At 70.4% G+C, this 56,736-nt stretch carries 42 protein-coding genes and 13 pseudogenes; 17 read left to right on the forward strand and 38 right to left on the reverse strand.

What is annotated here, in order from left to right:
• Positions 1 to 442: 442 nt before the first annotated feature.
• Positions 443 to 835: a hypothetical protein gene (locus ACHMXE_RS00040; protein ID WP_395346181.1), complete on the forward strand. Its 393-nt coding sequence runs from the start codon at positions 443 to 445 to the stop codon at positions 833 to 835.
• 15 nt (positions 836 to 850) lie between these two features.
• Here the strand turns inward: ACHMXE_RS00040 and ACHMXE_RS00045 are convergent, their stop codons facing one another.
• From ACHMXE_RS00045 to ACHMXE_RS00060, 4 genes are all read right to left on the reverse strand, one after another.
• Positions 851 to 1,660, reverse strand: coding sequence for a molecular chaperone (locus tag ACHMXE_RS00045; protein ID WP_395346182.1), 810 nt, complete (start codon positions 1,658 to 1,660; stop codon positions 851 to 853).
• 184 nt (positions 1,661 to 1,844) lie between these two features.
• Positions 1,845 to 2,354 carry a fimbrial protein gene (locus ACHMXE_RS00050; protein ID WP_093349722.1) on the reverse strand — a complete coding sequence of 170 codons (510 nt, stop codon included), beginning with the start codon at positions 2,352 to 2,354 and terminating at the stop codon, positions 1,845 to 1,847.
• 315 nt (positions 2,355 to 2,669) lie between these two features.
• A complete protein-coding gene (locus ACHMXE_RS00055; RefSeq protein WP_395346183.1) occupies positions 2,670 to 3,551 on the reverse strand; it encodes a PhzF family phenazine biosynthesis protein in 882 nt (293 codons plus the stop codon).
• A 44-nt stretch (positions 3,552 to 3,595) separates the two neighbouring features.
• Positions 3,596 to 4,771, reverse strand: a complete 1,176-nt coding sequence (locus ACHMXE_RS00060) for a pyridoxal phosphate-dependent aminotransferase (protein WP_395346185.1) — start codon at positions 4,769 to 4,771, stop codon at positions 3,596 to 3,598.
• Positions 4,772 to 4,974: 203 nt separating this feature from the next.
• Between ACHMXE_RS00060 and ACHMXE_RS00065 the strand changes: the two genes are divergently transcribed.
• The 8 genes from ACHMXE_RS00065 (at position 4,975) to ACHMXE_RS00100 (ending at position 13,126) form a co-directional block, all read left to right on the forward strand.
• Entirely contained in the window at positions 4,975 to 6,114 is a 1,140-nt protein-coding gene (locus ACHMXE_RS00065) for a PLP-dependent aminotransferase family protein (RefSeq protein WP_395346186.1), read from the forward strand.
• 10 nt (positions 6,115 to 6,124) lie between these two features.
• Entirely contained in the window at positions 6,125 to 6,448 is a 324-nt protein-coding gene (locus ACHMXE_RS00070; protein WP_395346188.1) for a hypothetical protein, read from the forward strand.
• A gap of 279 nt (positions 6,449 to 6,727) precedes the next feature.
• A complete protein-coding gene (gene kdpF, locus ACHMXE_RS00075) occupies positions 6,728 to 6,826 on the forward strand; it encodes a K(+)-transporting ATPase subunit F (protein WP_203207297.1) in 99 nt (32 codons plus the stop codon).
• Positions 6,827 to 6,828: 2 nt separating this feature from the next.
• Positions 6,829 to 8,634 carry a potassium-transporting ATPase subunit KdpA gene (gene kdpA, locus ACHMXE_RS00080; RefSeq protein ID WP_395346189.1) on the forward strand — a complete coding sequence of 602 codons (1,806 nt, stop codon included), beginning with the start codon at positions 6,829 to 6,831 and terminating at the stop codon, positions 8,632 to 8,634.
• A 10-nt stretch (positions 8,635 to 8,644) separates the two neighbouring features.
• On the forward strand, positions 8,645 to 10,744 hold the full coding sequence (gene kdpB / locus ACHMXE_RS00085) for a potassium-transporting ATPase subunit KdpB (protein WP_395346190.1): 2,100 nt from the start codon (positions 8,645 to 8,647) through the stop codon (positions 10,742 to 10,744).
• Between the two features lie 13 nt (positions 10,745 to 10,757).
• Complete coding sequence (gene kdpC / locus ACHMXE_RS00090) at positions 10,758 to 11,372, forward strand: potassium-transporting ATPase subunit KdpC (protein ID WP_395346192.1); 615 nt, start codon at positions 10,758 to 10,760, stop codon at positions 11,370 to 11,372.
• Between the two features lie 117 nt (positions 11,373 to 11,489).
• The gene (locus ACHMXE_RS00095) at positions 11,490 to 12,377 is read left to right on the forward strand and encodes a TorF family putative porin (RefSeq protein ID WP_395346193.1); all 888 of its coding nucleotides are present in this window, start codon (positions 11,490 to 11,492) and stop codon (positions 12,375 to 12,377) included.
• A gap of 404 nt (positions 12,378 to 12,781) precedes the next feature.
• Positions 12,782 to 13,126, forward strand: a complete 345-nt coding sequence (locus ACHMXE_RS00100; protein ID WP_203207292.1) for a hypothetical protein — start codon at positions 12,782 to 12,784, stop codon at positions 13,124 to 13,126.
• A 24-nt stretch (positions 13,127 to 13,150) separates the two neighbouring features.
• On the opposite strand, the gene ACHMXE_RS00105 is transcribed toward ACHMXE_RS00100, so the two are convergent.
• Both ACHMXE_RS00105 and ACHMXE_RS00110 read right to left on the reverse strand, forming a co-directional pair.
• Positions 13,151 to 14,551, reverse strand: a complete 1,401-nt coding sequence (locus ACHMXE_RS00105) for an ATP-binding protein (RefSeq protein ID WP_395346194.1) — start codon at positions 14,549 to 14,551, stop codon at positions 13,151 to 13,153.
• Entirely contained in the window at positions 14,544 to 15,230 is a 687-nt protein-coding gene (locus tag ACHMXE_RS00110; protein ID WP_395346195.1) for a response regulator transcription factor, read from the reverse strand. The genes ACHMXE_RS00105 and ACHMXE_RS00110 overlap by 8 nt, the downstream gene beginning before the upstream one ends.
• Before the next feature lie 120 nt (positions 15,231 to 15,350).
• Here ACHMXE_RS00110 and ACHMXE_RS00115 point away from each other — a divergent pair, with 120 nt between their 5' ends.
• From ACHMXE_RS00115 to ACHMXE_RS00130, 4 genes and pseudogenes are all read left to right on the forward strand, one after another.
• Positions 15,351 to 16,499, forward strand: coding sequence for an efflux RND transporter periplasmic adaptor subunit (locus tag ACHMXE_RS00115; RefSeq protein WP_395346196.1), 1,149 nt, complete (start codon positions 15,351 to 15,353; stop codon positions 16,497 to 16,499).
• Positions 16,492 to 19,616, forward strand: a pseudogene (locus ACHMXE_RS00120) (efflux RND transporter permease subunit). Before ACHMXE_RS00115 ends, ACHMXE_RS00120 begins: the two are co-directional and overlap by 8 nt.
• Positions 19,613 to 21,070, forward strand: coding sequence for an efflux transporter outer membrane subunit (locus ACHMXE_RS00125; protein ID WP_395346198.1), 1,458 nt, complete (start codon positions 19,613 to 19,615; stop codon positions 21,068 to 21,070). Before ACHMXE_RS00120 ends, ACHMXE_RS00125 begins: the two are co-directional and overlap by 4 nt.
• Positions 21,067 to 21,444, forward strand: coding sequence for a hypothetical protein (locus tag ACHMXE_RS00130; protein WP_395346199.1), 378 nt, complete (start codon positions 21,067 to 21,069; stop codon positions 21,442 to 21,444). The genes ACHMXE_RS00125 and ACHMXE_RS00130 overlap by 4 nt, the downstream gene beginning before the upstream one ends.
• 19 nt (positions 21,445 to 21,463) lie before the next feature.
• On the opposite strand, the gene ACHMXE_RS00135 is transcribed toward ACHMXE_RS00130, so the two are convergent.
• Both ACHMXE_RS00135 and ACHMXE_RS00140 read right to left on the reverse strand, forming a co-directional pair.
• Positions 21,464 to 21,688: a LysR substrate-binding domain-containing protein gene (locus tag ACHMXE_RS00135; RefSeq protein WP_395346201.1), complete on the reverse strand. Its 225-nt coding sequence runs from the start codon at positions 21,686 to 21,688 to the stop codon at positions 21,464 to 21,466.
• Positions 21,689 to 21,788: 100 nt separating this feature from the next.
• A pseudogene (locus ACHMXE_RS00140) lies at positions 21,789 to 22,388 on the reverse strand (LysR family transcriptional regulator); the annotation flags it as partial.
• A gap of 123 nt (positions 22,389 to 22,511) precedes the next feature.
• On the opposite strand from ACHMXE_RS00140, the gene ACHMXE_RS00145 reads away from it, so the two are divergent.
• On the forward strand, positions 22,512 to 26,105 hold the full coding sequence (locus tag ACHMXE_RS00145) for an ATP-binding cassette domain-containing protein (RefSeq protein WP_395346202.1): 3,594 nt from the start codon (positions 22,512 to 22,514) through the stop codon (positions 26,103 to 26,105).
• Between the two features lie 6 nt (positions 26,106 to 26,111).
• Here ACHMXE_RS00145 and ACHMXE_RS00150 read toward each other — a convergent pair whose 3' ends face one another.
• From ACHMXE_RS00150 to ACHMXE_RS00230, 17 genes and pseudogenes are all read right to left on the reverse strand, one after another.
• Positions 26,112 to 26,426 (reverse strand): hypothetical protein, encoded by a 315-nt coding sequence (locus ACHMXE_RS00150; RefSeq protein ID WP_395347367.1) that lies wholly within the window; start codon positions 26,424 to 26,426, stop codon positions 26,112 to 26,114.
• 73 nt (positions 26,427 to 26,499) lie between these two features.
• A pseudogene (locus ACHMXE_RS00155) lies at positions 26,500 to 27,609 on the reverse strand (ABC transporter permease); the annotation flags it as partial.
• 68 nt (positions 27,610 to 27,677) lie between these two features.
• Positions 27,678 to 28,508 carry a substrate-binding domain-containing protein gene (locus tag ACHMXE_RS00160; protein WP_395346203.1) on the reverse strand — a complete coding sequence of 277 codons (831 nt, stop codon included), beginning with the start codon at positions 28,506 to 28,508 and terminating at the stop codon, positions 27,678 to 27,680.
• A gap of 17 nt (positions 28,509 to 28,525) precedes the next feature.
• Positions 28,526 to 30,219 (reverse strand): annotated as a pseudogene (locus tag ACHMXE_RS00165) (molybdopterin biosynthesis protein).
• Entirely contained in the window at positions 30,144 to 30,443 is a 300-nt protein-coding gene (locus ACHMXE_RS00170) for a hypothetical protein (RefSeq protein WP_395346204.1), read from the reverse strand. Before ACHMXE_RS00170 ends, ACHMXE_RS00165 begins: the two are co-directional and overlap by 76 nt.
• A 22-nt stretch (positions 30,444 to 30,465) precedes the next feature.
• Positions 30,466 to 31,023, reverse strand: a complete 558-nt coding sequence (locus ACHMXE_RS00175) for a molybdopterin-binding protein (protein ID WP_395347368.1) — start codon at positions 31,021 to 31,023, stop codon at positions 30,466 to 30,468.
• Between the two features lie 175 nt (positions 31,024 to 31,198).
• Positions 31,199 to 31,744: pseudogene (locus tag ACHMXE_RS00180) on the reverse strand (molybdopterin molybdenumtransferase MoeA); the annotation flags it as partial.
• Between the two features lie 43 nt (positions 31,745 to 31,787).
• Entirely contained in the window at positions 31,788 to 32,189 is a 402-nt protein-coding gene (locus tag ACHMXE_RS00185; protein ID WP_395346205.1) for a hypothetical protein, read from the reverse strand.
• Entirely contained in the window at positions 32,186 to 33,433 is a 1,248-nt protein-coding gene (locus ACHMXE_RS00190) for a formate dehydrogenase subunit gamma (RefSeq protein ID WP_395346206.1), read from the reverse strand. The genes ACHMXE_RS00185 and ACHMXE_RS00190 overlap by 4 nt, the downstream gene beginning before the upstream one ends.
• Positions 33,434 to 33,445: 12 nt before the next feature.
• Positions 33,446 to 33,697 carry a hypothetical protein gene (locus tag ACHMXE_RS00195; RefSeq protein WP_209539478.1) on the reverse strand — a complete coding sequence of 84 codons (252 nt, stop codon included), beginning with the start codon at positions 33,695 to 33,697 and terminating at the stop codon, positions 33,446 to 33,448.
• Positions 33,694 to 34,314, reverse strand: coding sequence for a formate dehydrogenase FDH3 subunit beta (gene fdh3B / locus ACHMXE_RS00200; protein ID WP_208507583.1), 621 nt, complete (start codon positions 34,312 to 34,314; stop codon positions 33,694 to 33,696). The genes ACHMXE_RS00195 and fdh3B overlap by 4 nt, the downstream gene beginning before the upstream one ends.
• Positions 34,315 to 34,323: 9 nt before the next feature.
• Positions 34,324 to 37,327: pseudogene (locus ACHMXE_RS00205) on the reverse strand (formate dehydrogenase subunit alpha).
• Positions 37,324 to 37,554, reverse strand: a complete 231-nt coding sequence (locus ACHMXE_RS00210; RefSeq protein WP_203207275.1) for a formate dehydrogenase — start codon at positions 37,552 to 37,554, stop codon at positions 37,324 to 37,326. The pseudogene ACHMXE_RS00205 and the gene ACHMXE_RS00210 overlap by 4 nt, the downstream one beginning before the upstream one ends.
• A gap of 99 nt (positions 37,555 to 37,653) precedes the next feature.
• Positions 37,654 to 38,271, reverse strand: coding sequence for a molecular chaperone (locus tag ACHMXE_RS00215; protein WP_395346207.1), 618 nt, complete (start codon positions 38,269 to 38,271; stop codon positions 37,654 to 37,656).
• Positions 38,268 to 40,341, reverse strand: a pseudogene (locus ACHMXE_RS00220) (4Fe-4S dicluster domain-containing protein). The gene ACHMXE_RS00215 and the pseudogene ACHMXE_RS00220 overlap by 4 nt, the downstream one beginning before the upstream one ends.
• Positions 40,301 to 40,936 carry a DUF3306 domain-containing protein gene (locus tag ACHMXE_RS00225; protein WP_395346208.1) on the reverse strand — a complete coding sequence of 212 codons (636 nt, stop codon included), beginning with the start codon at positions 40,934 to 40,936 and terminating at the stop codon, positions 40,301 to 40,303. Before ACHMXE_RS00225 ends, ACHMXE_RS00220 begins: the two are co-directional and overlap by 41 nt.
• Positions 40,929 to 41,519: a DUF3305 domain-containing protein gene (locus ACHMXE_RS00230; protein ID WP_203207272.1), complete on the reverse strand. Its 591-nt coding sequence runs from the start codon at positions 41,517 to 41,519 to the stop codon at positions 40,929 to 40,931. Before ACHMXE_RS00230 ends, ACHMXE_RS00225 begins: the two co-directional genes overlap by 8 nt.
• 348 nt (positions 41,520 to 41,867) lie before the next feature.
• On the opposite strand from ACHMXE_RS00230, the gene ACHMXE_RS00235 reads away from it, so the two are divergent.
• The 3 genes and pseudogenes from ACHMXE_RS00235 to ACHMXE_RS00245 form a co-directional block, all read left to right on the forward strand.
• The gene (locus tag ACHMXE_RS00235; protein ID WP_395346211.1) at positions 41,868 to 43,655 is read left to right on the forward strand and encodes an NADH-ubiquinone oxidoreductase-F iron-sulfur binding region domain-containing protein; all 1,788 of its coding nucleotides are present in this window, start codon (positions 41,868 to 41,870) and stop codon (positions 43,653 to 43,655) included.
• A pseudogene (fdhF, locus tag ACHMXE_RS00240) lies at positions 43,656 to 46,479 on the forward strand (formate dehydrogenase subunit alpha); the annotation flags it as partial. It lies immediately after the preceding gene.
• A gap of 273 nt (positions 46,480 to 46,752) precedes the next feature.
• Positions 46,753 to 47,448: pseudogene (locus tag ACHMXE_RS00245) on the forward strand (formate dehydrogenase accessory sulfurtransferase FdhD); the annotation flags it as partial.
• 193 nt (positions 47,449 to 47,641) lie between these two features.
• Here the strand turns inward: ACHMXE_RS00245 and ACHMXE_RS00250 are convergent.
• The 13 genes and pseudogenes from ACHMXE_RS00250 to ACHMXE_RS00310 form a co-directional block, all read right to left on the reverse strand.
• Positions 47,642 to 48,349 (reverse strand): aspartate/glutamate racemase family protein, encoded by a 708-nt coding sequence (locus tag ACHMXE_RS00250; RefSeq protein ID WP_395347370.1) that lies wholly within the window; start codon positions 48,347 to 48,349, stop codon positions 47,642 to 47,644.
• Positions 48,350 to 48,387: 38 nt separating this feature from the next.
• Positions 48,388 to 48,864, reverse strand: a complete 477-nt coding sequence (locus ACHMXE_RS00255; protein ID WP_395347371.1) for an aspartate/glutamate racemase family protein — start codon at positions 48,862 to 48,864, stop codon at positions 48,388 to 48,390.
• Positions 48,842 to 49,078 (reverse strand): annotated as a pseudogene (locus ACHMXE_RS00260) (aspartate/glutamate racemase family protein); the annotation flags it as partial. The gene ACHMXE_RS00255 and the pseudogene ACHMXE_RS00260, both read right to left, overlap by 23 nt.
• On the reverse strand, positions 49,075 to 50,586 hold the full coding sequence (hydA, locus tag ACHMXE_RS00265) for a dihydropyrimidinase (RefSeq protein ID WP_395346212.1): 1,512 nt from the start codon (positions 50,584 to 50,586) through the stop codon (positions 49,075 to 49,077). The gene hydA and the pseudogene ACHMXE_RS00260, both read right to left, overlap by 4 nt.
• A gap of 20 nt (positions 50,587 to 50,606) precedes the next feature.
• Positions 50,607 to 51,546: pseudogene (locus tag ACHMXE_RS00270) on the reverse strand (N-carbamoyl-D-amino-acid hydrolase).
• A 42-nt stretch (positions 51,547 to 51,588) separates the two neighbouring features.
• Complete coding sequence (locus ACHMXE_RS00275) at positions 51,589 to 52,275, reverse strand: amino acid ABC transporter permease (RefSeq protein WP_395346213.1); 687 nt, start codon at positions 52,273 to 52,275, stop codon at positions 51,589 to 51,591.
• Positions 52,276 to 52,296: 21 nt separating this feature from the next.
• Positions 52,297 to 52,977 carry an amino acid ABC transporter permease gene (locus tag ACHMXE_RS00280; RefSeq protein ID WP_203207263.1) on the reverse strand — a complete coding sequence of 227 codons (681 nt, stop codon included), beginning with the start codon at positions 52,975 to 52,977 and terminating at the stop codon, positions 52,297 to 52,299.
• 21 nt (positions 52,978 to 52,998) lie between these two features.
• Entirely contained in the window at positions 52,999 to 53,748 is a 750-nt protein-coding gene (locus ACHMXE_RS00285) for an amino acid ABC transporter ATP-binding protein (RefSeq protein WP_093349649.1), read from the reverse strand.
• A 52-nt stretch (positions 53,749 to 53,800) separates the two neighbouring features.
• Complete coding sequence (locus tag ACHMXE_RS00290; protein WP_395346215.1) at positions 53,801 to 54,652, reverse strand: transporter substrate-binding domain-containing protein; 852 nt, start codon at positions 54,650 to 54,652, stop codon at positions 53,801 to 53,803.
• Between the two features lie 266 nt (positions 54,653 to 54,918).
• On the reverse strand, positions 54,919 to 55,260 hold the full coding sequence (locus ACHMXE_RS00295; protein WP_395346217.1) for a LysR substrate-binding domain-containing protein: 342 nt from the start codon (positions 55,258 to 55,260) through the stop codon (positions 54,919 to 54,921).
• 106 nt (positions 55,261 to 55,366) lie between these two features.
• Positions 55,367 to 55,525 (reverse strand): annotated as a pseudogene (locus ACHMXE_RS00300) (LysR substrate-binding domain-containing protein); the annotation flags it as partial.
• A gap of 184 nt (positions 55,526 to 55,709) precedes the next feature.
• Positions 55,710 to 55,835, reverse strand: a pseudogene (locus tag ACHMXE_RS00305) (LysR family transcriptional regulator); the annotation flags it as partial.
• A gap of 55 nt (positions 55,836 to 55,890) precedes the next feature.
• Entirely contained in the window at positions 55,891 to 56,412 is a 522-nt protein-coding gene (locus tag ACHMXE_RS00310; RefSeq protein ID WP_395347373.1) for a GntR family transcriptional regulator, read from the reverse strand.
• Between the last annotated feature and the right edge of the window lie 324 nt (positions 56,413 to 56,736).

Genomic DNA, 56,736 nt, shown 5'->3' on the forward strand with positions numbered 1-56,736 from the left:
GGGCGTGCTGCCATCGCCGATCAGCAGTTGCGCCTGCAGCGGCACCAGGTCGCGCTGGGCATAGGTGTTGACGGCCTGCCATCGGCCCGCGCCGTCGATGCCGCGGTTGTAGGTCGAGAAATGACGAAAGCGCCAGTCGCCGAGGTTGAAGCCGCCGCGCAGGCCGACGAACAGGGTGTCGCGCCGCGGCTGCCCGTCGGGTCCCGGGAAGGAGGCGCCGTCGAACGCGCTGCGCGGCGCGGCGAAGGGATCGGAGCTGCGACGGTAGGCGTCGCCGCCGTAGCGGGCGACGTTGACCTGGTAGTCGAGCATCCCGGCCGTGATGCCCCTGTCCCACATGCCGGGGTCCACGGCCCCGCGCGCCGAGCGCTTCATCGCCGCCTGCGGGATGTCGATGCGCAGGTGCATCTTGTCGACGTCGTAGCCGAACGAGGCCTCGGGAATGGCCGCGCCCAGATCGACGCAGGCATCGTCGGCCAACGCCATCAAGGCCGGGAACACCGCCACGTTGACGCCCCATGCGTCGAGCATGGCGCGCGTGAGGCAGGGCTCGGCGTCGTTCCTGTCCTCCCTGGCGTCGAACCGGATCGTGGCCTGCCCGGCGCGTCGCTCGTTGAGCGAGACGTCGACGGTGTACGAGCCCGGCAGCACGCGATTGCCGAAGGCGAAGAGCGAGAGGTCGGCGTTCTGCTGGTCGCCACCGACGCCGAGGAAGCTCGGATTGAAGGACGACGCGGCGAACTGCTGCGCGATGACGGGAGCGCCCCACGCGCCGAGCGCGGCGGCGCACAGGCCGAGGCGAAAGGGCACGCATGCGCGCACCCGCAAGGGATGAGTGCGTGTCATGGTCTCAGCGCTGTGCACCGCCGCTGGACGAAGCCTCGGTCGCGAGAGCCGGCCGGGCCTTCAAGGGCACGGGCTCGGCGCCCGCGGGCACCTCGACGAACTCCTCGGGCGATTCGCTGCCGTAGTCGTTGATCGTGGTGAAGTTGATCTGCACGGCCTGCGGCGCCTTCAGCGTCTTGATCGGAAAGCTCAGCTCACCGAACGGCGGCACCATGCCCGCGTCGAGTTCCTCCTGGTCCTTGCGCTCGGGGCCCTGGCCCTGGTTGACCGTCAGCTTCAGCAGGGTGATGTGGAAGGCGCTCGCGTTGCCGACCTTGAGCACCGCGCCCTGGCCCTGCGCCGGTGCGCTCACCGCCCACTTGAGCAGCGCGCGCGCCTCCGTGGGCGAGCCCGGCAGTCCCGCGGGCCGGTAGAACAGCTTGAGCCGGCTGCGTATCGCCACCTGCAGCACGTTCTCCTGATTCGGCGTCTGGGGAATCTCCTTGACGTTGAGCCAGAACGCCGACTCGCGATCGGCCGGAATCTCGCCGCCCACACGCATGATGCGCAGCAGGTTCTCCTTGCCGGGATCGAGCCGCGACAGCGGCGGCGTGACGACCAGCGGGGTCTTGCCAGCGCCCTCGCCGGCATCGACCCAGGCCTGGACCACATAGGGCGAGGTCCCGATGTTCTTCATCGGCAGGGAGGTTTCGCGCTGCTTCTCGTGGAGGATCACGCGCGTGCCGGACAGCATCACGCTGGCGCTCGCTGCTCCCTGCAGGCAAAGCAGCGCCAGGATGCCGAGCGCCCGCCGAAATCGTTCATTGCTGCACATATCTGTTCCTTGGCGCGATCCACGTCGACGACGCGCGCGCAAGCACTCCGACGCGCCGGCAGCGGCGCCTCGAAGAAAAAGGTTCAACGGAAGACGAAGGCGCGAAAACAGCGCGGCATTGCACCGCGGGACAGCGCGCCGATGACGGCATGAGGCCGCGAGGGCCTCATGCCGCGGTGCCTAATTAGTTATAGGCCACCGTGAATTGCGCGGTGCCATTGGCCGGGCCCGACTTGAGCACGGGATCGGCCGGGGAACCGCCCGTCAGCGGCAAGGTCGAGACATAGCGCGCCTGGAATTGCAGCTTGTTCGTGCCTTGGGCCAGCGCGTATTCGCGCGAAGCCGAGCCCAGCGCAATCTTCTGGCCTTCCCAGTCGCCGATCTGGATGCCCACGCCCTGCGCGGCCGGTGTTCCGGTGCCGGAGCCATCGATCGCCACCAGATCCACGTTGCGGCTGTCGGCCGTGCCCGAGAAGGTCACCTTGGCCTTGTTGCTGCCCGCGGGGCAATCCGCCAGGTTCAGGGTGAACTTGGCCGGGGTCGAACCCGTTCCCACGGTCGGAAAGGCGGTGCGGCTCACCTTGCCCAGCGGCACCGTCAGGTTCTGGCTGTCGGGCGTCAGCGAGCAGATGCTGTCCGTGATCTCGCCGGTGAAGTTGATCTGGCCGTCGGCGGCCAGGGCTGCCTGCGACACGGCGGCGATGGTTGCGATCGCGGCAAAGCGAGAGATGATTTTTTTCGACATTGTTTACCTTAAGAATGAAAACAGGAAATTGCCTGCAAATCCAATTGCAGGCAGCCGGGATCCTATTCATTCATTCTCATTTATTGGCTGCATCGGAAAACAAAGCCGGGCAATACGATTAATTATCCAAGTCAATCCTTAGAATCATTAGCTGGAGCTAATTCAATTAAAAATAAGATTCACAGTTCGGGAATTGCCAGGCGCGTGTCGCAGTGCTCATCGACGCAGGACGCGCCAATCCGCTGGGCGGCGCACCAGGCAGAGCTACAGCGCGAGCGTGCCCTCCACGCAGCTGACGCAGGCACCGCCGACGCGCACCTTGCCGTGGCCATCCACGCGCACCTTCACGCGCCCGTCGCGCCCCACGCAGCGCCCCTGCGCCGCCACGTAGGCGATGCCTTCCGGCGGCAGCAGGCCGCGTTTCCACTGGAAGGCCGCGGCGCTGGCGTTGCCGCTGCCGCAGACCGGGTCTTCCTCGACCCCGCTCGAAGGCGCGAAGGCCCGGACCTCCATCGCCACGTCGCCTTGCGGATAGCGGCCGTACACGATGAGGCCGGTGACGCCCAGGCGGCGCTCGAAGGCCGCGAGCCGCGCGAAGTCGGGCCGCAGGTCGATCACCGTGGCCGCATCGGCCAGTGGCAGCACGATCCAGCGCGGACCCACGTCCACGATGGCAGGCGCGGCCTCGGGGTCGGGCTGGCGGCCCAGGATGTGCTCGAGCTCCGCGAGGTCCTCGGCCGGCAGCGGCGCCAGCTGCGCGGAGGGCAGGGCGAAGGCCAGCTCGCGGCCCTCGGAGCCGGCCTCCACCGTCACGTCGACGAGGCCGACGCCGCATTGCTGCACCAGCCGCCCGCCATCGCGCAGCGCGCCGCGTCCGGCCTCGAGGAAGGCATGCGCGCTGCCCAGGGTCGGATGGCCCGCGAAGGGCAGCTCGTTGCGCGGCGTGAAGATGCGCAGGCGATAGTCCGCCTCGGGCACGGTGGGCGTCAGCACGAAGGTGGTCTCCGAGAGGTTGGTCCAGCGCGCGATGGCCTGCATGGCCTCGGTGTCGAGGCCGTCGGCGTCGAACACCACGGCCACCGGGTTGCCGGCCAGTGGCCTGGAGGTGAAGACGTCGACCACGGTGTAGCGATGGGGTTGTTTCATGCGGGGCTCCAGGGGATGTCGGTGCGCGGGTCGGTGTCGTGGATTCATTTCGCGGCGGCGTCCAGCACCGTCGACAGGGCCGACAGCGCGGGCGCCAGGCGGTCGGGCGGCAGGTAACCGAAGCCCAGGCGGAAGACGCGCTCGCTCTCGCCGAACCATGCGCCCGAGGCCAGTTGCAGTTCGTGCCCCGGCAGCAGTTGCCAGAAGCGCGCGACCGCGCTGTCGTCGAAGCGATCGGCGCGCAGGCGCAGGCAGCACAGCGCGCCGCCGTCCGGACGGATCCATTCGATGCGCTCGCGCTCGGCGTCGCACCAGGCCGTCAATGCGGCGAGGCCTTCGGCCAGCAGCCGGCGACGCGGCGCGAGCACCTGTTCGCGATGGCGCAGCAGCGCGGTGGCCAGCGCCTCGTCGAGCACCGAGCCCGAGATCACGGTGTTCAGCTTGGCGACGACGAGGCGCGCGCGCAGGTCCGCGTCGGGCACGGTGAGCCAGCCGGTGCGCAGGCCCGGTGCGCCCAGCGCCTTCGACACCGAGGCACCCGTGACGATGCGCGGATGCAGCGCGGCCAGGCTTTCGGGCACGGCCTCGTCGCCGTAGCCGGCCTCGCGGTAGGTCTCGTCGATGAAGAGGAGGGCCTGCGGCGCCTGGCTCTGCAGCAGCGCGAGCAGTTGCTCGATGACGGCGCGCGGCGTGCGCACCCCGCTGGGGTTCTGCGGCGAGGCGAGGCTCACGAGCCTGGTCCGCGGCGACAGGCTGGCCGCGATCGCGTCCAGGTCGAGCCGGTAGCCGTTCTCGAAGCGCAGCCGTACTTCGCGCACGCCGACGCCCGCGCCGAGCAGGCAGTCGCGGCTCGGCGGAAAGCAGGGCGTCACGAGCACCGCTTCGTCGCCGGGGCGGCAGACTTCGAAGGCCAGCAGGAACAGCCCGAGCGCCGTGCCCTGGGTCGTGACGATCCAATCGGCGGGCACGCCGCAAGCCCTGGCGATCTCCTCGCGCAATTCGAGCGAGCCGGCGGAGCGCCCGTAGCCCAGCTTCAGGCCGCGCAGCGTCTCGAGCCCGGCCATGTGCAGCACCTCGCCGACCGTCAGGTCCTGCGAGGTGCTCTCGGCCAGGTTGAACGGGCGGTTCACGTCGAGCAGCGAGATGATCTCGTTGTACGGAAAGCGGCCGCGCCACGCCGGCCGTGCCGCCGCGGGGGCTTCGTGTTCAAGCACTGTCATTCGTTTCCAGATGGCCCGGGTGAGAGCGTCGTCCAGGAGCCCGGGGCGCGTCGGGCAGCGTGGAAGAGGGGAACATCGGGTGATCCTAATGATCGCCCGTGGATCGGAACAGCCACAATTTCCATCGAATCGGACCAGTACAGTTTGCGCGCCTTCGAGGGTCCCTTCGCCCACAATCGAGCCTCGTCATGCACGGGCTCCCCATGAACACAGGCACCCTCCAGCGCCGCAAGCAGCCGGCCGGCAGCGCGCCCACACCGCATCGCTACGAGCAGCTCGCCGAGCTGATCGTCGACACGATCGACAACGGCACGCTCGCGCCCGGCGAGCGGCTGCCGTCGGTGCGCGCGGTCAGCGAGCGGCACGGCATCAGCATCTCCACGGTGCTGCAGGCCTATCGGTTGCTCGAGGACCGCGGCGTGCTGGTCGCGCGGCCGCAGTCGGGCTTCTATGTCGCCGCCACGCAGGGCGCGACGCTGGCGCTGCCCTCGGCCTCGCGCCTGCGCTCGAAAGCCTCGACCGTGTCGATCAGCGGCGCCGTCGCGGCCCTGCTCGAGCACGCATCGAATCCGGCGCTGGTGCCGCTGGGCTGCGCGGTGCCCGACGCGGCATCGCTGCAATCGCACCGGCTCGACCTCGCGCTGGCCCGCGCCGCGCGCCAGCACGGCGACCGCCACAACGTCTACGGCACGCCGCGCGGCGACCCGCGGCTGCGCCGCGAGATCTCGCGGCGCGCGATGCGCATCGGGCATGCGCTGTCGCCCGACGACGTGGTCATCACCAACGGCTGCACCGAAGCCTTCACGCTGGCGCTGAGCGCCGTCGCCAGGCCCGGCGACACCATCGCGGTCGAGTCGCCCACCTACTTCGGCTTTCTCCACACGCTCGAGGTGCTCGGCCTCAAGGCCCTGGAGCTGCCCACCGATCCCGTCGACGGCATCCACATCGAGGCCTTCGCGCGGCTGCTCGATGCCGCTCCGGTGGCGGCCTGCCTGCTGTCGTCGAGCTTCGGCAATCCGCTGGGCGTGTCGATGCCCGACGCGCGCAAGCGCGAGCTGCTGGCCCTGCTCGCGCGGCACGAGGTGCCGCTGATCGAGGACGACATCTACGGCGAGATCCACTTCGCGCGCGAGCGGCCCACGCCCTTCATCGCGCTCGACGGCGGCGCGAACACCATCTATTGCAGCTCGTTCTCGAAGAGCCTCGCGCCCGGCTACCGCGTGGGCTGGATCGCGCCCGGCAGATACGCGCAGCAGGTGGTCGACCGCAAGCTCGCCTTCAGCCTCTGCAGCCCGGTGCTGCCGCAGGTCGCGCTCGCGGACTTCCTGGCCAGCGGCGCCTGACGACGCCCACATGCGCCGGCTGCGCCGCGTGCTCGAACAGAACCTGCGGCACCTGACCCGCGCCATCGAGGCGGGCTTTCCGGTCGGGACGCGCGTGAGCCGGCCCACCGGCGGCTTTGCGCTGTGGCTCGAGCTGCCCCGCGGCTTCGACTCGCGCATGCTGTTCGACGAGGCGATCGAGCACGGCATCTGCTTCGCGCCGGGCGATGTCTTCTCGGCGAGCCGGCGCTTCCGGAACTGCCTGCGCCTGAGCGCGGGCTGGACCTGGAGCGAACGGATCGAGGAGGGGGTTCGGCGCCTCGGCGCGCTGGCCCGGCGCCAGGGCCCGGCCTGAGACACGGTCGGCGCGGTCGGCGCGGTCGGCGCGGTCGGCGCGCGGGGACCGACCCACGTTCTCGCGTCCTCCCGCCCTCGTTTTTATGGTTTTTTTACCCCCCCTTTAGAACATTTGTCCCTGTTTTTACGCACGCCTGCCGAGACTTCCTGACTTGTTTCGTTTGCAGGAGAGATGCATGGACTTCTTGTGGATTGCCGCCATCGCGGCGATGTGGGTCGTGATGGCCGAGCTGGTGGTCGGGCTGTACAAGCTCGATGCGCCCAAGGGAGAGCGGCAATGATCGGCCTCGACATCCTCTACGGATTCGCGGGGCTGGTGGCCGTGATCCTGTTCGCCTACCTCGTGTTCGCGCTGATCTGCGCCGAGGAGTTCTGACCATGGCCAGCTCCGCCTGGGGCCTGCTGGCCCTGTATCTCGTCATCCTGCTGGTGCTGGCCTGGCCCATCGGCAAGTTCCTCGCCGCGCTGTGCAACGAGCGGGTGCCGCGCTGGATGCAGCGCGTCGAGGCGCCGCTCTACAAGCTCGCGGGCACGAGGCCCGAGCGCTCGATGCACTGGCGCACCTACGCCTTCGCGCTGCTCGCCTTCAATGCGATCGGCGCGCTGGTGGTCTACGGCCTGCAACGCCTGCAGGGCTGGCTGCCGCTGAATCCCGCGGGCATGGGCGCGGTGTCGCCCGACTCGGCCTTCAACACCGCCATCAGCTTCGTCTCCAACACCAACTGGCAGGGCTACGCCGGCGAGTCGACCATGAGCTACCTGACGCAGATGCTCGGGCTCACGGTGCAGAACTTCGTCTCCGGCGCCACCGGCATCGCGGTGGCGTTCGCGCTGGTGCGCGGCTTCGCGGCGCGCCGCACCGACGGCAAGGGCTTCGTCGGCAACTTCTGGGCCGACGTCACGCGCGTCACGCTGTGGGTGCTGGTGCCGCTGTCCTTCGTGCTCGCGCTGCTGCTCGCGGGCCAGGGCGTGATCCAGAACTTCGACGCCTACAAGGAAGTCGCCACGCTCGAGACCACGGCCTTCCAGCAGCCGAAGAACGGGCCCGACGGCCAGCCGCTGAAGGACGAGAAGGGCCAGCCGGTGATGGAGGACGCCACCACCAAGACGCAGACGCTCGCCATGGGCCCGGTGGCTTCGCAAGAGGCCATCAAGATGCTCGGCACCAACGGCGGCGGCTTCTTCAACGCCAACTCGGCGCATCCCTACGAGAACCCGACGGCCTTCAGCAACCTGCTGGAGATGATCGCGATCTTCCTGATCCCGGCCGCGCTGTGCTTCACCTTCGGCAGCGTGGTGGGCGACATGCGCCAGGGCTGGGCCATCCTCGCCGCGATGACGGTGATGTTCGTCGTCGCGGTGGTGGTCATCACGCCCGCGGAGCAGCTCGGCAATCCCCTGTTCGGGCCGCTGGGGGTCGACCAGATATCGAGCGCGCTGCAAAGCGGCGGCAACATGGAAGGCAAGGAGGTTCGCTTCGGCATCGATGCCTCGTCGCTGTTCGCCGTCATCACCACGGCCGCCTCGTGCGGCGCGGTGAACGCAATGCACGACTCGCTCACGCCGCTCGGCGGCATGGTGCCGATGGTGCTGATGCAGCTGGGCGAGGTGGTGTTCGGCGGCGTGGGCACGGGCCTCTACAGCATGCTGATCTTCGCCATCCTCGCGGTGTTCATCGCGGGCCTGATGATCGGCCGCACGCCGGAGTACCTCGGCAAGAAGATCGAGGTCTACGAGATGAAGCTGACCTCGATCGCGATCCTCGTGACGCCGATCCTGGTGCTGGCCGGCACGGCCGTCGCCGTGGTCGCGGATGCCGGCAAGGCGGGCATCGCCAACCCGGGCGCGCACGGCTTCTCGGAAGTCCTGTACGCGCTGACCTCGGCCGGCAACAACAACGGCAGCGCCTTCGCGGGCCTGTCGGCCAACACGCCCTTCTACAACGCGCTGCTGGCGGTGGCCATGTGGTTCGGCCGCTTCGGCGTGATCGTTCCCGTGCTGGCCATCGCCGGCGCGCTGGCCGCCAAGAAGCGCCTGCCGGTCACCTCGGGAACCATGCCCACGCATGGCCCGCTGTTCGTGACGCTGCTGATCGGCACCGTGCTGCTGGTGGGCTTGCTCAACTACGTGCCCTCGCTCGCGCTGGGACCGATCGTCGAGCACCTGATGCTGTGGGCAAAGTGAGGCCCGGACCATGACTACCAAAACCAACACTTCTCTTTCGCTGTTCGATGCCGAGCTGCTGCGCCCGGCGCTGTGGTCCTCGGTGGCCAAGCTGAGCCCGCGCGTGCAATGGCGCAACCCGGTGATGTTCATCGTCTACATCGGGAGCATCCTGACCACCCTGCTGTGGGTGCACGCGCTGAGCTTCCCGGGCGACACCGGCATGAAGCCCGCCTTCGTGCTGGCCGTGACCATCTGGCTGTGGTTCACCGTGCTGTTCGCGAACTTCGCCGAGGCACTGGCCGAAGGCCGCAGCAAGGCGCAGGCCGCCTCGCTGCGCAGCCTGCGCAAGGACACCTGGGCCAAGAAGCTCAAGGAGCCGTTCCACGGCGCGGCCTTCCTGCCCGAACAGGCCACCAACCTGCGCAAGGGCGACGTGGTGCTGGTCGAGTCGGGCGACGTGGTGCCGCTCGACGGCGAGGTCATCGAAGGCGTGGCCTCGGTCGACGAGAGCGCCATCACCGGCGAATCGGCTCCGGTGGTGCGCGAATCGGGCGGCGACTTCTCTGCGGTGACCGGCGGCACCCGCGTGCTGTCCGACTGGCTGGTGGTGCGCATCGCGGTGAATCCGGGCGAATCCTTCCTCGACCGGATGATCTCGATGGTCGAGGCCGCCAAGCGCCAGAAGACGCCCAACGAGATCGCGCTGACCATCCTGCTGGTGGCGCTCACGCTGGTGTTCCTGGTCGTCACCGCCACGCTGCTGCCGTTCTCGGTCTTCAGCGTGGGTGTCTCCAGCGCGGGCAGCGTGGTGTCGCTGACGGCGCTCGTTGCGCTGCTGGTGTGCCTGATCCCCACCACCATCGGCGGCCTGCTGTCGGCCATCGGCGTGGCGGGCATGAGCCGCATGATGCAGGCCAACGTGATCGCGACCTCGGGCCGCGCGGTGGAAGCCGCCGGCGACGTCGACGTGCTGCTGCTCGACAAGACCGGCACCATCACGCACGGCAACCGCCAGGCGACCTCGTTCCTGCCCGCCCCGGGCGTGACCAAGGCGCGGCTCGCGCGCGCCGCGATGCTCGCATCGATGGCCGACGAGACCCCCGAGGGCCGCAGCATCGTCGAGCTCGCGCGCCGCGACGGGCTGGAGATGGCCGCCGTCGAGGGCGCGAATTTCGTGCCCTTCACCGCGCAGACCCGCATGAGCGGTGTCGACCTGCCGGCCGGGCCGAACAGCCTGAGCGTCGATCCGATCGTGCTGCGCAAGGGCGCGGTCGAGGCGGTGCGCCGCCACGTCGAGTCGCTCGGCGGCGCGATGGCGCCCGAGGTGCTGCGCGCCTCCGAGGAGGCCGCGCGCCGCGGCAGCACCCCGCTGGCGGTGGCCGAGGGCGAGCGCGTGCTCGGCATCGTCGAGCTCAAGGACATCGTGAAGACCGGCATCAAGGAGCGCTTCGCCGAGCTGCGCCGCATGGGCATCAAGACGGTGATGATCACCGGCGACAACAAGCTCACCGCCGCGGCGATCGCAGCCGAGGCCGGCGTCGACGACTTCCTGGCCGAGGCCACGCCCGAGGACAAGCTCGCGCTGATCCGCCAGTACCAGGCCGAGGGCCGGCTGGTCGCGATGACCGGCGACGGCACCAACGACGCGCCCGCGCTCGCGCAGGCCGACGTGGCGGTGGCCATGGGCAGCGGCACGCAGGCCGCGAAGGAGGCCGGCAACATGGTCGACCTGGATTCCAACCCGACCAAGCTGCTCGAGGTGGTGGAGACCGGCAAGGCGCTCCTGATGACGCGCGGCTCGTTGACCACCTTCTCGATCGCCAACGACGTGGCGAAGTACTTCGCGATCATTCCCGCGATCTTCGTCTCGACCTATCCGCAGCTGGGCGCGCTCAACGTGATGGGCCTCGCGAGCCCGTCTTCCGCGATCCTGTCGGCGGTGATCTTCAACGCACTGGTGATCGTGTTCCTGATCCCGCTGGCGCTCAAGGGCGTGCGCTACCGGCCGGTGGGCGCCGCCGCGCTGCTGCGACGCAACCTCGCCATCTACGGCCTGGGCGGCCTGCTCGTTCCCTTCATCGGCATCAAGTTGATCGACTGGCTGCTCGTGGCCGTCCATCTCGTCTGAGGAGTTTCCCGTCATGAACAACACCATCGTCAATCCCATCGACAACGGCAGCGAAAAGGGCGGCGTCATCCGCCCGGCCCTCGTCGTCTTCGTGCTGGTGAGCGCGCTCACCGGCCTGATCTATCCGATGGCCGTCACCGGCGCCGCCAAAGCGGTGTTTCCCGCGCAGGCGGACGGCAGCCTGATCGTGCTCGACGGCACCACCGTCGGCTCGAAGCTGATCGGCCAGAACTTCAGCGATCCCAAGCACTTCTGGGGTCGTCCCTCGGCCACCGCGCCGCAGCCCTACAACGCGAGCGCCTCGGGCGGCGCGAACCAGGGCCCGCTGAACCCGGCGCTGACCGATGCGGTGAAGGCGCGCGTAGAGGCCCTGCGCGCGGCCGACCCGGGCAACACGGCGCCGGTGCCGGTCGACCTCGTGACGGCCTCGGCCAGCGGGCTCGATCCCGACATCAGCCCGGCCGCGGCGCAGTACCAGGCGCCGCGCGTCGCGCGCGCGCGCGGCCTGCCGCTGGCGCAGGTGCAGGCGCTGATCGACGACAACACGCAGAAGCCGCTGCTGGGCATCCTGGGCGAATCGCGCGTCAACGTGCTCGCGTTGAACCTCGCGCTCGACAAGGCCCGTTGAACGCGCCGCCGCGCCACGGCACCACGACGAATTCTTTATGCGCGGGCCGCGTCTTTTGACGCGGCTTTTACGGGCCGACTCCTAGCCTACGCGCTCCTCCATTCCTTGATTCTTCCCATGAAAAAGATCCCCGCCCGGGCCGCTTCAACCCTCGAACGGAAGCCCGTGCTGGCGCTGTTCGCCGCACTGGCCGCATCGGGCGCCGCCTTCGCGCAGACCGCCCCGGACGCCGCCGCGGCACCCGCCGCCTCGCCGATCACGGCCAACATCTCGCTGACCACGAACTACAAGTTCCGCGGCCAGGACCAGGACATGCTCGGCAGGAACGACTACGCCAAGACCCGCGGCGCCAAGCCCGCGATCCAGGGCGGCTTCGACTACGCCTTCGGCGAGAGCGGCTTCTACGTCGGCAACTGGAACTCCAGCGTCAACTGGCTCCAGGGCAACAGCATCGAGAGCGGCATCTACGGCGGCTACAAGTTCAAGGCCGGCCCGCTGGACATGGACGTCGGTGCGCTGACCTACATCTACCCCGGCAACGCCGTGGGCAACACCACCGAGCTGTACATCGGCGCCACCTACGCCAGCGAAAGCTTCGGCTCGTTCACGGCCAAGTACTCGCACACGGTGTCGAAGGACTACTTCGGCTTCGCGGGCAACAAGCTGGGCTCGGGCCTCAAGGGCACCAACACCGGCTACCTGAACCTGGCCTACAGCAAGGAGATCGCGCCCAAGCTCACCTTGAAGGCCGCGGTGGGCTACACGGCCCTGTCGAGCGACATCCGCAGGCACACGGCCTACAAGAGCTATGTCGACTACAACCTGGGCGCCACCTACGACTTCGGCGGCGGGCTCACGCTCACCGGCTCGGTGCAGGGCGCGAACCGGAAGGACGCCTACAACGCCGCGGCCGGGCCGCTCTACGACTTCGGCTTCTACACGACGCAGCAGGTCTACTCGCCGAACAAGGCGCGCTTCATCCTCACGCTGACGAAGACGCTCTGAGCCTCGAAGCAGGCGCGTCCTCGCGAACCCCATGCCCGCGGCAGGAACCCTTCGGTCCCGCGCCGCGGCATGGGTTCGCGCGCTTCGGGCCCTGCCCGACATGAGCCTGCATTGGTCCTGCTGCGGGACACCGGTGCGTGCGCCCGCGCAGGCGGACGGTACCGACCTTCCCGTGGCCCGCTGCGGCCATTGCGGAGCGCACTGGCTTCATTCGGCCGGCACCGATCGCTGGGAGCCGCTGTGCTTCGGCGATCGCGCCACGCCGCGTCGGGCGGCATGAGGCGCATCGGCCGCTGCCGCATTCATTTTTACGCGGCATTTCCAGCGCGCCCCGCATTGTTTACACCGTTTTCACACGCTGCTTCCGATACTGGAGCCCTGTTCATTTCCATTGCAGGAGCTTCATGGCATACGCCGCTTATCGGGAATACGCAGGCACCGTGCGTGCCAGGCGCGAGACCACCTTCAAGGTGCTCGATGTCACGGTGCCATCGGTCGACGCCTGCCGCGTCCGGCGCGGCATCGCGGCATGCCCGGGCGCCGGCGTGCTGCGCTGCGAACCCCTGATCCGCGTCAATGCCGCCTGCGCCAGCGCCGCGCCGCGCGCCCGCCTGATGATCCGGCTGCCGCTGGAGAGCTATGCCGCCGTCATGCACTGCCTGCTCGAATGCGCGCCCGATGGCGAGATCGGCCATCTCGCGAGCTGGGGCGAGCATCTGCGGCGCTACGGCATCGCCAACGGCGGCTGAACGTATTCGCCGCGCGCCGACGGCTCAGTCCGCGCGCGGCAGCCGCAACGCGAACACGGCACCGCCGCCGATCGCGTTGCCGGCCTCGACGCGCCCGCCGCAGGAGGCCGCGATGGCCTGGGAGATCGCGAGTCCCAGGCCGACCCCGGGAATGTGTTCGGAACGCGTGTTCGCCCCGCGGTGGAAGCGCTCGAACAGGTGCGGGATCTCGTCCTGGCGGATGCCGGCACCGGCATCGATCACGCGCACGACGGCGCTTCGGCCCTCGCTCGCCATCTCCACCCGCACTTGCCCGCCCGGCGGCGAGAACTTCACGGCGTTGTCCAGCAGGTTGGCCAGCACCAGGCTCACGGCGCCGCGGGCCGCCGTGGCCTCGACCGGCGCACCGGGCACCACGACGATCTCGACCCGGCGCTCGCGCGCCGAGGGCTGCAGTCGCCGCACCGCGTCCTCCACCAGTTCGCCGAGCGCGATCGCCTCCACCGAGCCGCGCTCCTGCCCGGCGTCGATGCGCGCCAGCGTCAGCAGTTCCTCCACCAGCAGCGTGAGGCGCTCGACCTCTTCCATGCTCGATCGCAGGGCGGCGACGTAGTCGGCCGGATCGCGCGGCCTGCGCAGCGCGAGCTCGAGTTCGGTGCGCAGGCGCGAGAGCGGCGAGCGCAACTCGTGCGAGGCATCGGCGGTGAAGCGGCGCTGGGCCTCGAAGCCCTGCTCGAGGCGGGACAGCATCTCGTTGAGCGTGTCCACCAGGCGGCCGATCTCGTCGCGCGTGCCCGGATGCGGCAGCCGCTCGCTCAGGCGGGTGCCGCCGATCTGGTGAGCCTGTCGCACCACCTCGTCGATGGCCCGGAACGCGCCGCGCGTCAGCCACGCGCCCGCGGCGCCGATGGTCAGCAGCAGCGCGAAGCCCATGACGACGAACAGCAGGCTCGCGGAGTCGACCACGTGGTTGACGTCGTCCAGCGAGCCGGCGACCTGCACCGCGAGCACGGCACCATGGCCCTGCACCGGAACCGACACCATGCGCACCGGCTCCTCGCCGAAGCTGTCGAGGGTCTGGAAGACGGTCTCGCCGGCCGCGAGGCGTTCCCGCAGCGCGGCCGCCGCCGGCAGCGTGGCCTCGCCCAGGTTCGCGCTGCGCGCCATCGCGTGGCCGTCGGCGTCGATGATCTGCACCAGCCGGTCGAGGCGCACCAGCGAGGGCGGGGCCGTCGATTCGCGCGAGTAGTCGTGCACGGCCACCGCAGGTCCCGCAGTGGCCGGCAGCATGGCGAGCTCGGTCTCGGCCAGCGCGAGCAGCGCCGCATCGAGCTGGCCGTGCACCGCGCGCGCCAGGCTCCAGTGGGCACCGGCGGCGGCCAGCGCCACCACCAGCACGATGGCGCCCATGTAGGCCAGCGCCAGCCGCGCGCGCAGGCTAAGCATCGCCGCCTTCGGGGGCGGCCAGCCGGAAGCCGCGGCCGCGCACGGTCTGGATCAGCGGCGGCTGGCCCGGCGGATCGACCTTGCGGCGCAGGTTGCCCATGTGCACGTCGATCAGGTTGTCGATCGCGATCAGGTCGTCCTTCCACACCTGCTCGGCCAGGCGCGCGCGGCTCACCAGCGCGCCGGCATGCCGCAGCAGGATGTGCAGGATCGCGTACTCCTTGCGCGTGAGCTCCAGCACCTGTTCGCCGCGCGTGACGCGCTGGCTGCCGGGCTCGAGCCGCAGGTCGGCCACGGCCAGCACGGCGGGGCGCGTCAGCTCGGAGCGGCGCAGCAGGGCGCGCGAGCGGGCCAGCAGTTCCTCGAAGGCGAAGGGCTTGGTGAGGTAGTCGTCGGCGCCGGTGTCGAGGCCCATCACGCGGTCGGCGAGCGCATCGCGCGCGGTGAGCATCAGGATCGGCACCTGCATGCCGCGCGCGCGCAGCTCGCGGCAGACCGAGAGGCCGTCCTTGCCGGGCAGAAACCAGTCGAGCACGATCAGGTCGTAGCCCGTGACGAAGGCGAGCTCGTCGCCTTCCTCCGCCGAATGAGCGACGTCCACCTGGAAACCCTCTTCCTCGAAGGCGCGGGCCAGCAGGCGCGCGGCCTTGCGGTCGTCCTCGATCAGCAGAATCCTCATGCCCGCGATTTTCCTCGAAGGGCCCCGCCGCGCACCTGAAGAAGTCTTCAGGCTTTCTTGGGACTTTTTTCAGGCGCTCCTGCCTACGCTGCGCGCTTCACCGACAGGCGGGAGGAAGCCATGAACATCGAAAAAAGCACCGGGCGCTGGCGCCTGGCGGTCTCACTGCTGGGCGCCGCGGCACTGGCCGGCGGCGCGTGGTGGCTGTGGCCGAGGAATGCCGCCGCGGCGGCACCCGCGGCGGTTGCCGTGCTGCAACGCGTGCAAGGCCAGGTGGTGGTGCCCGAGGGCTCGCCGCTGCGGCGCACGCTGCGGGTCGAGCCCGTGGCCGAGCAGCAGGTGAGCGCCGCGTTCTCGCTGCCGGCCGTGGTCGAGGCCGACCCGGCGCGGCTGGTCAAGATCCTGTCGCCGGTGGCGGGGCGCATCCAGAGCCTGGACAAGGTGCTGGGCGACGCCGTGAAGCGCGGCGACGCGCTCGCCGGCGTGGACGCGCCCGACCTGATGCAGGCGCGCAGCGACGCGCAGAAGGCGCGCGCCGCTCTCGTGCTGGCGCGCCAGGCGCTCGCGCGCCAGCGCGAACTCGCGGGCTCGGAGATCGCTTCCCGGCGCGACGTGGAGCAGGCCGAGAACGATGCCGCGCAGGCCGCCAGCGAGCTGGCGCGCGCCGAGGCCAAGCTGTCCCAGTTCGGTGCCGCCACGTCCAGCGCGGCCCAGGGCACGGTACTGAGCCTGCGCTCCCCGATCGCCGGCCGGGTGGTCGAGCTCAACGCGGCGCGCGGCGGCTACTGGAACGACACCAACGCCTCGCTGATGACGGTCGCGGACCTGAGCTCGGTCTACGTGAGCGCCAGCGTGGACGAGAAGGACCTGGGCGCGGTCTTCGTCGGCCAGGAGGCCACGGTGCTGTTCGACGCCTACCCGGGCGCGCCGATGAAGGCGCGGGTGCGCTACGTCGGCGAGCTGCTCGATCCCGACACCCGCAAGCTCAAGGTGCGCCTGCTGTTCGACAACCGCGACGGCCGGCTGCGGCCCGGCATGTTCGCCAGGGCGACCTTCCTCGCCCGGCCCCATGGCGGCCTGCTGCTGCCCGCGGCCGCGGTCGTGCATGCCGGTTTCGACGACCGGGTCTTCGTCGAGTCGGCGCCCTGGCGCTTCGAGCCGCGCGTGGTGCGGCTCGGCGTCCGGCAGGGCGAGCAGGTCGAGGTGGTGTGGGGGCTGAAGGCCGGCGAGCGCGTGGTCCAGCGCGATGGAGTGCTGCTCGATGATTGAGAGGATCGTCACCGTCTGCCTGCAGCGGCGCGGGATCGTCTGGCTGGTGTTCGCGCTGGCCGCGCTCTACGGCGTCTACTGCTGGAAGCAGCTTCCGCTGGAGGCCTATCCCGACATCGCCGACACCACCTCGCAGGTGGTCACGCAGGTGCCGGGCCTGGCGGCCGAGGAGGTGGAGAAGCAGATCACCATCCCGCTCGAGCGCGAGATCATGGGCACGCCGGGCATGTACGTGATGCGCTCGAAGAGCACCTTCGGCCTGTCGCTGATCACCGTCGTGTTCCAGGACGGCGCCGAGGACTACTGGTCGCGCCAGCGGCTGCAGGAGCGCATCGCGGGCGTCTCGCTGCCCTACGGCGCGCAGCCGGGGCTGGACGCGCTGACCTCGCCGATCGGCGAGATCTACCGCTACACGCTGGAGTCGAAGACGCGCGACCTGCGCGAGCTGTCGGAGCTGCAGTCGTGGCAGGTGATCCCGCGCCTCAAGCAGGTGGCCGGCGTGGCCGACGTCGCCAACTTCGGCGGCCTCACGACCCAGTTCCAGCTCGAGCTCGATCCCGTGCGGCTCAGCAAATACAACGTCACGCTGGGCCAGATCACGCAGGCCATCAACGCCAACAACGCGAGCGCGGGCGGCAGCGTGCTCGACCGCGGCCAGCAGGGTTTCGTGGTGCGCGGCGTGGGGCTGATCGGCGGCCTGGACGACCTCGGCAACATCGTCGTCACGCAGAAGGGCGGCGTGCCGGTGCTGCTGAAGGACCTGGGCGAGGTCAGGCTCGGCCACAAGGAGCGCCACGGCATCCTCGGCAAGGACGACAACCCCGACACGATCTCGGGCATCACGCTGCTGCTCAAGCACGAGAACCCCTCGCGCGTGCTCGAGGGCGTGCACGAGGCGGTGCGCGACCTCAACGAGAACATCCTGCCCAAGGACGTGAAGGTGGTGCCCTACCTGGACCGCTCCAACCTCGTGAGCGCCACCGTGCACACCGTCGGCAGGACGCTGGTCGAGGGCATGGCGCTGGTCACGCTGGTGCTGCTGCTGTTCCTGGGCAGCCCGCGCGCGGCGCTGATCGTGGCGATCACCATTCCGCTGTCGCTGCTGAGCGCCTTCATCTTCATGCACCACCTGCAGGTGCCGGCCAACCTGCTGTCGCTGGGCGCCATCGACTTCGGCATCGTGGTCGACGCGGCGATCGTCGTGATGGAGAACATCCTGCGGCGGCGCGAGGCGCTGGAGGGCCGCCCGCTGACGCCGCGCGAGGTGCTGCGCGCGACGCTGCAGGTGACGCGGCCGATCTTCTTCGGCATGGTGGTCATCATCACCGCCTACACGCCGCTGTTCGCGTTCCAGCGCATCGAATACAAGCTGTTCTCGCCCATGGCCTACGCCATCGGGTTCGCGCTGCTCGGCGCGCTGACGGTCGGGCTGCTGCTGATTCCCGGCCTGGCCTACCTGGCCTACCGCAAGCCGCGCCGGCTGTTCCGCAACCCGGTGCTCGAGTGGCTCGGCGCGCTGTACGAGCGGCTGCTCGAGCGCGTGGTGGGCCGGCGCCTGCTGACGCTCGCGGCCTTCGCCTTCGCGCTGGCCTGCGTGTTCGGCTTCGGCGCCACCATCGGCCGCGATTTCCTGCCCTACCTCGACGAGGGCTCGATCTGGCTGCAGGTGACGCTGCCGCCGGGCATCTCCTTCGACAAGGCGACGCAGATGTCGAACGAGCTGCGGCGCGCGACGCGCGAGTTCGACGAGGTCTCGTACGTGGTCACCCAGCTGGGCCGCAACGACGACGGCACCGACCCGTGGACGCCGTCGCACATCGAGGTCAGCGTGGGCCTGCATCCCGAGGCGAGCTGGAAGTCGGGCCTGAGCAAGCACGAGCTGATCGAGAAGATGGCCGCGCGCTATGCGCAGCTGCCGGGCACGCACGTGGGCTTCACCCAGCCGATGATCGACGGCGTGCTCGACAAGCTGGCCGGCGCGCACAGCGACCTGGTGGTGAAGATCTACGGCAACGATTTCGCCGAGACGCGGCGCATCGCCGGCGAGGTCGAGCGCACGCTGGAGAGCGTGCCCGGCGCGGCCGACGTGATCATCGACCAGGAGCCGCCACTGCCGCAGGTGCGCATCGAGGTCGACCGCGCCGCGGCCGCGCGCTACGGCATCAACGTCGCCGACATCGCCGACCTGATCGGCACCGGCATCGGCGGCGCGCCGGTGGCGCAGATGTTCGTGGAGGAGCGGCGCTACGACATCGCCGTGCGCTTCGCGGCCGGCGCGCGCGGCGACCCCGACGCCATCGGCCGGCTGGTGCTGAGCGCGCCGGGCGGCGCGCGCGCATCCCGCTGGCGCAGGTGGCCTCGATCCGCCTGGACACCGGCGAGAGCACGATCACGCGCGAGATGGGCAAGCGCCATCTCACGGTGCGGCTGGACCTGCGCGGGCGCGACCTGGCCTCGTTCCTCGAGGAGGCCAAGGCGCGGATCGAATCCGGCGTGCGCTACGACCACACGCGCTTCCAGCTCGCCTGGGGCGGCCAGTTCGAGAACCAGCAGCGCGCGCAGGCCCGACTGATGCTGATCATGCCGATGGTGCTGGTGCTGATGTTCGTGCTGCTGTTCGCGCAGTTCCGCAACCTCTGGCAGCCCACCATGATCCTGCTGTCGGTGCCGCTCGGCGCCCTCGGCGGCCTGGTCGCGCTGCACCTGCGCGACATGACGCTCAACGTGTCGAGCGCCGTCGGCTTCATCGCGCTGTTCGGCGTGGCCGTGATGAACGGGATCATCATGGTTTCCAACCTGAACCGGCTGCGCGGCGAGGAGGGCCTGCCGCTGAAGGAGGCCGTGATCCGCGGTGCGCGCGAGCGCTTCCGTCCGGTGCTGATGACGGCCACCGTCGCCGCGCTCGGGCTGCTGCCGGCCGCGCTGGCCCATGGCCTGGGCAGCGACGTGCAGCGCCCGCTCGCGACCGTGGTGGTCGGCGGGCTGGTCACCGCCACCGGCCTGACCCTGGTGTGGCTGCCGGCCCTGTACTACCTGGTCGAGCGCTGGCTCGAAGGCCGGGCCCAGCGCCACGAATCGACCCCTGCCGCGATGCCGGCGAAGGAGCAGAACGCATGAGGAAGACACCGCTTCTGTGCATGGCCGCGGCCGCCTGGGTGCTGGCTGGCTGCGCCGTGGGCCCGGACCACCAGCGTCCGCCCGCGCCCGCGACAGCGCGCTACACGGCCGATCCGCTGCCGCCGACGGTCCCTGGCGCGGACCAGCGCCTGGTCGAGTCGCGCGACATCCCGGCCGACTGGTGGACGCTGTTCCGCAGCGATGCGCTCGACGCGCTGATCGTCGAAGCGCTCGCGGCCAACCCGGACCTGCGCGGCGCCGAGGCGGCCTTGCGCGGCGCGCGCGAGAACGTGCTGGCGCAGCAGGGCGCCTTCTTCCCGAGCGCCGCGCTGCAGCTCAACCCGACCCGGCAGTCGGTGGCGCCGGCGCTCTCGAGCCCGCTGGCCTCGGGCAGCAACCTCTACGCGCTGCACACGGCGCAGCTGAGCATCAGCTATGCACCCGACGTGTTCGGCGGCAACCGGCGGCAGGTCGAATCGCTGCAGGCGCAGGCCGATGCCCAGCGCTTCCAGCTCGAGGCGGCCCACCTGAGCCTGGCGAGCAACGTCGCCGTGGCGGTCATCCAGCTGGCCTCGCTGCAGACCCAGGTCCGCACGACGCACGAGCTGATCGACCTGTCCACGCGCCAGCTCGCGTTGTTCCGCCGGCAGCAGGCGCTGGGCCAGATCGGCGCGGCCGATGTCGCGGCGCAGGAGGCGGCGATCGCGCAGGCGCAGGCCGGCCTGCCGCCGCTCGAGAAACAGCTCGCGCAGCAACGCAACCAGCTGGCGATCCTGCTGGGCCGCCTGCCCAGCGAGGCGCCGGCCATTGCCTTCGAGCTCGATGCGCTGCGGCTGCCGCCCGAGATACCGCTGAGCCTGCCCTCGCGCCTGGTCGAGCAGCGCCCCGACATTCGCGTCGCGGAGGAGCAGTTGCACGCTGCCAGTGCCCAGGTCGGCGTGGCGGTGGCCAACCGGTTGCCGAGCATCGGCCTGACGGCGTCCGTGGGCAGCTCGGCCTTGCGCTTCTCGGAGCTGATCGGGCCCGGCACCGCCTTCTGGAGCGTGGGCGCGAACCTGCTGCAACCGGTGTTCGACGGCGGCACGCTGCTGCATCGGCAACGCGCGGCGCAGGCCGCCTATGAACAGGCGGGCGCGAGTTACCGCAGCACCGTGCTGGGCGCGTTCCAGAACGTCGCCGACAGCCTGGGTGCCATCCAGTCGGACGCCCGCGCGCTGGACGCGTTGACGCTGGCCGAACGCGCCGCGCGCCGCAGCCTGGAGATCGCGCGCAAGCAGCAGGCCGCGGGCGCCGCCGGCTCGCTCGCCGTGCTCGGCGCCGAGCAGGCCCATGCGCAGGCGGCGCTCGCGCGCGTGCAGGCCCAGGCCAGCCGGCTGACCGACACCGTCGCGCTGTTCCAGGCGCTGGGCGGCGGCTGGTGGAACCGCGACGACGTCGCGGCGAGCACGCCATGACGCGCCGCCTCGGCTTGCTGGGCCTGGCCGTGCTGCTGGCCTCGGGGGGCGGCTGCGCCGCCGTGCCCGGCGTCCCCGACGACTGGCGCCTCTACGGCGCGGGCTGGCGCATCGGCTACGTCGTCGAGATGGGACCCGGCAGCGCCATCACCACGGAAGCCGACAGCGACTGCCGCCTCGACGCCGGCGTGCGGGCGCGCGCCGAGCAGCGCTTCGCCGTCGTCCTGTACGCGGGCCGGCCGGCGCTGCTGCGGCAGCGGATCATGCCGGTGCCTCCGGACTCGCCGATCGCCGTCCACGGCTGGGTCAGCCTCAACATCGAGAACTGCGACGACCCGCTGATCCCGCAGCCGGCGCCGCATCGGCACGCCTGAGGAGAAGCGGCGGCGCGCTTCACCACGCCGGCGCGCGGCGACCCTCTTCGGCCAGGAACTCCACCAGCGTCGGCAGCGAGCTGTCCATCGGCCGGTTGGCGCGCACCCGCATCACGTAGCCCCATGAGCCGGCCATGCGCAGGCCCGGCGTCAGCGCCACCAGCCGGCCGCGCGCCAGTTCCTCGTCGACCAGCGGCGCGCGGCCCAGCGCGATGCCCACGCCCGCCGCGGCGGCTGCCACCACGGTGCTCAGGCCGCTGAGCAGCAGCGGTTCCTGGCCCGCGCCGTCGGGCAGGCCCAGCCGGGGGCGCCAGGTGCGCCAGTCGGTCTCGGGGCTGTCGATGTGCTTCTCCTCGAGCCAGCGGTGGCGCGCGAAACGCGCGCGGGTCGTCGCGCTCGGCGGGCGCGACCAGCGCGGGGCTGCACACCGGCACCACGGTCTCTGTCATCAACGGGATGTCGCCCGGCGCCGCGAGGTGCGGGCCCAGCGCGCGCACGTGCAGGAACGCGAGGTCGATGTCCTGCGCGTCCCATGCGGGGTCCTGGCTGGCGTGCAGGAACAGCTGGATGTCGATGTCGGGATGCAGCTCGATGAAGCGCCCGATCCGCGGCGCCAGCCACAGCGCCGCGAGCGAGGGATTGGCCGAGATGTTGAGGCTGTTGCGCCGCCGGCCATGGGCACCGGCGCGCGTGTCGCGGCAGGCGGTCTCGAGCAGGGTCAAGGCCTGTTGCACCGACACCAGCAGCGCGGCGCCGGCCTCGGTGGTGCGCGCGCGGCGCACCGTGCCGCCGCGATGCAGCAGGGTCACGCCGAGGTCTTCCTCGAGCGCGCGCAGCTGGTGGCTGATGGCGCTCTTCGTGACATGGAGTTCGGACGCGGCGCGGCTCAGGCTGCCCAGGCGGGCAACGGCTTCGAAGGCGCGCAAGGCAGCCAGTGGTGGCATGGGGGAGGGTGGAGCGGCAAAGGGTGCAATCTATCTCAACCCAGGATTGAAAAACCATCGCTTTCGCCGCGTGGCGCGATGCATGACGATGACGGCCTTACAGGAAGAACCGATCGCACCACCATGTATTTCGATATTCGACTTTGGCAATTGACGGCGGGCCTGCGCCTGCAGATGGCGGGGGGCATCGTGCTCGGCCTGCTGGCGCTGGCGGCCGGCATCGCGCGCTATGTGTTCCTTGGCCAGCTGCTGGCGCGCGTGTTCGACGGCGCGCCCCACGGCGACTGGATCGCGCCGGCGGCCTGCGCGGGCGCGATGGTGCTGCTGCGCGCACTGTTCGACCATCTGCGCACGGTGCAGGCCAACCGCGCCTCGGCCGAGGTGCAGCAGGCGCTGCGCGCGCGGCTGTACGACCGCATCGTGGCGCTGGGCCCGGCCTGGTTCGCCAACCAGCGCACCGGCGGCGTGATGCTGACGGTGGTCGATGGCGTGGAACAGCTGCAGACCTTCTTCGGCCAGTACCTGCCGCAGGTCGTGATCGCGGCCGCGGCGCCGTTCGCCATCTTCGCGGTCATCGCCTTCTGGGACCTGCCGACCGCGCTCGTCTTCCTGGTCGCGGCGCTGTTCGCGCTGTTCGGGCCGATGGCCGTCCACATGCTCGACAGCCGCGCGAGCCTGGCGCGCACGCGCTCGCTCAATGCGTTCGGCGAGGAGTTCCTCGATGCCGTGCAGGGCCTGCCCACGCTGAAGGCCTACGGCCAGGGCAAGACCTGGGGCGAGCGCCTTGCGGCCCGCGCGCGCAAGCTCTCGGACAACACCTTCTGGGTGCTGTCGGTGAGCCTGCTGACGCGCGGCATCAGCGACCTCGGCGTGGCGCTGGGCGCCGCGCTGGCGCTGACCCTGGGTGCCTGGCGCGTGACGGCCGGCGACATGAGCGTGGAGGCCCTGCTGATCGTGCTGATGGCCGGCACCGAGATCTTCCGTCCGCTGCGCGAGCTGCGCTCCGTGCTGCACCGGGGCATGCTGGGCCAATCGGCCGCGGCCAGCATCCACGCGCTGATGGATGCGCAAGCGCCGACCGCTTCGCCCGACACGGCGCCGAACGCCGCCGGGCCCACGCATCTCGCGCCCACCATCGAATTCGACGGCGTGGCCTTCTCCTATTCGCCGCAGCGCGCGGCCCACCAGGGCCTGTCGTTCCGCATCGCGGCCGGCGAGCGCGTGGGCATCGTGGGTCCGAGCGGGGCCGGCAAGTCCACCATCGTGCGGCTGCTGCTGCGCGAGTTCGTGCCGCAGTCGGGCACGGTGCGCGTGGGCGGCCACGACGTCAACGGCCTGGCCACGCAGACCCTGCTGGGCCACATGGCGCTGGTGAGCCAGGACATCACGCTGTTCCACGGCACGCTCGACGACAACCTGCGCCTGGGGCGGCCCGATGCCACCCACGAGCAGGTGCGCGCCGCGGCCCGGGCCGCCAACATCGACGACTTCATCATGGCGCTGCCGCAGGGCTATGCCACCCAGGTCGGCGAACGCGGCCTGCAGCTCTCGGGCGGCCAGCGCCAGCGCGTGGCGATCGCGCGCGCCCTGCTGCGCGATGCGCCGATCCTGATCCTCGACGAGGCGCTGTCCTCGGTCGACACCGAGAACGAGGCGCTGATCCAGCAGGCGCTGGACCGCCTGATGGTCGGGCGCACCACGCTGATCCTCGCGCACCGGCTGGCCAGCATCATCGGTGCCGACCGCTGCCTGGTGCTGGACCAGGGACGCGTGGTCGAGGAGGGCCGGCATGCGGCGCTGATGCAGCAGCAGGGCCTCTACCACCGCCTGATGCACGAGCAGGCCGTGGGCCTGGCCGGCGCGACGCCCGCGCCCCTCGAGCCGCAGGCCGCGTCGGCGCGCCGCGTTGCCACGGAAGAGGAGGGCGATCGCGGTCCCGCGCTGCGCCCGCTCGATGCCGATGCCGAACAGGTCGGCTGGAAGGCCACGCTCGCCACCTTACTGTCGGTGGTGCGGCCCTGGCGCGGCACGCTGATCGCCACCATCGCGCTGGGCGTGGCGCGCGTCGCGGCCTTCATCGGCGTCGGCGTGCTCAGCGCGCTGGTGGTGGCCGCGATCCGCGACGACCGCGACACCTCGGCGCTGATCGTCGGCCTGCTGGTCGCCGCGCCGCTGGCCGCGCTGTTCCACTGGCTCGAGTCGTGGCTGGCGCACGCCATGGCCTACCAGCTGCTGGCCGACATGCGCGTCAAGCTCTACGACAAGCTCGAGCGGCTGGCACCGGCCTACCTGCTGCAGCGCCGCTCGGGCGACCTGGTCGCGCTGGCCACGCACGACGTGGAGATGGTCGAGTACTTCTACGCCCACACCATCGCGCCGGCCATCGTCTCGGTGCTGGTGCCGCTGTCGGTGCTGGGTTTTCTCGCGCTCTACAGCTGGCCCGTGGCGCTGGCGTTGCTGCCGTTCCTCGCCTATGCGCTGGTGTCGCCGATCCGCGGCCGTCGCCAGGTCGACGCGCTCGGCGACCGCGCCCGCCATGCGCTGGGCGAGATGAGCGCCCATACCGCCGAGACCATCCAGGGCCTGGCCGACCTGACCGCCTTCCAGGCCACGGACCGGCGCCGCGCGCAGTTCCTCGAGGTGGCGGACCGCAGCCGCGCGCGGCGCCTCGACATCCTGAACGACCTGTCGCGCCAGACCGCCTGGTTCGAGATCGCGATGGGCCTCGGCGGCCTGGCCGTGGCCGTGGTCGGCGCGCTGCAGGTCGCGAGCGGCGCCTTGCCGGCCGGCATGCTGCCGCTGCTGGTGCTGATCGCGCTCGCCACCTTCCTGCCCGTGTCCGAGATCTCGCAGGTCAGCCGGCAGCTGGCCGACACCATCGCCGCCACGCGCCGCCTGCACGTGGTAGCGAGCGAGCCCGAGCCCGTGGTCGACGGCCCGCTGCCGCCGCCGACGGCCACCCATGGCCTGTCGCTGGCCTTCGAGCGCGTCTGCTTCGCCTATCCGGGCAAGGCGCAGGACACCCTGCACGAGCTCGGCTTCGAGGTGCCGGCCGGCGCCACCGTGGCCGTGGTCGGCGCCTCGGGCGCCGGCAAGAGCACCGTGGCCAGCCTGCTGCTGCGCTTCTGGGATCCGCGCCAGGGCAGCGTGAAGCTCGACGGCGTGGACGTGCGCGAGCTGCGGCTCGACGGCCTGCGCGAACGCGTCGCGCTGGTGTCGCAGGACACCTACCTGTTCAACGACACGCTCGAAGCCAACATCCGCCTGGCGCGCCCCGATGCCAGCGGCGAGGAACTCGCGCTCGCGCTCGACCGCGCCGCGCTGACGGACTTCGTGCGCACCCTGCCCGAGGGCCTGGCCACGCGCGTCGGCGAACGCGGCATGCAGTTGTCGGGCGGCCAGCGCCAGCGTATCTCGATCGCGCGCGCCTTCCTCAAGAACGCGCCGGTGCTGATCCTCGACGAGGCCACCTCGCACCTGGACACGCTGTCGGAACTGCAGGTGCGCGGCGCGCTCGATGCGCTGATGCGGCACCGGACCACGCTCGTGATCGCGCACCGGCTGTCGACCATCCGCGATGCCGACCTGATCCTGGTGCTGGAGAACGGCACGCTGGCGGAGGCGGGCACGCACGACGAGCTGCTGCGGCGGCAGGGCGTGTACGCGAAGCTCGCGAGTCACCAGGGAGCGGCGCAGCCGCAACTGGCGCAAGCCTGAATCGGATCAAGAGGGCGGCCGCGACCAGCCGAGTTCGCCCTGCAGGAACTGCGCCGCCTCGGGCGGCAGGTCCGCGCCGTCGAAGAAGGGCCCCACGGGCCGCTCGACCACGATGCGGCCCGCCTGCAGGTAGGCCACCCGCGTCGCCAGGCGCTTGGCCTGGCCGAGGTTGTGCGTGCTCATCACCAGCGTCACGCCGCTGGCGGCCACCTCCTCGATGAGCGCCTCGATCGCGTTCTTGGCACCGGGGTCCAGGCTCGCGGTCGGTTCGTCGAGGAACAGGATGTCGGGCTGCAACGCCCAGGCGCGCGCCAGTCCCAGGCGCTGCTGCTGGCCCCCCCGACAGCGCGCGGGCGGGCAGGGCCGCGTGCTCGAGCAGGCCCACGCGCGCCAGGGCCTCGCGGCAGCGTCCGGCGCGCTCGGCGGCGGGCACGCCCGACAGCCAAAGTCCGAGGCGGACGTTGCGCGCCACCGAGAGGCTCAGCAGGAAGGGGCGCTGGAACAGCATGGCGGTGCGCGGCATGCGCCCCTCGGGCCGCAGCGGCAGGTGCGCGCAGCGGCCGTCGCAGGGCAGCAAGCCGTGCAGCACGCGCAGCAGCGTGGTCTTGCCCGAGCCGTTCGCGCCGACGAGAACCAGCCGGTCGCCGCGCGAGACGGTCAGCGAGGCATCCCGGAGCGCCACCAGCGCGCCGAAGCGCACCTCGGCATGCTCGGCCACGATCAGCGGTGCGGCATCGACGGCGATCGGCGGATGAGGAAGGGGCGATGGCGCGGCGGACTCCGGGCTCGGTCGCGCATCGGCGCGCAGCGGCCGGTTCGCGATCCACTGCAGCAGCCCGATCGCGCCATTGATCGCGCCGACCACGGCCAGCAGCACCAGGCCCAGCGCCAGCGCGAGCGCGAGATCGCCCTTGCTGGTCTCGAGCGCGATGGTGGTGGTCATCACGCGCGTGACGCCGGCGATGTTGCCGCCGACGATCATCACCGCGCCGACCTCGGCGATGGCGCGCGCGAAGGCCGTGAGCAGCACCGTGGCCACGCCCATGCGGTCGTGCACCAGCATCAGCAGGGCGGCCACGAGCGGCCGCGCGCCGAGCGAGCGCAACTGGTCCCCGCCCTCGGCCAGCGCCGCCAGCACGAGCCGGCGCGAGAGGGCGGCGATCAGCGGCGTGACGAGCACGCTCTGCGCCACCACCATCGCCGCGGGCGTGAACAGGATGCCGAGTTCGCCCAGCGGGCCCGAGCGCGAGAGCAGCAGGTACACCAGCAGGCCCACCACCACGGCAGGCAGCGCCAGCAGCGTGTTGACCAGCCACACGGCCAGCGCATGGCCCGGGAAGCGCGCCACCGCGAGCCAGGCGCCCAGCAGCAGGCCGACCAGCGCGCCGATCGCGCACGCGGTCGCGCTGACCTGCAGCGACAGCGCGGTGATGTGCACCAGCTCGGGGTCGGCGCCGACGATGAGCCGCCAGGCCAGCGCCCAGCCTTCGTTCATGGTGTTCATCGAAGCAGCGCCCCCGGCTCAGCCGCGAGAAGGCGTTGGCGGTCTCGTGCCGAGGAAGCCGGCGCTGCTCACTGGTTCGCGTTCGGGAAGAACAGCTGCTCGCCGTCGATCTTGTACGAGGCGACCACCGCCTGGCCGGCCGGCGACACGACCCAGTCGGAGAAGGCCTGCGCCAGGTCCTTCTTGACGTGCGGATGCTTGGCGGGATTGACGACGATCACGCCGTACTGGTTGAAGAGCGCCTTGTCGCCCTCGACCACGATGCCCAGGTCGCCGCGGTTCTTGAAGCTCAGCCAGGTGCCGCGGTCGGAGAGCACGTAGGCGTTGGTCGAGGCCGCGATGTTGAGCGCCTGGCCCATGCCGCAGCCGCACTCCTTGTAGCCGGCGGGCCTGGCGCTCGCGAGGTCGATGCCGGCCTGCTTCCACTGGCGCAGCTCGGCCGAGTGGGTGCCGCTCTTGTCGCCGCGCGAGATGAAGGCGGCGCCCGTGGCGCCGAGCCGCTTGAGCGCGGCCGCGATGTCCTTGCCGCGCGCGCCGGCCGGGTCGGACTTCGGGCCGATCAGCACGAAGTCGTTGTACATGACAGGCCGGCGGGGCAGCCCGAAGCCCTCGGCGACGAATTTCTCCTCGGCCGGCTGGTCGTGCACGAACAGCGCGTCGGCATCGCCGCGGCGCGCCATGTCGAGCGCCTGGCCCGTGCCCACGGCCACCACGCGCACCGCGATGCCCGAGGCCTGCGTGAACTGCGGCAGCAGGTGCTTGAAGAGGCCCGACTGCTCCGTGGAGGTGGTCGAGGCCAGCACGATGAACTTGTCCTGCGCCTGGGCGATGGGCGCGAGCAGGGCGCTGGCAAGAACGCCGGCGAGGGCGAGAAGGGTGGAGCGTTTGCGCGCGTTCATGGATGACGGTCCTTTTTTCAGATTGGCGGATCGACGCGAAAGCCCAGCCGGCCGAGCGCCTCGCGCGCCGCGGCCGATTGCAGCAGGGCCACGAAGGCCTGCACCGGCGCGCGCGCCAGCCGGGCCTTGGGCACCACGAAGTCGTAGCGTTCTTCCTGCACCGGGATGAAGCCCAGGCCGTACTGCCGCGCGACCGTGTCGATGGCCAGGCCCCAGTCGGCGCGCTGCTGGGCCACGGCGACGGCGACCGCGTTGTGCGACTTGGTCTGCACGCCGTAGCCGGGCGGCTGGCGCTGCCGAGCAGGCGGTCGATGAGGATGCGCGTGCCGCTGCCGGCATTGCGGTTGACCATGGTGCAGCCGGGTTCCGCGACCGCGGCGGCGATCGCCGCGGCGGCATCGCGGCCCTCGAAGCGCGCATCGCCAGGGCGGTAGACGACGCCCTGCATGCGGCCATAGCCGGCGATCAGTTCGAGTTCCGGCGTGAGCAGCGGCCGGTTGTAGACGCCGGTGGCCGGGTCCATCAGGTGGATGCCCGCCAGGTCGCATTCGCCGCGCCGGGCGGCCATCAGCCCGCCCGTGCTGCCCACGTTCATGGCCTTGATGCGCACGCCCTGGCGCATCAGCTCGCCGGCCAGCCAGTCGAGGCCCACGCAATGGCTGCCGATGAGGATCAGGTCCGCGGGGTCGAGCCCCTGGCCCAGCAACTGCACCTGCACCGGCGCGCCGGCGTCGACGATCTCGGTGTGCTGGCCGATGGTGATGAAGCCATCGGCGCTGCTGAAGGTGGTGACCGAGCCCGAGCCCTTGCCCATGGGGTAGGCGGCCAGGCCCTCGTCGGTGGGCACCAGGCCCACCAGCAGGTATTCGGTGCGGCCGCGCTCGGAATTGATGCGCATCGGCAGCGTGGCCGCGACATGTTCGCGCCGCTCCGGCGGCAGGCCCGCGAAGGCGCGGATCACGGGCGCCAGGAATTCATGGAAGGTGAACACCGCCGAGGTCGGGAAGCCCGGCAGGATCACAACCGGCTTGCCGCCCGTGACGGCCAGGCACACCGGCTTGCCGGGCTTGAGCGCCACGCCGTGCGCCACCACGCCCGGATCGCCGAGCGCGGCGACCACGCGGTAGGAGAGGTCGCCTTCGCCCTTGGAGGTGCCGCCCGAGAACACCACGGCATCGCATGCCAGTCCGCGCGCGAGCGCGGCCGACAGGGCCGCCTCGTCGTCCGGGATCACGCCCAGGCGCACCGGCAGCCCGCCGAGCTCCTCGACAGCAGCGCCGATGATCGCGGCGTTGGAGTCGTACACCGCGCCCGTGGGCAGCGGCGCGCCGGGCGCGACGATCTCGTTGCCGGTGGAGAAGATCGCCACGCGCGGCTTGCGGTGCACATCGACCTCGGCCAGGCCGAGGGCGGCGAGCACGCCGATCTCGCGCGAACTCAATCGCTGTCCACCGCGCAGCACGGTTTCGCCGCGCGCGATGTCGGTGCCGGCATAGCTGACGTTCTCGCCCTCGGTCACCGCGCGGCGGATCTGCACCTGGCCGTACTCGGCATCGGTGTGCTCCACCATCACCACCGCATCGGCGCCGCGCGGCAGCATGCCGCCGGTGGCGATCGAGGTCGCGCGGCCGCGCGTCACTTCGCGCCGCGGCACGATGCCGGGCGCCAGCGTCTCGTCGGCGAGCGCCAGGTCGCGCGCCTGCTCCTCCATCGCGCCCAGGTGTCGGCGGCCCGCACCGCGAAGCCGTCGACGTTGGAGCGGTCGAAGCCCGGCACGTCGATGGCGGCCACCACGTCGTCTGCCAGCACACGGCCCAGCGCCTCGTGCAGCGGAATCGTCTCGCTGCCCAGCGGAGAGAGTTTGAGGTGCTCGCGGAAGCGGCGTTCGGCCTCGTCGCGCGTCACGACATCGAGGAATTGCGATTGGGGTTTCACGGTCAGTCGTAGAAATGGACGGTCACTTCGGTCCGGGACCGAAGCCTTCGCTTTCGGCCGGGGCGACCACGAAGCCGTCGGCCCGCGTGGTCGAGCTCAGCACGGAGGCGCCCGAGAGCGCGAGCGGCTCCACGCCGGCCTCGCCGATCTTCACGCGCACGTAGTCGACGCGCCCCCACCTGCGAGACGATCTTGCGCGCCACGGTGGCGCGCGCCTGGCGATAGGGCCAGTCGGCGGGTCGGCCGCCGATGCGGCGGATCGCGCGGCCCGCGAAGAAGTCGTAGGCGCACAGGCAGGACACCGGGTTGCCCGGCAGCAGGAAGACCAGCGCATCGCCGATGCGGCCCATGCCGGCCGGGCTCGAGGGCCGCATCGCGATGCCGTGGATCGCGGCTCGCCGAGCTCGGCCAGCAGGCGCGGCGCATGGTCCTCGGCGCCCACGCTGGAGCCGCCCGAGACCAGCACCACATCGGCGCCCGGAGCGGCCAGCGCCTGCGCGATGACCCGCGGGTCGTCGCCGAGCCGCTGGTGCGACTCGAGCACGCCGCCATCGCGCGCGACCAGGCCGCGCAGCGTCATCGAGTTGGCGTCGTAGATTTCGTAGGGGCCCTTCGGCCGTGCCGGGCGCCCGCACCTCGTTGCCGGTCACGAGCAGGCGCACGCGTGGCCGACGAACGACATCCAGCTGCGCCAGACCCAGCGAAGCAGCCAGGCCCGCGTCCTGCGGGCGCAGCCGGCGGCCCGCGGCCAGGGCGGCGCTGCCGCGCGCGATGTCCTCGCCGACATGGCCCACGTGCTGGCCGGGCGCGACGGCGCGCGTGATGCTCAGGCGCCCGTCCTGCTCGCTCGCGTACTCGGCGGGCACCACGGCATCGAGGTCGGCCGGCACGGGCGCGCCGGTCATGATGCGGACGGCCGCGCCGGCGGGCACGGCGCCATCGAAGGGCCGGCCCGGCCAGGCGTGGCCGACGACCGGGAACATCAGCGGGTTGTATTCGCCGGAGCCGGTGGTCTCGCCGCCGCGCAGCGCATAGCCGTCCATGGCGGCACGATCGAACTCGGGCACCGCGATCGGCGCGATCAGGTCGCTCAGCAGCACGCGTCCCGTGGCGTCGTCGACCGCGACCGATTCGCCCGGCAGCAGCGGCGTGTGGGCATCGATCCAGGCGAGGGCGGTGGGAACTTCGGCGCGCTGCGTGAAGCCGCGCATGCGTACATCGGGCGAGACGGATCGTTCGGGTGGGAGCATCGAGGCCAGTATAGGAGTTGGATGCCGCCAGCCTTGCTCGCCGGAGACCATCACCGGTCGGCCCGCGCCGACGCTTGCGCGCCGCGCGGCCAGCTCACTTCTTGGGAGCGGGATGGACCTCGGACGAGGGCTGGTTCGCGCTCGGCGGCGATGCCGCCGTGGGGGCCGGCGAGTGCGCGCCAGAAGCTTCGATCGGCTTGGCCTCGGTCGGTGCCGCCGCCGCGACGTAGGGACCGGGATCGGCGCAGGCCGGCGTCGCGGGCGCGGCCGGCACCGTCTTGCCGGCGGCCTGGGCGCTCGCGCGGTACTTGGCCGCGACCTGGTCCTGCGCCTTGCACAGCAGGTAGGCATCGACCTTGCCGCTCCACGCGGTGCGGGCCGCGGTATCGGCGGCCTTGGCCTGCGCTTCGGGACTGAGCGGCGGCAGCTTCGCGAAGGCCGATGACGAAGCCAGCGCCAGCGTGAGCGCGCCCTGGAGGATCAGCGAGTGCTTCATGCGGAGGTTCCTTGCACGGTCACCGGCCGCGCGGGGGCCGATGCATCGGACGGGGTCGAGCGCTGCGCCGGGATCTTGCCGGCCGCGATGTCGTCGTACCAGAGCTTGTGATGCTCGCGCGCCCAGGTCTCGTCGACATAGCCTTCGCGCATCGCCTTGTAGGCACCGGTCATGCCGAGCGTGCCGATGTAGATGTGGCCCATGATCATGGCCATCATCAGCAGCGTGGCCACCGCATGCACCATGTGCGCGACCTGCATCTCGCCGCGCGTGTAGACGAAGCCCGGCAGCAGCTTGTCGAGGAACAGGCCCGAGCCGATCACGATGCTGCCGAGGAACAGCACGCCGCCCCAGAACACCGCCTTCTCGCCCGCATTGAAGCGGTGCGACGCGGGCTCCTTGCCGCCGAACAGGCCGCCCCCCTGCCTGAGCCAGGTGAAGTCCTCCTTGCGCGGCCAGTTGCTGCGGATGAAGGTGAAGATCATGAACAGCGTGGTCACGACGAACAGCGGCCCGACGAAGTTGTGCACGGTCTTGAGCACGTAGGCGAGGTAGCCGAACAGCGAGCTGCCGAGTATCGGCAGCAGGAAGAACTTGCCGAATGCCATCACGATGCCCGAGATCGCGAGCGTGACGAAGGCGATGGCGTTCGACCAGTGCGTGGCGCGCTCGAAGGGCGTGAAGCGCTCGATCTTGCGGCCGGTCTCGGGCTCGTGCAGCCGGATGGTTCCGCGCGTGAAGTAGAAGATCGCGAGCGCCAGCAGCGTGACGAAGAGCAGGGCGGCGCCGTAGGGAATGATCCAGTTGTTGCGCACCTGGCGCCAGGCCTCGCCGGCGTTGGTGAAGCGCGAGCCCGGGTACTGCACGAAGCGCTGGATCAGGTTGCCGGCCTCGGGCGCCTCGCTCGCCGGCAGGCTGCTGTAGCCGGTGACGCCGCCGCTGACCTGGCGCCACATCGGCGCGTTGTTGCCGGGCTGGACCTTGTTGCGCTCGCCGTTGGTCTGGTTGAGGTAGTTCGGGTCGGCGCTGGCCTCGGGCTTGACGTCGAAGATGTTCTGGCTGCGGATGCCCGCACCGGCCTGCGGCGCAGGCGCCGTGGCGGGGGCGGCTGCGGGGGCCGGCTCGGTGACGGCACCGCCCGCGGCCGGCGCGGCGCCCTGTGCCAGCGCCACCGCCGCGCAGCCCAGCAGCGCGGTCGTCAACAGCGCCTTGAACGCTGGCCTGATGCTGATGGTGACGCTCATGCGGCCTCCGGCTCAGTTCTCTCGGGTGTATTCGTTCTGGCCGTTCGAGCGGAGCTTGATCTGCTGCTCCCATGCCGTCTTGTCGCCGACCTTCCAGCCCGGTGCGGTGAAGACCGTGCCGGTGTTGGTCTGCGTGCCGGTCCCGCTCCAGGGCACGGCGTCGTGCTTGACGCCCTCGGCATTCGTCTGCGGCTTCTCGCCGCAGGCAGCAAGCAGCACCACGCCCGAGGCGAGTGCCACGAAGACCAGTGCCGCGCGCTTCACTTCTTCTCCCCGGTGGCCGGCGTGCCGGCCTGTTGCGAACCGTAGGCCGTGCCCCAGCCCCAGACTTCGGCGCCCGTGCCGCGATGCAGCACGCGGGTGCGGAAGATGTCGGCCACCACGTCGCCGTCGCCGGCCAGCAGTGCCTTGGTCGAGCACATCTCGGCGCAGGCCGGCAGCTTGCCCTCGGCCAGGCGGTTGCGGCCGTACTTCTCGAACTCGGCCTCGGAGCCGTTGGCCTCGGGGCCGCCGGCGCAGAAGGTGCACTTGTCCATCTTGCCGCGCGCGCCGAAGGTGCCCTGCGACGGGAACTGCGGCGCGCCGAACGGACAGGCATACGAGCAGTAGCCGCAGCCGATGCACACGTCCTTGTCGTGCAGCACCACGCCCTCCTCGGTGCGGTAGAAGCATTGCACGGGGCACACGGCCATGCAGGGCGCGTCGGAGCAGTGCATGCAGGCCACCGAGATCGACTTCTCGCCCGGCAGGCCGTCGTTGAGCGTGACCACGCGGCGGCGGTTCACGCCCCACGGCACCTCGTTCTCGTTCTTGCAGGCCGTGACGCAGCCGTTGCATTCGATGCAGCGTTCGGAATCGCAGACGAACTTCATTCTTGCCATGGTGATTCCTTATGCTTTCTCGATGTTGCAGACCGTGGTCTTGGTCTCTTGCATCATGGTGACGCTGTCGTAGCCGTAGGTGGTGCTGGTGTTGATCGCCTCGCCGCGCACGATCGGCGCCGCGCCCTTGGGGTAGTAGGCGAGCAGGTCCGCGCCCTGCCAGTGGCCCGAGAAGTGGAAGGGCATGAAGACCGTGTCGGGTCCCACGCGCTCGGTCACCATGGCCTGCACGTTGAGCTTGGCGCCGGTGGGCGTGTGCACCCAGGCCCGCTCGCCGTTGCGGATGTTCTTCTCGGCCGCCACCTTGGGGTTGATCTCGATGAACATCTCCTGCTGCAGCTCGGCCAGCCAGGGGTTGGAGCGGGTTTCCTCGCCGCCGCCCTCGTATTCCACGAGCCGGCCCGAGGTCATGATGTATGGGAATTTCTCGGCCACCTTGTCGGCCAGGTTCTTCTGCTGCACCGTCTTGTAGAGCGTGGGCAGGCGCCAGAACGCCATCTTGTCGTCGTGCGTCGGGTACTTCACGGCGAGGTCGGGCCGGGTGCCGTAGAGCGGCTCGCGGTGCTGCGGAATGCCGTCGGGGAAGTTCCAGACCACGGCCCGCGCCTTGGCATTGCCGAAGGGATGGCAGCCGTGGTTCTTCATGAACACGCGGATCATGCCGCCCGAGCTGTCGGTCTTCCAGTTCTTGCCCTCGGCCTTCGGCTTCTCGGCCTCGGTGAGTTCGTCCCACCAGCCGAGCTTCTTGAGCAGCATGTGGTCGAGCTCGGGATAGCCGGTCGTGATGTCGGCGCCCAGCGAGTACGAGCCATCCTCGGCCAGCAGGTTCTTGCCGTTGCGCTCCACGCCGAAGTTCGCGCGGAAGTTGCCGCCGCCGTCCATCACGTGCTTGGACGGGTCGTAGAGGTTCGGCGAGCCCGGGTGCTTGAGCTCGGGCGTGCCGTAGCAGGGCCAGGGCAGGCCGTAGTAGTCGCCCGAGATGTCGTAGCCGTTGACCTTGTCCTTGACCGCGCCCTTGGCCTTGAGCGTGCGCACGTCGAAGGCGGCCATGTTGCGCATGTGCGCCTGCAGCCGCTCGGGACTCTGGCCCGAGTAGCCCACGGCCCAGCAGCACTTGTTGATCTCGCGCAGGATGTCGTCGGGCACGGGCTCGTCCATGCCCTTGACCTTCTGCATCTTGAAGTTCTTGCTGAGTTCCTTGCCGAAGCCCAGGCGGTCGGCGAACTGCTGCATGATCATGTGGTCGGTGCGGCTCTCCCACAGCGGCTCGATGACCTTCTCGCGCCACTGGATCGACCGGTTCGACGCCGTGACCGACCCGCTGGTCTCGAACTGCGTGCAGGCCGGCAGCAGGTAGACCGCGCGGTTCGCGTTCGCGTCCTCGGGCCGCCCCGGCATCGCGGCCATCGCCGCGGTTGCGGAAGGATAGGGATCGACCACGACCAGCAGGTCCAGCTTGTCCATGGCGCGCTTCATCTCGAGACCGCGGGTCTGCGAGTTGGGCGCATGGCCCCAGTAGAAGACGCCGCGCAGGTTCGAGTCCTGGTCGATCAGCTCGTTCTTCTCGAGCACGCCGTCGATCCAGCGCGACACCGTGATGCCGGGCTTGGTCATCATCGCGGGCGAGGCGAAGCGGCCCTTGATCCAGTCGTAGTCCACGCCCCAGGTCGCGGCGAAATGCCGCCACGAGCCCTCGACCAGGCCGTAGTAGCCGGGCAGCGAATCGGGGTTCGGGCCGACGTCGGTCGCGCCCTGCACGTTGTCGTGGCCGCGGAAGATGTTGGTGCCGCCGCCGGACTTGCCCACGTTGCCGAGCGCGAGCTGCAGGATGCACGAGGCGCGCACGATGGCGTTGCCGATCGTGTGCTGGGTCTGGCCCATGCACCAGACGATGGTGCCGGGGCCGGTTCTCGTTGAGCATCGTCGCGACCTTGAGCACCTGCGCCTCGCTGACGCCGCAGGCCTCCTCGACCTTGTCGGGCGTCCACTTGCTCATCACTTCCGCGCGCACTTCGTCCATGCCGTAGACGCGGTCGTTGATGTAGCGCTTGTCTTCCCAGCCATTCTTGAAGATGTGGTGCAGCAGGCCGAACAGGAAGGCGATGTCCGAGCCCGAGCGGATGCGCACGTACTCGTGGGCCTTGGCCGCCGTGCGCGTGAAGCGCGGGTCGACCACGATCATCTTGCAGCCGTTCTCCTTGGCATGCAGCATGTGCAGCATGCTCACCGGGTGGGCTTCGGCCGCGTTCGAGCCGATGTACATCGCGACCTTCGCATTGCGCATGTCGTTGTACGAATTGGTCATGGCGCCGTAGCCCCAGGTGTTCGCCACGCCAGCGACCGTGGTCGAGTGGCAGATGCGTGCCTGGTGGTCGCAGTTGTTGCTGCCGAAGAAGCTCACGAACTTGCGCAGCAGGTAGGCCTGCTCGTTGCTGTGCTTGCTCGAGCCGATCCAGTAGATGGCGTCGGGGCCGCTGGCCTTGGTGAGTTCCTTGAGCTTGGCGGTGATCTCGTCGAGCGCGGTGTCCCAGCTGATGCGCTCGTACTTGCCGTTCACGAGCTTCATCGGGTAGCGCAGGCGGAACTCGCCGTGGCCGTGTTCGCGCAGCGCGGCACCCTTGGCGCAATGGGCGCCGAGGTTGATCGGCGAGTCGAACACCGGCTCCTGCCGCACCCAGACGCCGTTCTCGACCACCGCGTCCGAGGCGCAGCCGACCGAGCAGTGCGAGCAGACCGTGCGCTTGACCTCGATCTTGCCGGCGCCGATGGCCACGGGGCGGCCGTCGGCGGCGCGCGACTTCTGGATCAGCGTGAGCTGGCTCGCGGCGAGGCCCACGCCGACGCCCAGGCCCGAACGGCGCAGGAAGGCGCGCCGGTCCATGGTCGGCAAGGCGTTCGCGAGACCGCGCCGCAGGCTGTGGACGAAGGGCGACGATGCCGTGGCGGGATCGGCGGCGTGTGCGCGCGCGGCGTGGGGGGATTTCTTGGTCGAGAAGCACCGTGGACTCCTCAGGCCGAAGCGGTCTTGTAATAGCGCTGGACGTGCTCGCTCAACGAATAGCCGCCGCCTTTTTCGGGCGGGGGCGGCAGGGAGGAGGGGGCGTCGGCGGTGTCGACGGGTGTCTCGACGACCTTCGGCAGCGCGGTGACGGCCGCCACGGCGGCGCCGGCGGTGGCGGCACCGAGGAAGAATCCTCGGCGGGATGCCGGCTTGAGGCCGGTGTCTTGGCTATCCTGCATGATGGCTCCAGGAGTGGCTAGGCTCGACGCGATGGCATCCGTCGGTGCCGCTCGATACTAGACGAGCGGGCATCGACGGGCAACCCGGATTCCCCTCCCTCATGCCAGCATGTCGAAGGCCTGGGCCTCGACCTCGCCGAACGCGCGGGTGAAGATGGCCAGCGCCGCATAGAAGCGCGCCTGGGGATGCCGGGATACTGCATCGCACAAATCGCCCAGGAAGGGCTGGATGTGCTTCGAGAAAATAGCCTGTTGTTGTGTAAGGTTGGCGACTTCCACATCGTCGCCCGCGATCAGGTAGCGCATGACCTCGAACAGGCAGGCGATGTGGTCCTCGGTCTCGTAGGTGCTTTCCGCGCGCGCGAGGCCCAGGCGGTCGAGGTCGTTGCGCAGCTGCACCAGCGGCTTGTCGTTGAGGAAGCCGCTCAGGTAGTGCGAACCGAACAGCAGCACCTCGGGCTTGCCGAGGCCGCCGAAGAGCGCGTCGTACTCCTCGCGCGCCGCGGCCGCGCTGGTGTCGCGCGCCACGCCGACCAGCTGGCGCCACGGCTCCTCCAGAAACGAGCCCGCGGCCGGCGCCTCGGTCGGCGCGACCTGGAACGCCTGCAGCAGCTCGGCATCGGGGGCGGCATACCACAGGCGCGCCAGCAGGCCGTAGAGCTCGGCGCGCGCCACCTCCTCGTCGAGTGCCGATGACACCGGAAAGGCTTCGTTCATAGCGGCGCGATCTTCACTTCGTTGGTGGCGCTGTAGAGGTCGATGACCCGGCAGTCGCTGCACATCTTGAGGCGCTCCAGCGCCTCGCCCTGGAACATCGCATGACCGGCGAGCTTGCCGAGCATGGCCTCGATCGCCTTCTGCGTGCCGAAGGGCTTGCTGCAGCGGATGCAGGCCCAGGGCTTGGCTTCGTTGAGGACCACCGGCTGCTTGCGCTCGGGCGCGACCAGCAGCCGCGGCACCAGCGAGACCGCGTCCTCGGGGCAGGTGGTCTCGCACAGGCCGCATTGCACGCAGTTCTTCTCGATGAAGCGCAGCTGCGGCGCTGTCTGGCTGTCGAGCAGCGCGCCCGACGGGCAGGCGCCCACGCAGGCCAGGCACAGGGTGCACTTGTCCTTGTCGACCGCGATGGCGCCGAGCGGGGAGCCCGCGGGCAGCTCGACGACCAGCGGTGCCTCCGCCTGCACGGCGGGGGCCGCGCCCGTCAGGTGGTCGAGCGCCATCTCGAGCCGGCCGCGCTTGTCCGCGCCGACCGCGAAACGGGCCGGGGTCGCGGGCAGGCGCTGCGTGGTGGTGCGCAGCTCGGCCAGCGCGGCATCCAGCACGGCCGTCGAGTCCGCCTCGATCAGGCGGAAGTGCGTGCCCGTGTAGCCCAGGCCGCGCAGCAGCGCCTGCGCGATCTCCATCTGCTTGCGCAGCGCCGCGAGGTACTGCGGCGCCTCCTCGCCGGTACAGAGCACCGCCACCTGCGAGGCGCCGAAGGCGATCGCGCCGAGCCACAGGTCGATGCCCGTGCTCGCGGCATGGAAGAGCCCCCACCGGGATCACGCGCGCGGGCACGCCCTGCGCCGTGCCGAGTTGCGCCTGGCGACCGAGCCGCTCGATCAGCGCCTGGCCGGACTCCTGGCTGTGCAGCAGCAGCGCGGCGTCGCGGCCGCCCGCGGCCGCGTAGGCGCCGAGCAGCTTGCGCAGCTTGAGCCCCTGGTCGGGCGCGCGCGGGTAGGTGTAGCCCAGCGCGCCCGACGGGCACACGGTGGTGCAGGCACCGCAGCCGACGCAGAGGTTCGGGTTGACGACGATGCGCTGCCGCTCCTTGTCGCTGGCAATGGCGTGCGCCGAGCACACCTCGACGCAGGCGTTGCAGCCGACCACCTCGTTGCGGCTGTGCGCGCAGAGGTTCTGCCGGTAGTCGAAGAACTTGGGCTTCTCGAACTCGCCGACCAGCTCGCGCAGCCGCAGCAAGGTCTGCAGGCCTTCGGCATGCGCGACACCGCCCGGCAGGTGGAAATAGCCCTGCGGCGGCGCGTGCCAGTCGATCAGCGGCGCGGCGCCCAGGTCCAGCACGAGGTCGAAGGCCGCGTCGAAGGCCTGGGGCGCGCGCGCGAAGTCGATCGCCCCGGCCACCTTGCAGGCGCGCTCGCAATCGCGGTGCGAGGTGCAGCGCGCGCTGTCGATCTGGTAGTCCAGGCCGATCGCCTGTTCGGGGCAGGCCACCACGCAGGCATCGCAGCGCGTGCACAGGTCGAGGTCGATGGGGTTGTCGCGCGTCCAGCGCAAGGTGAAGGCACCGAGCCAGCCCGCGAGCGAATCGATGCGCCCCGCGATCACCGGCCAGCGCCGCTCCTGCGCGCCGCCGGCCACGCCCGGGCCCTGCGCCCACAGCGTCACGTCGAGCGCGTCGCCGACCAGCGCCGCGGCGCGCTCGGCCTCGTCGAGCGGCCCGACGATCAGCAGCCGGCCCTGGCTGTTGTAGCTCACGGTCGAGACCGGATCGGGCTCGGGCAGGCTCGCGGCCGCGAGCAGCGCGGCGATCTTCGGCATCGCATTCTTCGCGTCACGGCTCCAGCCGCCCGTCTCGCGGATGTTGACGAAGCGGATCGGCGAACTCGCGCCGGGCGTCTGCGTGGCGAGTTCGCCGAACAGCCGTTTCTCCTGCGTGCAGGCGACCACCACGTCGTCGCCGGACTGGATCGCGCGCTGGAAGGCGGGCGCTTCGCGGCGGCACAGCGCCGAATGCAGGGGGAGGGTTTCAGCCAGTGCCGTGCCGATCGTCTTCGGCTCGAGCGGCATCGTCTGGTTGCAGTCGCAGATCAGCGTGGTGGTCATCGGTCTCTTGGCTGGCTGGTTGCACGGCGGCAACTGGCGGGCTGGGGAGTTCCCCGGGGTTCTCGGACTGTGCCACGTCCTCCGTCCCCACGGCTTCGGGGGTTTCCGGGGGCATTTCCTCGGGCTCCTCGTCGAAGAGCTTGAGGAACTTGGCACTTGCCATCTGGCGCAGCATGCCGTCGGGGATCGGCATGGGCTTGGAGTAGTCGTCGACGTAGGTGTCGAGGCCGTCCATCACGTTGAAGTGCGGATCGGAGAAGAGCTTGCGGAAGGCCGCGTTCTTGACCTCGGGCGCCACGCCCTTGGCCACGAACGGCTTGTAGTCGGACTCGATGCCGAGCCCTTCCACGTCCGCGAGCGTCAGCGGTGGCGCAGTCTCCGCGTCGCTCGGCGCAACCGGGGCGGGATCGGCGGCATCGGTGCGTGGAGCCGGCACCGGCTCGGTGGCCGGCGCCGGGGAGGGCGCGAGTTCCGGCGCGGCCTTCGCTTCGACGGCGGCCTCGGTCTCCCGCACCTCCTGCTTGCGCCGCGACCAGCGTCCGAGAAAACCCTCAGACATCGCCGGCTCCCCGCCCGCGCTTCTTCTCGGTCGTCACGCTCGCGGCATTGCCGAAGCGGTCGACCAGCGACCGGAAGCTCTCGGGCCGGCGCCGCCGCTTGGGCTCGATCACGTAGTGCTCGTCGACGAAGGCGCGCACCCACTCGACCACCTCCGCGGGCGCCGGCACCTGCTCGACGGTTTCCTGCGCGTCGAGCCAGCGTCCGGCCTCGTAGTAGCTGAGCGTCACCACCACCGGCCGCGGGATCGGTTCCGGCGCCAGCGTTGCTTCCTCGTCCATGCGCCAGAGCACGAACCAGCACGGCGTCGGCGTGATCGCGTTGAGGTGGTAGCCCTCGGCTTCGTCGCGGAACAGTTCGACCTTGAAGCCCGGATGCAGCCAGCGCTGCTCGCCGTCCTGGTCCTGCAGCAGGCGCGGCTCGGTGCCGAAGCCGGGTTCGTCGGGCAGCACGCTGTCGAGCGTCCAGCGCCACGGTTGCCAGTGGGCGGACGGACCATGCAGCCGCTCGCGGCGCATGAGCACCGCGACGTCGAGCGTCGGGCGGCCGGTGGGCGCGGCCGCGGGAGTTTCGGGGGTAGGCATCGAGCGAACGATAGCCGATCGCCGCCCCGTCTCTTCGGGCGGCGGGCATGGGGACATCGGGTAGCATGCCGCGCAGACCCATACAAGAGAGATGACGAGTTGCCCGGAACCCCTCGGGCCGCTCGGCGGCACGGTCGCATCGGGAGCCACCCGATCGCCATGTCGCAACAAGTTGACCACGATCAATGACCTTGCCTCCGGCATTCGTCAGCATCGCCACTCGACCCGGTGGCGCGGCAGGCCCCAACCTTTCCCGACGCGCGGATCGTGCCGCCGTCGGCGCCATGCGGGTCCCGGCCCTTTTCCGTTCCCCTCACCGCAGCGAAGCCTGACCGTTTCGCCGAAGCTATGACCACAGCCATGCGCCCGCTCGAACCGGTGCGACTAGCCACATTGGACGAACTTCGCGGCCGCATACGCCGCAAGAGCAAGCTGAAGGGCCGCCAGCCCGAGCACGTCGCGCTCGAGGAGGTCCGGGCCCTGATCGGTCCCGCGCCCCACCGGCGCGACCTGCTGATCCAGCACCTCCATCGCCTCAACGACGAATGGCAGTGCCTGCACGATCGGCACCTGGTGGCGCTGGCGCGCGAGATGAACCTGCCGATGGCCGAGGTCTTCGAGGTCGCGACCTTCTACCATCACTTCGAGGTGCTTCGCGGCGATGACCAGCCCGCGGCGCTCACGGTGCGCGTATGCGACGGACTGTCCTGCGAACTGGCCGGCGCGCGCGACCTGTTGCAGCGGCTGCCCGCCTTGCTCGGTGCCGAGGTGCGCGTGGTGGCGGCACCGTGCGTCGGGCGCTGCGAGCAGGCCCCGGTGGCGGTGGTCGGCCAGGCGCCCGTGGTGATGACCCGGGCCGAAGATGTCGCGGCCGCCGTGGGCAGGGATGCGAAGAAGCATCCGCTGCCCGCCGACGATGGCGTCTTCGACGCCGCGGCGGCCGGACCCGGCGCCATCACGTCCTCTCCCGACGACACCGCACCGGCCTATGTCGGCTATCGCGCCTACGGGGCACGCGGCGGCTACGCCCTCGCGGCCGCGGTCGCCTCGGGTGCCAGGCCGGCGGACGACATCCTGAAGGCGATGACCGACTCCGGCCTGCGCGGCCTCGGGGGCGCGGGTTTTCCCGCGGGGCGCAAGTGGGGCATCGTGCGCCAGCAGATGGCGCCGCGCCTGATGGCCGTCAACATCGACGAGGGCGAGCCCGGCACGTTCAAGGACCGGACCTACCTCGAGCGCGACCCGCATCGCTTCCTCGAGGGACTGCTGATCGCCGCGACGGTGGTCGGCATCGACGCCTGCTACGTCTACCTGCGCGACGAATACCACGGCTGCCGCGCGATCCTCGAACGCGAGCTCGCGCTGCTGCAGGCGAACCCGCCGTTCGCGCTGCCGCGCATCGAGCTGCGGCGCGGCGCGGGCGCCTACATCTGCGGCGAGGAGTCCGCGATGATCGAGAGCATCGAAGGCAAGCGTGGCGAACCGCGCATGCGCCCGCCCTACATCGCGCAGATCGGGCTGTTCGGCCGGCCGACCCTCGAGCACAACTTCGAGACCCTCTACTGGGTGCGCGACATCGTCGAGCGGGGGGCGTCGTGGTTCAGCGGCTTCGGCCGCAACGGCCGGCATGGGCTGCGATCGTTCAGCGTGAGCGGCCGGGTGCGCGAACCCGGCGTCAAGCTGGCGCCCGCCGGCATCACGCTGCGCGAGCTGGTGGACGAGTTCTGCGGCGGCATGCTGCCCGGGCACGACCTCTATGCCTACCTGCCCGGCGGCGCCTCGGGCGGGATCCTGCCCGCTCGCATGAGCGACATCCCGCTCGACTTCGACACCTTGCAGCCGCACGGCTGCTTCATCGGATCGGCGGCCGTCATCGTGCTGAGCCAGCAGGACCGCGCCCGCGACGCCGCGCTGAACATGATGCGTTTCTTCGAGCACGAGAGCTGCGGCCAGTGCACGCCGTGCCGTGTCGGCACCGGCAAGGCGGCCCGGCTGATGACGTCGGCGCGGTGGGACCACGACACGCTCGAGGACCTGAACCAGGTGATGGTCGACGCGTCGATCTGCGGCCTCGGCCAGGCGGCGCCGAATCCGGTGCGCTGCGTCCAGAAGTACTTTCCCCACGAGGTGGCCTGAATGAATGCACGCGAAGGAACGCTCCTGGCGCCCGCCACCGTCGAGTTCGAGCTCGACGGCAAGCCGGTGCGCGGCTACGAGGGCGAAACGATCCTGCAGGTGGCCGACAGGCACGGCGTGGAGATCCCGCGCCTTTGCTACACACCCGGCTATCGCGCGGACGGCAACTGCCGTTCCTGCGTGGTCGAGATCGACGGCGAGCGCACGCTGGCACCGAGCTGCTGCCGCGCCCCCTTCGCCGGCATGAAGGTGCAGGCGAAGAGCGAGCGCGCCCTCAAGAGCCAGAAGATGGTGCTCGAGATGCTGCTGTCGGACATGCCCGAGCAGGGCCACAAGTGGGTCGGCAACGACAGCACGCTGCAGCACGGCGAACTGAGCCAGTGGGCCGCGCGCATGGAAGTCGAGGTCCGCCCGGCCCTGGCCGCCATCGGCCGCGCCCAGCCCGCGCCGGACCTCTCGCATCCGGCCATGGCCGTGAACCTCGATGCCTGCATCCAGTGCAACCGCTGCGTGCGCGCCTGCCGCGAGGAGCAGGTCAACGACGTGATCGGCTACGCCTTCCGCGGCCACGACAGCGCGATCGTGTTCGACCTGCAGGACGGCATGGGGGAGAGCACCTGCGTGGCCTGCGGCGAATGCGTGCAGGCCTGCCCGACCGGCGCGCTGATGCCCAAGAGCCACATCGGGCCCCAGGAGGTCGACCGCAAGGTCGACTCGGTGCTGCCCGTTCTGCGGCGTCGGCTGCCTGCTGACCTACAACGTGAAGGACGAGGTCATCGTCAGCGTCGACGGCCGCGACGGCCCGGCGAACCACAACCGCCTGTGCGTCAAGGGCCGCTTCGGCTTCGACTACGCGCACCATCCGCAACGGCTCACCAAGCCGCTGATCCGCAAGGCCGGTGTGCCCAAGGACCCCGAGGCGATCGGCGACCCCGCCGACTGGAGCCAGGTGTTCCGCGAAGCGACCTGGGAGGAGGCGCTCGAGCTCGCCGGCGGCAAGCTCAAGTCCCTGCGCGACACGCATGGCCTCAAGGCCCTGGCCGGCTTCGGCTCGGCCAAGGGGAGCAACGAGGAGGCCTACCTGTTCCAGAAGCTGATCCGCACCGGCTTCGGCAGCAACAACGTCGACCACTGCACGCGCCTGTGCCATGCCTCCAGCGTCGCGGCGCTGCTCGAGGGCGTCGGCTCGGGCGCGGTCAGCAACCAGGTCGGCGACGTCGAGAACGCGGGGCTGATCCTCGTGATCGGATCGAACCCCACGGCCAACCACCCGGTCGCCGCCACCTGGATGAAGAACGCGGCGAAGCGCGGCACGAAGATCGTGCTGGCCGACCCGCGCATCACCGACATCGGCCGGCATGCCTGGCGCACCCTGCAGTTCCGGCCCGACACCGACGTGGCGCTGCTCAATGCGCTGATCCACACCGTGATCGACGAGGGCCTGGCCGACGCCGACTTCCTCACGCGCCGCGCGAGCAACTACGAGGCGCTCAAGGCCAACGTGCAGGGCTATTCCGCCGAGGCCATGGCGCCGATCTGCGGCATCCCGGCCGAGACCATCCGCGAGGTCGCCAGGGAGTTCGCGACCAGCAAGGGCTCGATGATCCTGTGGGGCATGGGCGTCAGCCAGCACGTGCACGGCACCGACAACGCACGCTGCCTGATCGCGCTCGTGAGCGTCACGGGCCAGATCGGCAAGCCCGGCAGCGGCCTGCATCCGCTGCGCGGGCAAAACAACGTGCAGGGCGCCAGCGACGCGGGCCTGATCCCCATGATGCTGCCCAACTACCAGCGCGTGGACGACCCGGGCGTGAACGCCTGGTTCGAGAATTTCTGGGGCGCGCCGCTGGACGACAAGCCCGGCTACACGGTGGTCGAGATCATGCACAAGGCGCTCGCGCCCGACAGCGATCCGCACAAGATCCGCGGCATGTACATCATGGGCGAGAACCCCGCCATGAGCGACCCGGACCTGAACCATGCGCGCCACGCGCTGACCTCGCTCGAGCACCTGGTGGTGCAGGACATCTTCATGACCGAGACCGCGTGGTACGCCGACGTCGTGCTGCCGGCGAGCGCCTGGCCCGAGAAGACCGGGACCGTGACCAACACCGACCGCATGATCCAGATGGGGCGCCGCGCGCTGAATCCGCCGGGCGATGCGAAGCCCGACCTCTGGATCATCCAGCAGATCGCGCAGCGCATGGGCCTGCACTGGAACTACGAAGGTCCGGAGTGCGGCGTGGCCGCGGTCTACGAGGAGATGCGCCAGGCGATGCATGCGGTGATCGAGGGCGTGACCTGGGAGCGCGTCGAGCGCGAGCAGAGCGTGACCTATCCCTGCCTGTCCGAGGACGATCCGGGCCAGCCCACCGTGTTCATCGACAACTTCGCGACCAAGGACGGCCGCGTGAAGCTGGTGCCGGCGGACATCATTCCGGCCAACGAGCGTCCCGACGCGGCCTATCCCTTCGTGCTGATCACCGGTCGCCAGCTCGAGCACTGGCACACCGGCAGCATGACGCGGCGCGCCAGCGTGCTCGACGCGATCGAGCCGATCGCCACCGCGTCGATGAATGCCGGCGACCTGCGGCGGCTGGGCGTCGAGGCCGGCGATGTCATCACCGTGAGGTCGCGCCGCGGCGAGGTGGCGCTGAACGTGCGGCGCGACGACGGCACGCCGACCGGCGCCGTGTTCATTCCCTTCGCCTACTACGAGGCCGCCGCCAACCTGCTGACCAATGCGGCGCTCGACCCGTTCGGCAAGATCCCCGAGTTCAAGTACTGCGCCGTGGCCATCACGGCCGGGGGGCACGCCGCCGCCCGTGACCGGGTATGGCCGGGACAGCACGGAGGTGGAACCGGCGATCGCTTAGGATTCCGCATGCTTCCTCCCGACGACGAGTCGCTCGCATTCTCGGCAGTGCCGCTCCCGCGGCGTGCCGATGCGCCCCGGCTGAGCCACGCGCGGGGCGTGCTGCTGAAACGCATCGAGATCCTCGACCAGCACGGCGAACGCCGCGGCCTCGACATCCCGGCCGAACGGCCGCTGACGGTGTTCCTCGACAAGCGCGAGCTCGTGACCCTGATGACACTGGGCGCCTCGCCCGAGCTGCTGGTGCTGGGCTACCTGCTCAACCAGGACCTGATCCGCGGCGCGGGCGAGGTCGAGAGCATCGACGTCGACTGGGCCGTGGAAGCGGCCGCGATCCGGACGCACGCGGGCGTCGACGACCTCGACGCCAGGACCGCGCGGCGCGTGGTCACCACCGGCTGCGGCCAGGGCACCGTCTTCGGCGACACCATGACGCAGATCGGTGCCATCCGGCTGCCGACGGCCGAGACCGCGCGCATCGGCCAGGCCACCTTGTTGCGCATCCTCGAACTCATGCGATCGCGAGACAGCGTGCATCGCCAGGCGGGCTCGGTGCATGGCTGCGCGCTGTTCCACGGCACCGAGATGCTGGTGTTCGTGGAAGACGTCGGCCGGCACAACGCGATCGACACCATCGCGGGCTGGATGGCGATGCATGGCATCGGCGGCGGCGACAAGGTCTTCTACACCACCGGCCGCCTGACCAGCGAGATGGTGATGAAGTCCGCCCACATGGGCGTGCCGATCATCGTCTCGCGCAACGGCGTCACCGCCATGGGCCACACGTTGGCCGAGCAGCTCGGCATGACCCTGTTCGGGCGCGCGGCGAATCGCCACTTCCTCTGCTACAGCGGGGCCGACCGCTTCGATGCCGAGCCCTTGCCGCACGAGGGATCGCGCGCACTGGCATCCGACTAGCGGGCGTTCCGGCCGGCCTGTAGCGAGGCCGGCATCGTGCCTTCGCTTGGCACCGGATGAGCGATCGTCACCGACACCAAGATCGACGGCGGCGCCTCGACGCCGTTCGACCCCTATGTCGTGGAACATTCGCGGAGGGAGGTGCCCGCTGTCCCGTGCACGCACCCCGCCCGCGAAGTCCCGAAGAAACCGCCTACCTGCGCGACATGAACGCGCGAGCCGTCGCATCGGCGGGCCGCATCAGCCCGATGGCCTCGCGCGCCAGCGCATCGATCGAATCGGTCAGCACCACTTCGAATTCGCCGCGCCGCGCCGCCGGCACGGCCAGCGGCAGCTCGGTGCAGCCGAGCACCACGGCACGCGCGCCTTGCCGCGCGAGTGCGCGAATGCCTTCGGCCGCGGGTGCGAAAGCCTCGTCGATGCGGTTCGCCTTCACGGCCGCGATCGCTGGCACGCACAGGCGCTGCACTTCCTCGGTCGACGGCTCGATGGTCTCGTAGCCCGCGTCACGCAGGTGGCGCTGGTAAAGCCCCATCGCGATGGTCGCGGGTGTGCCGAGGATGCCGACCTTGCCCCCGGTCACGCCCTGGCGGCGCAGGTCCGCCACCACGGCCTCGACGATGTGCAGCAGGCGCGTCGGACTGGCGGCCTGCAGTTCGTCGAACCACAGGTGGGCGGTGTTGCAGGGAATGGCGATGCAGTCGGCGCCGCCGGCCACCAGGGTGTCGATGCCGCGCAGCATGCCGGGCAGCGGGCTCGGCCCCTGGCCGAGGTAGGCCGAGGAGCGGTCGGGAATGGCGGGATCGTTGCACAGCAGCACCGGGATGTGCTGCTGGTCGTTGTCGGCCGGCGTGAGCTGCACCATGCGCAGCGCGAAGGCGGCGCCGGCCAGCGGGCCCATGCCCCCGAGCACGCCCAGCCGCCGCGGTGCGGCGTCGATCACGTGGCGGCTCCGTCGCGCCAGGCCCGCGCGAGCCGGGCCGAGCGTTCGGCCGCCGCCTCGCAGGGATCGATCACGGGCACGCCCACCGCGGCTTCGAGAGGGGCACGCAGTTCGGCCATGCCGGCGCAGCCGAGCAGCACGACGTCGGCGCCGTCCTCGTCGACCAGCAGGCGTGCCGCCGCGATCATCGGCGCCAGCGCATGGGCGGCATCGCCCGACAGGTGCACCGGCAGGTCGAGCGGACGTTCGGCCACGACGCGCTCGCGCACGCCCAGCGCTTCCCAGTAGCGCAGGTGGCGCGGGATGGCGGCACTGGCGATGGCGATCACGCCCACGCGTTCGCCGCGCGCCATGGCGGCATGCATGCCGGCCTCGCCCAGGCCGACGACCGGGCGCTCGCTGTGCGTCGCGCGCGGCGGCGATGCCGGGGTCGCTGAAGCAGGCCAGCACGAAGGCATCGGCCTCGGCGGCATGCGCGGCCACGTCGTCGGCCGCGAGGCGCGCGCCCCGCTCGAAGTCGTCCTGCGTGACGATGCCCGGCGGGCCTTCGTGCGCGGTGACGCAGTCGAAGTCGCATTGCGCGGGCGGCACGGTGGCGCGGAAGGCTCGTGCCACGGCCTCGGTCACCGAAACGCTGCTGTTCGGGTTCAGCACGCGCACGCGCGGTGGGTTGGCGGATGCGTTCATGCCTTGTCCTCGCCCAGGCCGATCAGCGCCTTCAGCACACGGCCATGCGGGCGCTGCGCGGGCGCCACCGGTGCGCGGCGCCTGAGGTCGGGCGCGCCGCGGCGCAGGTACTGGCCGCTGCCGCGCTCGGCATGCAGCGCGCCGTCCTCGATCACCACGCGGCCGCGGCTCACGACCACCTCGGGCCAGCCCTGGATGGTCCGGCCCTCGTAGGGCGTGTAGCCGGCGTTGTCGTGCAGCATGGCGGCGCTGATGGTGGTCTCGCGCTCGGCGTTCCACACCGCGATGTCGGCGTCGGCGCCCAGCGCGATCGCGCCCTTGCGCGGCGCCAGGCCGTAGAGCCTCGCGTGGTTGGTGGCGGTGAGCGCCACGAACTGGTGGATGTCGATGCGCCCCTTGAGGAAGCCTTCGCTGAACAGCAGCGGCAGGCGCAGCTCGATGCCGGGCACGCCGTTGGCCATTTCCTTGAAGGTGGTGGCGTCGCCCTTGGGCAGCTTGCCGGTCTCGTCGAAGCGGTAGGGCGCATGGTCCGACGAGTAGGTGGCCAGGGTGCCGTCGATCAGGCCGCGCCAGATGGCTTCCTGCGCATCGGCATCGCGCGCGGGCGGCGAGCAGCAGAACATCGCGCCCTCGAGGCCCGGGCGGTCCATGTCGGCCGCCGTCAGGAACAGGTACTGCGGGCAGCTCTCGGCCAGCACGTTGGCGCCCAGGGTCTGGGCCTGGCGGATCACCTCCACGGTGTCGCCGCCGGCCACGTGCACCAGCAGCAGCGGCACGTCGACCAGCCGCGCGAGTGCGATGGCGCGGTAGGCGGCCTCGGTCTCGGCCAGCGGGTCGTGCGCCACGCCGTGGAACTTGGGCGCGGTGTGGCCGCGGTCGATCAGGCGCTGCGCGATCCAGCGGATCATGTCGTTGTTCTCGGCATGCACCATCACCAGCGCGCCCTCGGCCCGCGCCAGCGCGAGCACCTCGAGCAGCTGGTAGTCCTCGAGCTTCATGCGGTCGTAGGTCATGTAGACCTTGAGCGAGGTGATGCCGTCGCGGATGGCCGCGGGCAGGTCGGTCGAGAGCGTGGCGTCGTCGGGGTTCGCCAGGATCAGGTGGAAGCCGTAGTCGATCACCGCCTTCTCGGCCGCTCCCCGGCTGTAATCGGCCAGCACCTCGGGCACCGACATCTCGCGGTGTTGCGCCGCGAAGGGCAGGATGGTGGTGGTGCCGCCGAAGGCGGCCGACACGGTGGCCGAGTAGAAATCGTCGGCGCACATCATGCCCATGCCCGAGCGCTGCTCGACGTGGCAGTGGCTGTCGATGCCGCCGGGCAGCACCCAGCGGCCGGTGGCGTCGACGTCGCGGCGGCCCGGCGGCAGCGAGCCGCCGATGGCGGCGATGCGGCCGTCGCGCACGCCGAGGTCGCCCTCGACCACGCGGCCGTCGGTGACGATGCGTCCGCCACGGATCGTGAGGTCGAAGGGTTCTTCGCCGATCAGCGAAGCGATGGTGGTGTCCATGAGGGGTTCCGTGCGCGCGTTCAGACCAGCGGTTCGCCCGCGCCCGTGCGCTCGACGATCAGGCGGTAGTGCTCTGGGCGGCGGTGCTTGGCGAAGTTGAACACGTGCTGGCGGAAGTATTCGCCCAGCGACATGTCGGCCTTCACGCAGATCACCTCGTCCTCTTCCGTGAGCGAGCGCGCCACGATCTCGCCCGTGGGCGCGACGATGGCCGAGCTGCCGATCATGTGGTGGCCGTCCTCCGAGCCGCACTTGGCGGCCGCCGCCACCCAGATGCCGTTCTGGTAGGCATTGGCCTGCAGCGACACCAGGTGCGTGGTGGTGCGCAGGTGCACCGGCTCGTTCCAGTGGATGTTGAGCGAGGGCGTGTTGTAGCCCAGCACCACCACCTCGGCGCTCTGCAGCGCCATCACGCGGTAGGTCTCGGGCCAGCGCCGGTCGTTGCACAGGCACATGCCGAAGCGCGTGCCCATGGTGTCGAAGACGCGGAAGCCCAGGTCGCCGACCTCGAAGAACTTCTTCTCCAGGTGCTGGAACGGCGCCTCGGGCTTGTGCTCGGAATGGCCGGGCAGGTGGATCTTGCGGTACTTGCCGACGATGGCGCCCGCGCGGTCCACGATGATCGCGGTGTTGTAGCGCGTGCCCTCGGGCGTGCGCTCGGCATAGCCGAGGTAGAAAGCCCACGCCGAGCGCCTTCGCCTCGTCGAACAGCGGCTGCACCTGCGCATTGGGCATGGCCGGCTCGAAGAAGCGGGCCTCGGCCTCGGCCTCGTCCATCCAGTAGCGCGGAAAGAAGGTGGTGAGCGCGAGCTCGGGGAACACGACCATCTCGGCACCGCGGCCCTTGGCGTCGCGCATCAGCTCGACCATGCGGCGCACGACCGCCTCACGGGTGTCCGCCAGATGTACCGGGCCCATCTGGGCGACGGCCAGGCCCAGGGTACGTTTGCTTGTCATCATTGCTTCCTCAATCAGCGTTGGTGGTTGTAGAGGTCAGGCGCCTCAGGCGGCCTTGGGGTTCGGGCGGCGCTGGCGTTTCTCCAGCCGCCCCAGCAGCACGACCAGCGGCCACAGCAGCGCGAGATAGATCAGCGCGGCCAGCACGATGGGCGTGGGGTTGTAGAGCATCGATTGCGCGGAGCGCGCGGCATACAGCATCTCGGGGACCGACACCACGCTGGCGATGGTGGTGAGCTTCACCACCTCGATCATGTTGCTCACGAGGTCGGGGAACACGTTGCGCACCGCCTGCGGGATCTCCACGAACAGCAGGCTGGCCGGGCGGCCCATGCCGGTGGACAGCGCGGCCTCGCGCTGGCCGCGCGGCACCGACTCCAGGCCCGCGCGCAGGATCTCGCCGAAGTAGCTCGAGTTGTTGAGCATGAAGCCCAGCGCCACGCAGGCCATGGGCGAGAGCTCCACGCCGAGGTAGGGCAGGCCGGTGTAGAGGAAGATCAGCAGCACCAGCGGCGGGAAGGCGCGGAAGAAGTCGATGTAGACCACGAGCAGCGCGCGCACCAGCCGGTTGCGGATCACGAAGCCGGCCAGCGCCAGCACCATGCCGGCCGCCAGCCCGAGCGGGATCACCCAGGCCGACAGCAGCAGCGTGTTGAGCAGGCCCTGCAGGATGTAGGGCCCGACCTCGCGCACCACGCCGAGGTTGAAGAAGTACTGGAGGATGAGTTCCATGGAGGGCTCCGTTCGGCGGCGTCAGTGGCGGCCCGCGCCGTGGCGCCGCTCGATGTATCGCCCGGCGATCACCACGGGCAGGAAGATCACGAGATAGCCCAGCGCGCCCAGCATCAGCGGTGTGGGATTGCCCGCGAAGCTGGTGGCCGAGGTGGCCTGGTTCAGGATCTCGTTGAGCGCGGCCACCGAGCCGTAGGCCGTGCCCTTGGTGATGGCGATCACGCGGTTGGTCAGCGGCGCCACCATCAGCCGGCACGACTGCGGCAGCAGCACGTGCACCATGGCCTGCGTGTGGCTCAGGCCGGTGGAGCGCGCGGCCTCCATCACGCCGCGCGGCTGCGACTCGATGCCGGCCCAGAACACCTCCTCGGAGAAGGCCGCGAGCACCAGCGTCAGCGCCAGCCAGGTCGAGGCGAAGGCGCCGAGCGACAGGCCCAGGAAGGGCAGCGCGTAATAGAACAGGATGATCAGCACCAGCGGCGGCAGCGCGCGCAGGATGTCGACCAGCGTCGACACCAGGAGCGGCAGCCCGCGCACCGGCAGGCTGCGCAGGTAGGCCAGCACGATGCCCAGCGCCAGGCCGGCGGCGATCACGGCCAGGCCCAGCTCGATCGTCACGCGCGCGCCGTCCAGCACCTGGGGCAGGTAGCGCGCGGCGATGTCGCCGTTGAAGAAGGTGAAGACGAGCTTGTCGAACTGCATGCGGCGCTTCCGGTCGGTCGCTCAGAGCGCGCGGCTGCCGATGCTGGCGATGAAGGCCGCGGTGCGCGCATGCACCGGTGCCTCGAACACCTGCGCGGGCGAGCCCTGCTCGACGATGGCACCGCCGTCCATGAACACCACGCGGTCGGACGCCGCCTTGGCGAAGCCCATCTCGTGCGTCACCACCACCATGGTCATACCGTCGGCGCGCAGCTCGCGCATCACCTGCAGCACGCCGCCGACCATCTCGGGGTCGAGCGCGCTGGTCGGCTCGTCGAACAGCACCAGCGCGGGCTTCAGCGCGATCGAGCGCGCGATGCCCACGCGCTGCTGCTGGCCGCCCGACAGTTGGGTGGGGCGCACGCGCGCCTTGTGCTCCATGCCGACGCGCGCGAGCGCCTCCATCGCGCTGTGCTCGGCCGCGTCGCGCGCCATCTTCTTGACCTTGCGCAGCGCCAGCGTCACGTTGCCCAGCACGTCGAGGTGCGGGTAGAGGTTGAAGGCCTGGAACACCATGCCCACGCGCTCGCGCAGCCGGTTCAGGTTGGCGCCGCGCGCATAGATGTCGTGGCCTTCCACGCGCACCTCGCCGCGACTGGCGTCCTCCATGCGGTTGCAGCAGCGCAGCAGCGTGCTCTTGCCCGAGCCCGAGGGGCCGATCACGGAGACCAGCTCGCCCGCCTGCACGTCGAGGTCGATGCCGTTGAGCACGGGAACGCTGCCAAAGGATTTGTGCAGGTTGCGGACTTGCAGGAGCGGGGAGGACGTCACGGCGATGCTCGGCTGATGGGGGACGGGGTGGGCGGGAAGGGCAGGGGCGCGCTTACTTGCAGACCGGCTTGGCGCTCGTGGCCTCGTAGCCGAACAGGCCCGGAATGCCGTGGCCGGCCGGCGAGACCACCGTGGCCGAGTCGGCCGCGGGCTCGGCGCCGAACCACTTGGTGTGCAGCTTCTGCAGCGAGCCGTCGAGCTTCATGCACTTGAGCACGTTGCTCACCTGGTCGCGCCCGGCCTTGTCGTCGAGGCGGAACGGAATGGCCCAGACCGAGCCGGTCTTGATGACGAAGGTGGTCTTGATCGCCGGCGTGCTCTTCACGGCCCAGGCCGAGGGCGTGACGCCCGCGAGGTTGGCGTCGCCGCGGCCCGAGATCACGGCCTGCACCGCGTCGGCGTTGGTGCCGTAGACGGCGATCTCGTAGCCGTACTGCGCCTGGTTGTTGCGCGCCCATTCCTCGGGGCCCGAGCCCTTGTTCACGGCGATGGTCTTGCCCTTGAGGTCTTCGAGGCGCTGGATGTCGTTGCGATCCTTCTTCACGACCAGCGTGAAGTTGTTTTCGAGGTAGCCCTCGGTGAACAGCACCGACTTCGCACGCTCGGGCGACACCGTGGTCGGCGCCATCAGGAAGTCGAACTTGCCCGCGTTGAGCGCGGGGATCAGCGCCGAGTACTGCGCGCCCTCGATCTCGATGCGGCGGCCCAGGCGCTTGGCGATCTCCTCGCCAAGCTCGACGTTGAAGCCCTGGTAGCCGCCGCTGAGCTTGGGGAAGGCATGCGGCGGGAAGTTGGGATCGACGCCGGTGCGCAGCGGCGCGGGCTGGGCGGCGGCGGTGCCGGCGGCACCGGCGATGAGGGCGAAGGCCAGCGGCGCCAGCAGGGACTTGAGGTGACGGAACATGGGCTTTTCTCCAGAAATAGTCGCGGTCGAAACGGCGGGGTTCGCGGGGAGCGAACTGCACCGCGGTGGTGTGCGGTGGCGATGCGACGAATTATTTCGAGCGAGAAAAGCGGCGTCGATTGATGCTTTGTGCGGCGTCCTTACGCGCTGGTTAACACCTGGCCCCGGGCTGGTGCGCTGTGTTTTTGCGTGCTTATATGCGGTGCGAAGCGCATGCTATTCGGGCATTCCCTGGCTTCGAGCGCCAGGCCCAGCGACAGCGGCGGTCAGTCTTCCTGCGCTTGCGGCGCGGCGAGCCCGCGCTGCATCAGCACGCTGCGCAGCGTTCGCACGAAGGCTTCGGCGGCCGGCGAGAGCGGGTCGGTGCGCAGATGCACGAGGTGCGCGACCAGCGGCTCGATGCCCTCCACCGGCAGGATGCGAAAGCGCGCGTCCGGCCAGGCCTGCAGCGAGAACTCGTCGACCAGCGCGATGCCCGCGCCCAGGTGCGTGAGCGCGCAGGCGTTCTGCGGCGAGCCCACCTCGAGCATGGTGCGCGGGGCCTCGTCGAGCGACGCGAAGAAGTGGCGCACCAGTTCGCCGAAGGGCGTGCCGCGCGGGTACGACATCAGGTCGTAGGGCAGCAGGTCCTGCGCGCCGACCGCGTTGCGCGCGGCCAGCGGATGCGTGTGCGGGGCAGATGCACACGATGCGGCAGCGCGCGACCGGCATCGTGATCAGGTTCGGATGGTCCACCGCCTCGAGCGAGATGCCGAGGTCGAAGTGACGGCTCAGCAGGCGCTCGCGCAGCAGGTCCTGGTTGAGGCACTTGAAATGCACGCGCGTCTCGGGATTGGCCTGGTGGTAGTGCGCGATCGCCATCGGCACCAGCATGTGGCCGATGCCCGGGGCTCGACACCACGCTGATCAGGCCCGAGCGGCGCGCCATGAGCTCGTGCGTGAGGTCGCTGATGCGCTGCACGCCCTGGTAGACGTCCTCGACCTCGTGATAGAGGCGCCGCGCCTCGGCGGTGGGCGACAGCCGGCCCTTGATGCGCATGAAGAGCGGAAAGTTGAGCTGGGTCTCGGTGTGCGAGAGCACCCGGCTCACGGCGGGAACGGACACATGCAGCAGGCGGGCGGCATCGCTCACGGAGCCGGTGGCCATGATGGCCCGGAACACTTCGATTTGACGCAGATTCATGGCGCGGAACTTTAGCGCTACATCGCGCCGGCCCCTGAGGCCGCGCCGCGGGCGCCTATTCCTGCAGCGCCGCCTGCGTGTGCTCGATGTGCTTCTCGAGCAGTTCCACCGCCAGCGGGATGTTCTTGGCGATGCAGGCCTTGAGGATCTGCGAATGCTCGGACTGCGAGGACTTGCGCCCCACCTTGTGCGACTGCAGCGCGCGCAGGTGGCGCGCGATGCCGCGCACGCTCTCCTCGATCATCTTGAGCAGCTTGTCGCGCCCGCAGGGGCGGTAGAGCGTCAGGTGGAACTCGAGGTTGAGGTCGGCCCATTCCTGCGGCGATTCGCTGCCGGCGTAGCGCGCGATGATCTCGCGCGCGGCGCGGTGGTGCGCGGGGCGCAGGTGCGGAATCGCGAGCTTGAGCGCGCGGGTCTCGAGCGCGATGCGGATGTCGAGCGCCTCGACCAGGTCCTTGATCGACTGCGACGCCACGGTCGAACCCGCGTGGGCGCGGTGCTCGATCAGGCCCTCGGCCTCGAGCCGCTTGAGGGCTTCGCGCACCGGGATGCGGCTGACGCCGAAGCGCTCGGCCAGCGCCTGCTGCTTCGAGCTGCACGCCGATCCCCAGTTCGCCGCTCAGGATCAGTTGCCGCAAGGATTCCGTGACGGAATCGGCCGAGAGGATCTGCTCGCCGGTCGGTGCCTGGGCCACCATTCGAACTCCCTTGTTGTCGTCGCCATGAACTGCGGGGGATTCTACGGAAGATCCCATTTCGGATCCCTCGGGCGAGGGTGCCCGGGACATCCTGTATAGCCGGCGGCGGCCGCAGCGGTTAAAACCTAGATCCTGGATTGGATCCAATCTGGAACGCTTCTTGCTCGCCGTTTCCCCCAAGTTCGAGGGCGGCCTCCGAGGTG

The organism is Variovorax sp. UC122_21 (assembly GCF_044056785.1).
GTDB lineage: Bacteria > Pseudomonadota > Gammaproteobacteria > Burkholderiales > Burkholderiaceae_C > Variovorax.

Bases quoted from the DNA above. Each gene is read 5' to 3' on its own strand.
- ACHMXE_RS00040 (WP_395346181.1), top strand. From the start codon at position 443: ATGGCCGCGCCCAGATCGACGCAGGCATCGTCGGCCAACGCCATCAAG.
- ACHMXE_RS00045 (WP_395346182.1), bottom strand. From the start codon at position 1,660: ATGTGCAGCAATGAACGATTTCGGCGGGCGCTCGGCATCCTGGCGCTG.
- ACHMXE_RS00055 (WP_395346183.1), bottom strand. From the start codon at position 3,551: ATGAAACAACCCCATCGCTACACCGTGGTCGACGTCTTCACCTCCAGG.
- ACHMXE_RS00060 (WP_395346185.1), bottom strand. From the start codon at position 4,771: ATGACAGTGCTTGAACACGAAGCCCCCGCGGCGGCACGGCCGGCGTGG.
- ACHMXE_RS00065 (WP_395346186.1), top strand. From the start codon at position 4,975: ATGAACACAGGCACCCTCCAGCGCCGCAAGCAGCCGGCCGGCAGCGCG.
- ACHMXE_RS00070 (WP_395346188.1), top strand. From the start codon at position 6,125: ATGCGCCGGCTGCGCCGCGTGCTCGAACAGAACCTGCGGCACCTGACC.
- kdpF (WP_203207297.1), top strand. From the start codon at position 6,728: ATGATCGGCCTCGACATCCTCTACGGATTCGCGGGGCTGGTGGCCGTG.
- kdpA (WP_395346189.1), top strand. From the start codon at position 6,829: ATGGCCAGCTCCGCCTGGGGCCTGCTGGCCCTGTATCTCGTCATCCTG.
- kdpB (WP_395346190.1), top strand. From the start codon at position 8,645: ATGACTACCAAAACCAACACTTCTCTTTCGCTGTTCGATGCCGAGCTG.
- kdpC (WP_395346192.1), top strand. From the start codon at position 10,758: ATGAACAACACCATCGTCAATCCCATCGACAACGGCAGCGAAAAGGGC.
- ACHMXE_RS00095 (WP_395346193.1), top strand. From the start codon at position 11,490: ATGAAAAAGATCCCCGCCCGGGCCGCTTCAACCCTCGAACGGAAGCCC.
- ACHMXE_RS00100 (WP_203207292.1), top strand. From the start codon at position 12,782: ATGGCATACGCCGCTTATCGGGAATACGCAGGCACCGTGCGTGCCAGG.
- ACHMXE_RS00105 (WP_395346194.1), bottom strand. From the start codon at position 14,551: ATGCTTAGCCTGCGCGCGCGGCTGGCGCTGGCCTACATGGGCGCCATC.
- ACHMXE_RS00110 (WP_395346195.1), bottom strand. From the start codon at position 15,230: ATGAGGATTCTGCTGATCGAGGACGACCGCAAGGCCGCGCGCCTGCTG.
- ACHMXE_RS00115 (WP_395346196.1), top strand. From the start codon at position 15,351: ATGAACATCGAAAAAAGCACCGGGCGCTGGCGCCTGGCGGTCTCACTG.
- ACHMXE_RS00125 (WP_395346198.1), top strand. From the start codon at position 19,613: ATGAGGAAGACACCGCTTCTGTGCATGGCCGCGGCCGCCTGGGTGCTG.
- ACHMXE_RS00130 (WP_395346199.1), top strand. From the start codon at position 21,067: ATGACGCGCCGCCTCGGCTTGCTGGGCCTGGCCGTGCTGCTGGCCTCG.
- ACHMXE_RS00145 (WP_395346202.1), top strand. From the start codon at position 22,512: ATGTATTTCGATATTCGACTTTGGCAATTGACGGCGGGCCTGCGCCTG.
- ACHMXE_RS00160 (WP_395346203.1), bottom strand. From the start codon at position 28,508: ATGAACGCGCGCAAACGCTCCACCCTTCTCGCCCTCGCCGGCGTTCTT.
- ACHMXE_RS00175 (WP_395347368.1), bottom strand. From the start codon at position 31,023: ATGACGCTGCGCGGCCTGGTCGCGCGCGATGGCGGCGTGCTCGAGTCG.
- ACHMXE_RS00185 (WP_395346205.1), bottom strand. From the start codon at position 32,189: ATGAAGCACTCGCTGATCCTCCAGGGCGCGCTCACGCTGGCGCTGGCT.
- ACHMXE_RS00190 (WP_395346206.1), bottom strand. From the start codon at position 33,433: ATGAGCGTCACCATCAGCATCAGGCCAGCGTTCAAGGCGCTGTTGACG.
- fdh3B (WP_208507583.1), bottom strand. From the start codon at position 34,314: ATGGCAAGAATGAAGTTCGTCTGCGATTCCGAACGCTGCATCGAATGC.
- ACHMXE_RS00210 (WP_203207275.1), bottom strand. From the start codon at position 37,554: ATGCAGGATAGCCAAGACACCGGCCTCAAGCCGGCATCCCGCCGAGGA.
- ACHMXE_RS00215 (WP_395346207.1), bottom strand. From the start codon at position 38,271: ATGAACGAAGCCTTTCCGGTGTCATCGGCACTCGACGAGGAGGTGGCG.
- ACHMXE_RS00225 (WP_395346208.1), bottom strand. From the start codon at position 40,936: ATGTCTGAGGGTTTTCTCGGACGCTGGTCGCGGCGCAAGCAGGAGGTG.
- ACHMXE_RS00230 (WP_203207272.1), bottom strand. From the start codon at position 41,519: ATGCCTACCCCCGAAACTCCCGCGGCCGCGCCCACCGGCCGCCCGACG.
- ACHMXE_RS00235 (WP_395346211.1), top strand. From the start codon at position 41,868: ATGACCACAGCCATGCGCCCGCTCGAACCGGTGCGACTAGCCACATTG.
- ACHMXE_RS00250 (WP_395347370.1), bottom strand. From the start codon at position 48,349: ATGGGCCCGCTGGCCGGCGCCGCCTTCGCGCTGCGCATGGTGCAGCTC.
- ACHMXE_RS00255 (WP_395347371.1), bottom strand. From the start codon at position 48,864: ATGCCGCCGAGGCCGATGCCTTCGTGCTGGCCTGCTTCAGCGACCCCG.
- hydA (WP_395346212.1), bottom strand. From the start codon at position 50,586: ATGGACACCACCATCGCTTCGCTGATCGGCGAAGAACCCTTCGACCTC.
- ACHMXE_RS00275 (WP_395346213.1), bottom strand. From the start codon at position 52,275: ATGGAACTCATCCTCCAGTACTTCTTCAACCTCGGCGTGGTGCGCGAG.
- ACHMXE_RS00280 (WP_203207263.1), bottom strand. From the start codon at position 52,977: ATGCAGTTCGACAAGCTCGTCTTCACCTTCTTCAACGGCGACATCGCC.
- ACHMXE_RS00290 (WP_395346215.1), bottom strand. From the start codon at position 54,652: ATGTTCCGTCACCTCAAGTCCCTGCTGGCGCCGCTGGCCTTCGCCCTC.
- ACHMXE_RS00295 (WP_395346217.1), bottom strand. From the start codon at position 55,260: ATGTCGTACCCGCGCGGCACGCCCTTCGGCGAACTGGTGCGCCACTTC.